The organism is Paraburkholderia sp. Ac-20342 (assembly GCF_017104985.1).
Classification (GTDB): domain Bacteria; phylum Pseudomonadota; class Gammaproteobacteria; order Burkholderiales; family Burkholderiaceae; genus Paraburkholderia.
In genome coordinates this window covers 1-46,519 of the sequence record NZ_JAAGPQ010000069.1, presented here as the reverse complement: position 1 = coordinate 46,519, position 46,519 = coordinate 1, and the positions used below count along the sequence as shown (strand labels likewise).

30 protein-coding genes and 1 pseudogene are annotated in these 46,519 nt (G+C 60.9%); 6 read left to right on the top strand and 25 right to left on the bottom strand.

Features of this window, described 5'->3' with window-relative positions:
• Window positions 1-5: 5 nt before the first annotated feature.
• Window positions 6-599 (bottom strand): annotated as a pseudogene (locus G3N58_RS24375) (RNA polymerase sigma factor); the annotation flags it as partial.
• 342 nt (window positions 600-941) lie between these two features.
• A complete protein-coding gene (locus tag G3N58_RS24370; RefSeq protein ID WP_167049412.1) occupies window positions 942-1,259 on the bottom strand; it encodes a YXWGXW repeat-containing protein in 318 nt (105 codons plus the stop codon).
• Between the two features lie 157 nt (window positions 1,260-1,416).
• Here G3N58_RS24370 and G3N58_RS24365 point away from each other — a divergent pair, with 157 nt between their 5' ends.
• Window positions 1,417-2,103, top strand: coding sequence for an HAD family phosphatase (locus tag G3N58_RS24365; RefSeq protein ID WP_206000411.1), 687 nt, complete (start codon window positions 1,417-1,419; stop codon window positions 2,101-2,103).
• Between the two features lie 389 nt (window positions 2,104-2,492).
• On the opposite strand, the gene G3N58_RS24360 is transcribed toward G3N58_RS24365, so the two are convergent.
• The 18 genes from G3N58_RS24360 to cysC all read right to left on the bottom strand — a co-directional run bounded on the left by G3N58_RS24360 (window position 2,493) and on the right by cysC (window position 31,459).
• Entirely contained in the window at window positions 2,493-2,885 is a 393-nt protein-coding gene (locus G3N58_RS24360) for a carboxymuconolactone decarboxylase family protein (protein WP_167049416.1), read from the bottom strand.
• A 275-nt stretch (window positions 2,886-3,160) separates the two neighbouring features.
• Window positions 3,161-4,591 carry a mannose-1-phosphate guanylyltransferase/mannose-6-phosphate isomerase gene (locus G3N58_RS24355; protein ID WP_167049418.1) on the bottom strand — a complete coding sequence of 477 codons (1,431 nt, stop codon included), beginning with the start codon at window positions 4,589-4,591 and terminating at the stop codon, window positions 3,161-3,163.
• 73 nt (window positions 4,592-4,664) lie between these two features.
• Window positions 4,665-5,372, bottom strand: coding sequence for an N-acetyltransferase (locus tag G3N58_RS24350; protein WP_167284979.1), 708 nt, complete (start codon window positions 5,370-5,372; stop codon window positions 4,665-4,667).
• Window positions 5,373-5,399: 27 nt separating this feature from the next.
• On the bottom strand, window positions 5,400-6,749 hold the full coding sequence (locus G3N58_RS24345; RefSeq protein ID WP_206000410.1) for an aminotransferase class I/II-fold pyridoxal phosphate-dependent enzyme: 1,350 nt from the start codon (window positions 6,747-6,749) through the stop codon (window positions 5,400-5,402).
• 31 nt (window positions 6,750-6,780) lie between these two features.
• A complete protein-coding gene (locus G3N58_RS24340; protein ID WP_167049422.1) occupies window positions 6,781-7,695 on the bottom strand; it encodes a UDP-3-O-acyl N-acetylglycosamine deacetylase in 915 nt (304 codons plus the stop codon).
• A complete protein-coding gene (locus G3N58_RS24335; RefSeq protein WP_206000409.1) occupies window positions 7,695-15,365 on the bottom strand; it encodes a type I polyketide synthase in 7,671 nt (2,556 codons plus the stop codon). Before G3N58_RS24335 ends, G3N58_RS24340 begins: the two co-directional genes overlap by 1 nt.
• Window positions 15,362-16,888, bottom strand: a complete 1,527-nt coding sequence (locus G3N58_RS24330) for an LTA synthase family protein (RefSeq protein ID WP_206000412.1) — start codon at window positions 16,886-16,888, stop codon at window positions 15,362-15,364. The genes G3N58_RS24335 and G3N58_RS24330 overlap by 4 nt, the downstream gene beginning before the upstream one ends.
• 9 nt (window positions 16,889-16,897) lie before the next feature.
• Entirely contained in the window at window positions 16,898-17,683 is a 786-nt protein-coding gene (locus G3N58_RS24325; protein WP_167284991.1) for an SDR family NAD(P)-dependent oxidoreductase, read from the bottom strand.
• Window positions 17,676-18,884, bottom strand: a complete 1,209-nt coding sequence (locus G3N58_RS24320; RefSeq protein WP_167049469.1) for a capsular biosynthesis protein — start codon at window positions 18,882-18,884, stop codon at window positions 17,676-17,678. The genes G3N58_RS24325 and G3N58_RS24320 overlap by 8 nt, the downstream gene beginning before the upstream one ends.
• Window positions 18,885-19,271: 387 nt before the next feature.
• Window positions 19,272-20,117, bottom strand: coding sequence for a DUF1796 family putative cysteine peptidase (locus G3N58_RS24315; RefSeq protein WP_206000408.1), 846 nt, complete (start codon window positions 20,115-20,117; stop codon window positions 19,272-19,274).
• Between the two features lie 278 nt (window positions 20,118-20,395).
• Window positions 20,396-22,036, bottom strand: coding sequence for a glycosyltransferase family 1 protein (locus tag G3N58_RS24310; RefSeq protein ID WP_167049432.1), 1,641 nt, complete (start codon window positions 22,034-22,036; stop codon window positions 20,396-20,398).
• A 28-nt stretch (window positions 22,037-22,064) separates the two neighbouring features.
• Window positions 22,065-23,687 carry a Wzt carbohydrate-binding domain-containing protein gene (locus G3N58_RS24305; RefSeq protein ID WP_167049434.1) on the bottom strand — a complete coding sequence of 541 codons (1,623 nt, stop codon included), beginning with the start codon at window positions 23,685-23,687 and terminating at the stop codon, window positions 22,065-22,067.
• Between the two features lie 117 nt (window positions 23,688-23,804).
• Window positions 23,805-26,693 (bottom strand): glycosyltransferase, encoded by a 2,889-nt coding sequence (locus G3N58_RS24300; RefSeq protein ID WP_206000407.1) that lies wholly within the window; start codon window positions 26,691-26,693, stop codon window positions 23,805-23,807.
• Between the two features lie 4 nt (window positions 26,694-26,697).
• Window positions 26,698-27,351: an ABC transporter ATP-binding protein gene (locus G3N58_RS24295; protein WP_167049438.1), complete on the bottom strand. Its 654-nt coding sequence runs from the start codon at window positions 27,349-27,351 to the stop codon at window positions 26,698-26,700.
• Between the two features lie 8 nt (window positions 27,352-27,359).
• Window positions 27,360-28,151 carry an ABC transporter permease gene (locus G3N58_RS24290; protein ID WP_167049439.1) on the bottom strand — a complete coding sequence of 264 codons (792 nt, stop codon included), beginning with the start codon at window positions 28,149-28,151 and terminating at the stop codon, window positions 27,360-27,362.
• The gene (locus tag G3N58_RS24285; protein WP_167049441.1) at window positions 28,141-29,256 is read right to left on the bottom strand and encodes a hypothetical protein; all 1,116 of its coding nucleotides are present in this window, start codon (window positions 29,254-29,256) and stop codon (window positions 28,141-28,143) included. Before G3N58_RS24285 ends, G3N58_RS24290 begins: the two co-directional genes overlap by 11 nt.
• A gap of 80 nt (window positions 29,257-29,336) precedes the next feature.
• Complete coding sequence (locus G3N58_RS24280) at window positions 29,337-30,503, bottom strand: polysaccharide biosynthesis/export family protein (protein WP_167049443.1); 1,167 nt, start codon at window positions 30,501-30,503, stop codon at window positions 29,337-29,339.
• A gap of 335 nt (window positions 30,504-30,838) precedes the next feature.
• Entirely contained in the window at window positions 30,839-31,459 is a 621-nt protein-coding gene (cysC, locus tag G3N58_RS24275; protein WP_241016403.1) for an adenylyl-sulfate kinase, read from the bottom strand.
• A gap of 309 nt (window positions 31,460-31,768) precedes the next feature.
• Here cysC and G3N58_RS24270 point away from each other — a divergent pair, with 309 nt between their 5' ends.
• Both G3N58_RS24270 and G3N58_RS24265 read left to right on the top strand, forming a co-directional pair.
• Window positions 31,769-32,917 carry a glycosyltransferase family 1 protein gene (locus G3N58_RS24270; protein ID WP_167049445.1) on the top strand — a complete coding sequence of 383 codons (1,149 nt, stop codon included), beginning with the start codon at window positions 31,769-31,771 and terminating at the stop codon, window positions 32,915-32,917.
• On the top strand, window positions 32,918-34,978 hold the full coding sequence (locus G3N58_RS24265; RefSeq protein ID WP_205989775.1) for a capsular biosynthesis protein: 2,061 nt from the start codon (window positions 32,918-32,920) through the stop codon (window positions 34,976-34,978).
• A gap of 86 nt (window positions 34,979-35,064) precedes the next feature.
• On the opposite strand, the gene cyoD is transcribed toward G3N58_RS24265, so the two are convergent.
• From cyoD to G3N58_RS24240, 5 genes are all read right to left on the bottom strand, one after another.
• Complete coding sequence (cyoD, locus tag G3N58_RS24260) at window positions 35,065-35,406, bottom strand: cytochrome o ubiquinol oxidase subunit IV (RefSeq protein WP_167049447.1); 342 nt, start codon at window positions 35,404-35,406, stop codon at window positions 35,065-35,067.
• A complete protein-coding gene (gene cyoC / locus G3N58_RS24255) occupies window positions 35,406-36,011 on the bottom strand; it encodes a cytochrome o ubiquinol oxidase subunit III (RefSeq protein WP_167049449.1) in 606 nt (201 codons plus the stop codon). The genes cyoD and cyoC overlap by 1 nt, the downstream gene beginning before the upstream one ends.
• Window positions 36,011-38,035 (bottom strand): cytochrome o ubiquinol oxidase subunit I, encoded by a 2,025-nt coding sequence (cyoB, locus tag G3N58_RS24250; RefSeq protein ID WP_167049451.1) that lies wholly within the window; start codon window positions 38,033-38,035, stop codon window positions 36,011-36,013. The genes cyoC and cyoB overlap by 1 nt, the downstream gene beginning before the upstream one ends.
• Window positions 38,036-38,038: 3 nt before the next feature.
• Window positions 38,039-38,932, bottom strand: a complete 894-nt coding sequence (cyoA, locus tag G3N58_RS24245; RefSeq protein WP_206000406.1) for a ubiquinol oxidase subunit II — start codon at window positions 38,930-38,932, stop codon at window positions 38,039-38,041.
• Between the two features lie 389 nt (window positions 38,933-39,321).
• Window positions 39,322-40,881: an NADH-quinone oxidoreductase subunit M gene (locus G3N58_RS24240; RefSeq protein ID WP_206000405.1), complete on the bottom strand. Its 1,560-nt coding sequence runs from the start codon at window positions 40,879-40,881 to the stop codon at window positions 39,322-39,324.
• Window positions 40,882-41,566: 685 nt separating this feature from the next.
• On the opposite strand from G3N58_RS24240, the gene G3N58_RS24235 reads away from it, so the two are divergent.
• The 3 genes from G3N58_RS24235 to G3N58_RS24225 all read left to right on the top strand — a co-directional run bounded on the left by G3N58_RS24235 (window position 41,567) and on the right by G3N58_RS24225 (window position 46,243).
• Complete coding sequence (locus G3N58_RS24235) at window positions 41,567-42,316, top strand: ABC transporter ATP-binding protein (RefSeq protein WP_206000404.1); 750 nt, start codon at window positions 41,567-41,569, stop codon at window positions 42,314-42,316.
• Window positions 42,306-44,885, top strand: a complete 2,580-nt coding sequence (locus G3N58_RS24230) for an ABC transporter permease (protein WP_206000403.1) — start codon at window positions 42,306-42,308, stop codon at window positions 44,883-44,885. The genes G3N58_RS24235 and G3N58_RS24230 overlap by 11 nt, the downstream gene beginning before the upstream one ends.
• A 263-nt stretch (window positions 44,886-45,148) precedes the next feature.
• Window positions 45,149-46,243 carry a carotenoid 1,2-hydratase gene (locus tag G3N58_RS24225; RefSeq protein WP_206000402.1) on the top strand — a complete coding sequence of 365 codons (1,095 nt, stop codon included), beginning with the start codon at window positions 45,149-45,151 and terminating at the stop codon, window positions 46,241-46,243.
• Window positions 46,244-46,519 lie beyond the last annotated feature (276 nt).

The following is a 46,519-nucleotide window of genomic DNA, read 5'->3' as shown; positions in this document are numbered from 1 at the left end:
GGGTGTCATGACTTGTCCTTGCCAAGGCCACTGCCGCCGGCCAGTTGAGTGCGCAGATTGCGGCGCGCGCGGGCCAGCAGACTTTCCAGCGCATCGACGCTGACGCCCATCAGGGCGGCCGCGTCGAGGTTCGACATTTCCTGGTAGTAGGTCAGCACGAGCGCCTCGCGCTGGCGTGCCGGCAACGCGGCAAGCGCCGCGCGAACCCGCTCGCTCTCGGCGCGCGCCTCGAGCCGGGCCTCGGGCGGCGCGGCGGGATCGGCCATGTCGGGCAGTTCGTCGTTCGGGTCTTCGCGCCGGCCGCGCAGACGGTCGTAGCAGAGATTGAGCGCGACGCGATGCATCCATGTGTCGAATTTCGCCTCGCCCTCGCGCCAGCGCGCCGCCTGCTTCCAGATTCGCACGAACACCTCCTGCGCGACATCCTCCGCTTCCATGCGATCGCCGAGCATGCGCGTGGCGAGCGCGAGCAGCCGCGGCAGCTTGCGCGCGACGAGCGAGCGAACCGCGCCGGGCTCCTCGCGGCCGACCTGGGCGATCAGCTCGGCGTCGGGATCGGGTGGGGCTTCGCTCAAGGCGCGGCGCTCCAGCGCGACATGACGCGGGTTGGCACGGACCGTCTCACTGCATGAAGATCGTTCACTCGCCGCCGCTCCTTCGCTCGTTGCGCCGCGCCTTGTACTGCGCCTGGTACCACGCCTTGTACCGCTTCATGCGCCGCGTGCTGTTCCGTCAACCCGGTCAATATACGACGATCCCCGGCCGGTAATAAGCCGGCCGCGCCGGGTACACCACACAGCCGGCGAGCGAGACCGCCAGCACAATCATCACGAGTATTTTCATGGCAAACCTGCCTCAGTGACTGAATGAGGCTTCGCGTCGACAAACGCGCAGCACGTTATGGGAAGCGGTGACACAGCCGCAAGACTCAAGTCCAATGCTCAGGCCCAATGCCCCTCGACCCAGCGCCAGTTCGGACCACGCTGCACCCAATGCCCGGGCACCCAGTGATAGCCGACGCGAACCGGCCGCCAGTACCCCGGCGCCCACACGTAACGGCCGTACCGCCAGTGCCAGTGGCCCTGATCCCATACATAGCCCGCCCGCGGCGCGGGAACGACTTCGACGCGCGGTGGCGGCGGCGCCATCGGCGCGATGATGATTTCGGCGCTGGCGGGCGCGGCCGTCAGCGTGGCGGCACAGCACAACGCGGCGGCGAGCGTGGAGCCCAGTAGGCGGGCGATGCGATTCGAGGTCATGTCGGTTTCTCCCCAAAGGACCAGAAAGAGCCGGAGCCTGAAAACGGCGCCGTTTCTGCTTGAACGCGGTGGCGGGAGAAATCCGTCGCCCGATTCGCGGGAAATGGCCGGTACGGTATCCTTGCCGCTTCAGCGACTCTTTTCCCTACACTGCCCGATGGCCGATTTCCCCTTCGATGCCGTGCTCTTCGATTGCGACGGCGTGCTCGTCGACTCCGAACCCATCACGAACCGCGTGCTCACCGAGATGCTCAGCGAGCTTGGCTGGCACCTGAGCGTCGAAGAGACGATGCGCATTTTCGTCGGCAAAGCCGTCAAGGACGAAGCCCCGCTGATCGAGGCACGCACCGGCTTCGCGATCACCACCGACTGGCTCATGCAGTTCCGCGCGCGGCGCAACGCGGCACTCGACGACGAATTACAGGCGATCGCCGGCGCGGGCGCGGTGGTGCGTTCGCTCCATGAAACGCTCGATGGACGCATTGCGGTCGCCTCGGGTGCGGACCGCGTCAAGGTCGAGTTGCAGCTCGCAAAGGCCGGCATGCTCGACTGCTTCGAAGGGCGCATCTTCAGCGGTCACGAGATGCCGCGCAGCAAGCCGTTTCCCGACGTGTATCTCGCGGCGGCCGCGGCGCTCGGCGTGGACCCGCAACGCTGCGCGGTGATCGAGGATACGGTGACGGGTGCGACTGCCGGAGTCGCGGCGGGTGCGACGGTGTTTGGTTACTGCCCGTCGCACCTGGCGCATAGCAGCGCAACCGCGTTGCATGGCGCGGGGGTCGTGCGGGTGTTCACGGATATGGCCGAGTTGCCCGGATTGCTGGCGGAGTGGGTCCGCGGGTGATCGGCTGGTTTGGTGGTTTGCTGATATGTCGAGGTGTTGGCGGTTCGACTCATGACGAGTCTCATCCCTGGCGACCTGTCGCGCTGCGACGAACCCGACCGCGCCGACGCGCAAACCGTACGCGGCAGCAACGCATGCTTCAAACGCGCAGAGCCCAACTGGTGTCACAACGAGCCGCCGCCGATGCGCGTCCCGCCGCACGGGAACCCCTGCCCGCCAGGACATCCCGGCTGCGGGCCGGTCCGTACGCCGATTTGCTACCCACAGCCGAGGCACACCGTGCCATTGTGAGCGCCACTGCGAACACCGCGCGTAGTACTGGCGCGCGCAGCAACGCAATCGCTGCGGCCCGTCTCGCGTGAACCGGCCGCCGCGTGCGCTTCACACGCTTATTCGAAGGCCGGATCGATCGGCACACGATAGCCGACCGCGAGCCGATTGGTTTCGTTGGCCATGCCGACGATCGCGAGCAGTTCGCCGAACATCTCGTCGGTCATGCCTGCGCGACGCGCTGCCGCCGTGTGACTCGCGACGCAGTAGCCACAGTTATTGGTCACACTGACCGCGACGTACAACAGCTCCTTGACGAGCGGATCGAGCGTGCCGGGCGCCATGACCTCCTTCAGACTGTCCCACGTGCGCGCGAGCGTCGGCGGATGTTGAGCGATGTACTTCCAGAAGTTGTTCACGTCGTCGACCTGGCGCATCTGCTTGATGTCGTCGTAGACGGCTTTGACTTCAGGCGATGCGTCGGTGTAGTCGACCGGGTTGGACTGGGACATGCATTCTCCGGGAGATAGAGCGGGGGGCTGAGTAATGGATAAGCGTGCAGATTTCCTTTATCAGTATATCCATAACCCTGCCCTTCCTGATATGCCACGCTCACTTCATGAAGAAAGCATCAACGGCGTTTGCCTGCCGTGAAACTTCAGGCACGTCTACTGCCCGAAATCATTCACGCGTTTCGAAGCGCATGCGCACCGATTCCAATGCCACTGGCAGACGCAGCGAGCGTGGCTTGCGCCTCGGCAGTTCGACAAAGTTCGTTGGGCCGGCATCAAGCCTTTGCCACACGCCCGTAAGTATCTTCAAACCGTACGATATCGTCCTCGCCAAGATAAGCGCCCGACTGCACCTCGATCAGTTCGAGCGGAATCTTGCCGGGGTTCATCAGCCGGTGCGTGACGCCGAGCGGGATGTAGGTCGACTGGTTCTCGGTCAGGATGATTTCCTTGTCGCCATTCGTGACGAGCGCAGTACCCTTGACGACGATCCAATGTTCCGCGCGATGATGATGCATCTGCAGACTCAGTTGCGCCCCCGGGCTGACAATAATGCGCTTGACCTGGAAACGATCGCCGTTGTCGATGCCCTCATAGGAACCCCATGGCCGCACCACCCGGCGATGCGTGACCGACTCGTGGCGCCCCATCTCGTTCAGTTGCGCGACGATCTTCTTCACCTCCTGCGCCTTGTCGCGATGCGCCACCAGCACGGCATCCGCGGTCTCGACGATGACGATGTTCTCCAGACCGATCGCGGCCACCAGCCGATGCTCGGCGCGAATATACGAATTGCTCACTGAATCTGTCAGCACGTCGCCGATCAGTGCGTTGTTCTGCGCGTCAAGCGCGGCGATATCGGCCAGCGCGGTCCACGAACCGATATCGTTCCAGCCGAGGTCGGCAACCGCGACCACGGCCGCGCGGTCGGTCTTCTCCATCACGGCGTGGTCGACGGAAATATTCGGGCATGCCGCAAACGCGCCGGCATCCAGCCGCACGAAATCGCTATCCTGCTGCGCGGCCTGCAGCGAAAGCTCAGCCTGCCGCGCGATGTCGGGTTCATAGCGCCGCAGTTCTTCCAGATACGTGGACGCCTTCAGCATGAACATGCCGCTGTTCCAGTAATAGCGGCCATCGTCGATAAAACGCTGCGCGGTGGCAGCGTCGGGCTTTTCGACGAACGAGTCGACCGCGAACACCGCTGCGTCGTCGATCAGCGGCGCGCCGGCGCGAATGTAGCCATAGCCGGTATGCGGCTCGGTTGGCGTAATACCGAACGTAACGAGACGTCCGTCTTTCGCGATATGCGCCGCGGCTTCCGCCGCCTTGACGAAGGCCGCCTCACCGGCGATCACATGATCGGACGGTAGCACGAGCAGCAACGCGTCCGGCCCGTCACGCAGCGCGAGCAGCGCCGCGGCGGCAATCGCCGGCGCGGTATTGCGGCTCACGGGTTCGAGCACGATTGCCGACGAGGTCACGTCGACCTGACGCAATTGTTCGGCCACGAGAAAGCGTTGCTCGTTGTTCGTGACGACGATAGGCGTGACGATATCGGCAATGCCGCCCAATCGCAGTGCGGTTTGCTGAACCAGCGTATGCTCCCCGGTCAGCTTCAGATACTGCTTCGGATATCCCCCACGCGACATCGGCCACAGCCGCGTGCCGCTGCCGCCGCAAAGAATCACTGGATGGATATGCATGATTTCATTCCTTGTATGTTTTCGTGAATCGACTGCATCGTAACGTCCGTGTCTGCCTCGCACGGGACCCTCATCAATCCTTGCCGGCCCACTCCAGCCGAACCGATTCCAGCTCACGTGGCAGGCGCTGCGAAACCGGAGCACGGCGCGGCAACTCGACAAAGCCGAGGCGCCGGTATAAATCGTAGGCGCGCGTATTGCTGACCAGCACGTCGAGCACGATCTGCCGCCGGCTTTCGCTGCTCGCGGCGCCACGTCCTTGCGCGGCCGTCGCCTCCGTGCGCATGGCATCGGCAAATAGCGCGCTGAACACCCCCGTACCACGCATCGGCTCGAACGTCGCGCAATGCGCGATCAGCGTTTGCGACGACTTCGGCGCCGGCAACTCGCTTTCCAGAACGAGCCCGCGCAACAGCATCCGGAGCGTGCGGCGCACGCCGAAAAACCGCAGCAGCATCAGTGCGGCATGCGGATCGTCGAGCCACGTGCCACGCCCATCATGCAGCGCCAGCACCGCGAGCGGCCGATCGTCCGAATGTACGGCCACACGATGACGCCGATGCGAAAAGCGTCCGGATTTCGACGCGAACGCAAAGGCCAGAAATGCGACGCACGTATCGGCCGGTTCGCCGAGAAAGAAGCTGAATTCGCGCACACCCGACGCGAAAATCAACGGCGCGCACGCTTTCGCGTCTTCCGCGCGCGCGGAGCGAAAGCGCAGCGAGACCGGTTCGTTGTCGCAAGGAAATGCACTCGCGCTTGCGGGTTCTACGGCGTACATGGTGAGATAAGTGTTGTTGTGGTGGCGTCAGCGAGGCAGACGTTTAAGTGCCGCAATGGTCCGGCTGATCTGCTCCGGCTCGTGCGTCGAGCAGATGAAAAATCGCAGACGCGCCGCTTTTTCCTCGACCGCCGGATAGAAAATCGGCTGCACGTTGATGCCGTCCGCGAACATCGCGTTGGCCCATTGCGCGGCTTTCAGCGTGCTGCCGGTAATGATCGGAATAACCGCATATCCCGCGCTCTTGCCGGTATCGAATCCCGCAGCGCGCGCTTCGTCGAGAAACTGCTGCCCGCGTGCGCGCAGTCGCGTCACCCGCTCGGGTTCCGCGGCCATGCATTCGAGCGCCGCGAGTGCCGCCGCCGCCAACGCGGGAGCGAGACCCACGCTGTACAGAAAGCCCGGCGCGAGATGCCGCAGGATGTCGATCAATGCCTGCGAACCGGCGATGAACCCGCCGCAGCCGGCCAGCGTCTTGCTCAGCGTGCCCATCCAGATGTCGACGTCGCCGCTTGCGACATCGCAATGCTCGCGCACGCCTTTGCCCCGCTCGCCCAGCACGCCGAGCGAATGCGCTTCATCGACCATCAGAAACGCCGCATGCCGGCGCTTGATATCGACGAACTGCGCGAGCTCGGGGATATCGCCATCCATGCTGTAGAGGCCCTCGATCGCGATCAGGACGCGCCTGTAATCGTGCCGCACGCGCGCGAGCAGCGCGTCGAGCGCTTGCCAGTCGTTGTGCGGAAAGCTCAGTCGTTTCGCGCCGCTCAACTGCGCGCCCTGCACGATGCTGTTGTGCGCGAGAGAATCGTGCACGATCAGATCGCCCGGGCCGAATAGCGAGCCGATCACCGTCACGTTGGTTGCATGACCGCTGACGAACACGACACAGTCGTCGACCTCGTAAAACGTCGCGAGCGCGGCTTCCAGCTCGCGCTGCACCGGGCGCTCTCCCGCCACCATGCGACTTGCCGATGCCGACGTGCCATAGCGGTCGATCGCCTCTTTCGCGCGCTCGCAGACGCGCGGATCGCCGGCCATTCCGAGGTAGTTATAGTTCGCGTAGTTCAGATACTCGACCCCGCCGATCCGCGTCGTCGCCCCCGCCACGCCTTCGTGCACGCGGAAGAAAGGCGACTGCACCCGCAGCGTGTCGCCCATCTGGCGCAATATTTCGACCTGCTGATAACCAGGCATGCTTTCGAAGCGGCACAGTTCGGCGCGCGCGGCATCCCGCGCGGCATCCCGCGCTGCGCCGGCACCTGCGGCCGGGAGCGGCACGCCCGGCGTATCCGCTTCTTCGGACACGCGTTCCAGTTGCCGCTTCAATGCCTTCGCGGCGAGTTGCTGACGAAGGTGATCGCCCAGTCCCATAGTGTTTCGCTCATCCCGTGTGCGAGCCCGTTCAGCTCGCGAATTCGGCCCATTCCCACGCATCGCAATCGGCGAGCAGCGCGGCAACGAGCCGGTAGTTCATTTCATGGCTTGGCCGCAGCGCGCGTACGCGGCCGAGCAACGGCGCACCGGCCATTGCCATGTCACCGACCAGATCGAGTACCCGGTGCCGGACGAATTCGTCGGGTACGCGCATGCCGCCCAGCACGCGATTGCCAACGATCGCCGCGGTACAGGACAACCGCGCGCCGCGCAGAATCGGCATGCCGCGCACGTAACCGGCGAGAATCGCGGGAATCGCCCATTTGACGCGCCCATACGAACGCGACGGCGCAATCTCGCCGGCAAAACTCGCCGGCGTTAGCGCGCCATCCCAGCGCAATTCGCCAAAGCCTTTCAGGTCATTGCGCACGGTCATTTCATAGGCGGACGCGGGTTCGACCGACAGGCTGCGTTCGTCGCGCGTGCCCGCGTCGTCCACGATTTCGACGGGACGCAGTACGCGAATGAAACGCTTCGCCTCAGGCAACTCGACGCGTCCGCACGCGCGAATGGCGTCGAGCCAGGGTTGCGCGCTGCCGTCGAGAATCGGCACTTCCTCGGCGTCCAGCTCGACCGTCGCGCGATCGATTTCACACGCCAGCAACGACGCGAGCAGGTGCTCGACCGTGCGCACGCGCACGCCCCCGGCCGACTCCAGCATCGTGCACAGCGGCTGAGCGCGCCGCCATGCCGGGCTCACTGCGAATTCGGCGAGCACCTTGCCCTGCTGCACGCGTCGAAACACGATGCTTCGTGGACTGTTCGACGTGCCAGGCAAAACGCGCACGTTCACGCGGCGGCCGGTGTGCAGCCCATGACCACTCAGCACGAGCTCGCGCGCGAGCGTTCCCTCCCGATGGCTCCAGCCCGCGGGCGCGTGCATCAGAGCAGCTCCGGCACGGCGCTCTGCGCCGACAACGCATCGGCCACGTCGGCCAGCGCATGCGTGCCGACGTCAAGCGCATGCTGCGCGGCAACCGCCGCAACTTGCGCGGCCATCTGCGCCGCGCCGCCTCCCGGCTCGGCTGTCTCGCCGTGCGTCTGGATCGATTCGACGATCCGTTGCGCGAGCGAATGCACGGTCGCGCCTTCGGCCATCGTCATGATCGACAGCTTGACCTCGAAGCGCTCCTCGACCGCCATCCCGAGCTCCATGCCCATCAACGAATCCATGCCCATGTCGAGAATCGAGCGACCGGTTTCGATTTTTTCCGGCGACATGTGCAGGATTCGCGCAATCTGCGCCTGCAGCGTTTCCTCGACCAGACGCAACGCATCGGCGAGCGGCATACCCGCGATCTGTTCACGCATCTGCACGCTGCCCTGACGCGCCGGTTCATGGCTGCCGCGCGCGTGCAGTTCGGCATAGCGATGCGCACGCGCCGCCGGCATGCCCAGCGCGAGCGCCTGCCAGTCGAGCCGCACCACGGCCTCGCCCGCGGTCATGCCGACCAGCGCGCGTTCGAGTGCCGCGAGCGCTTCAGCCGACGTGATCGACACGCCGCCAATACGCGCCTGCAATGCTTCACGCGTCCCCGCATTGCGCGCGAGGAAACCGACGTCGTCGAGCGGCCCCCACGCCATGCAGGTCCCCAGCAAACCGGCTGCGCGACGCTGCGCGACCAGCGCTTCGAGGAAGCTGTTCGCCGCCACGTAACTCGATTGTCCCGGATTGCCGAGGAAGGTCGTCGCCGACGAATAGAGCACGAAGCAATCGAGTTTCATGCCGAGCGTCGCGCGATGCAGATTCCACGCGCCGGCAACCTTCGGCGCGAGCACCGCGGTAAAACGCTCGTCGTCGAGATTGCGCACGAGACCATCGTCGATGACCATCGCCGAGTGCAGCACGCCTTTGAGCGGCGTGCCGCGTTGCGCGATATCCGCGAGCAACGCGTCGAGCGCGCCCGCGTCGGTGACATCGCACGCCACCGTGCTCACTTCTGCGCCGGTCTGCGCCTGCCAGCTCGCGACTTCGCCGGCGAGTTCCGGCGCAAGGACGCCGGAGCGGCTTGCCAGCGTGAGATGACGCGCACCGCGCGACAGCATCCAGCGCGCCGTGGCGAAACCGAGCCCGCCCGTGCCGCCGACGATCAGATACGCGGCGGCCGGATCGAGTTGCAGCGCGAGCGCCTCTTCGATGGGCCGCGCGGGGCTCGGCGTACCAGCCGGATACGTGACGAGAATCTTGCCGATCTGCCGCGCCTGCTGCATGTGGCGGAAGGCCTCTTCAACGCGCTCGGCCGCAAATGCGCGATAGGGCAGCGGATGCAGCGTGCCGTCCGCGAACAGCCGCATCACGTCGTCGAACAGACGCGCGGTGAGTTCCGGCAGCGCACTCATCAACTGGTCGGCATCGATGCCGAAATAGCTGATGTTGTTGCGGAACGGCCTGAGCCCGATGCGGCTGTTTTCATAGAAATCACGCTTGCCGAGTTCAAGGAAACGGCCAAACGGACGCAGCGTGTCGATACTGCGCACCATCGCTTCCCCGGCCAGCGAATTGAGCACGATGTCGACGCCCGCGCCTTGCGTGCGCTCGTGGATTTCGTCGGCAAACGCGAGGCTGCGCGAGTCGAGCACGTGGTCCGCGCCGAGCAGACGCACGAACTCACGCTTCTCGCGGCTGCCCGCCGTGGCAAACACCTCCGCGCCCAGATGCTTCGCGAGCTGTATCGCCGCGATCCCCACGCCGCCCGCGGCCCCATGCACGAGCACCCGCTCGCCACGCCGCAAACGCGCCAGCTCGCACAAGGCGTAGTACGCGGTGAAGAATGTGGTCGGCACCGTCGCCGCCTCTTCGAACGTGAGACGCACAGGCTTGTGCGCGATCGCCTCCGCTTTCGTGTACACACGGCTCGCGAACGACGCGGGTGCAAAGCCGAGCACGGCATCGCCCGCCGCGAAGTTCTGCACGCGAGCGCCAACCCGCGTGACACGCCCGGACAGTTCCATGCCGATCGTCGCGCCCGCGAAGCCGTTTTCGACCGCTTCGTCCGAGAGCAGACCCATCGCGTACATCACGTCGCGGAAATTCAGACCCGTTGCGACCGGCTCGATTTCCACTTCATCCGCCGCGAGTTCGCGAGGCGGCAGCGCGAACCATTCGAGATTGCGCAACGAACCCGGCGACGCGAAACCCAGCACCGCCGCTTCGTTGCGCGCGCGCAGCGGTTCGGCTGCCGTGCCGCGCAACGCCGCGTTCGCCGCCGGCAACATCCGCGTCACGTAACGGCCATGCGCCGTCAGCAGCACTTCTTCCTCGCCGTCGGACATCAGCAATTCGCGCGCAAGCAGAGCGGCTGCGTCGCCCTTCGCCGGGGATACGTCGATCAGGCGGCACGCCAGTTCGGGATGTTCGTTGGCCAGCACGCGGCCGAGCCCCCACAGCGCGGCCTGCTCGGGACGCAACGCTGCGGCATCGGTGAATGGCGCCGCGACGGGCGCACCGCCGCGCGTGATGATCCAGAGTTGCGGCCGGATCACGTCCGACACCGCGGCCAGATCGCGCACGAGCCGAGCGAGCGCAAGCGTGGTCTGCTGCTGCGCGCGCATGACTTCGGCGCCGTCGGCCGCGGCGGACAACGGCTCGTCCGGCGCGATGAACACGACGTGACACGCGGCACCCATCGGCGTCGCCAGTTTGCTGATATCGTGATGCACCGCTTGCAGCGTGGCGCTCGACGCGGTGTGACCGGCCGCTTGCAGCGCCGCGGCCAAGGTATCAGCGACGGCGTTCGGCGTTGCGCACAGCAGCGACCAATGCGTGGGCAATGGGCGGACCTGGCTCGCCTCGACCGCATCCGCAACCGCCAGCGGCGCGCGCGCGACCAGCAGTGTGGGCGCCCCCTCGAGATCGAGCCCGAGCTCCGCATATCGCGCGACCTGTTCGAAGCCCGCGTCCTTGAATAGCTGCGTCAGCGCCTGCGGCGACAGCCATGCCGCGCGCCGCGCGTGAGCGAGCGCGGCGTGCGCGTCGAGGTCGAAGACGATATCGGCGAAACGGCTGTTGCGCGGCTCCGCGACGATGACCAGGGCGCCCGGAGCCAGCCAGCCGCGCAACGCGGCCAGCAACGCACGCGGCTCGCTCTGCTCGGCCAGCACATGGCTTGCCACGACGACGTCGTAGCGTTCGCTTGCGTCCACGCCCGAAAGCTGCGGTGTCGCGCCGAACTCGACGGTTGCGATACGCAGCGACGGATGCTCGCCGGCATCGAAGCCGCTCAACTGCTCACGCGTACCCGCGATCGTATAGTCGCAACGCGAAGCGGGCATGTGCACCGCAAGCGGTTGCAACACGTCGCTCAGCGGCGAATCGAGTTCGAGCACACGCAGGCGGCGCGGCTCGCTCCAGCCTTCGATCAGCCGATGCAGGCATGCGCCGGTCAGCGCGTTTACATGCGCCCATGTCGGCGACGCCTCGAAGAAATGCTCGACGAGGCTGCTGCGCGCGGACGGCAGAATCTGCGCCCCGCTCACCTCGCCGCGTAACACCGCGGGCAACGCCGCACCGCAGTGTGCGAGCAGCGTCAGCTCCGCGACGTGCGTGGGCGACTGCGCCAGCATGTCCCGCCACAACTCGTCGATGCCGGGCAGGTTCGCGCAGGCCTCGTCGTCGCGTACGAGACGCGTGCCGTCGTATCGCGCGAGCCCGTCTTCGACGGCGATCTGCGCGAGTCGAGCCAGCAATACGGGGTTCGCGCAGTCGGGCAGCGCCGGCTGTTCGAACACGTTCAACGCATCGAGTGCGCGCAATGCGTACGCGCCCGCGAGCACGTCGAGCAACGGCAGCATCTCCGTCAAATGCAGGTGTCGGCGCGCTTCGTCCTCTCGCTCGGCGAGAGCCGTGGTCGCGTCCGCGAGCAATGCGGCCGGCCTGGGCAAGGTGTGCGCGTCGACATCGCCGGCGAGCGGTTTGGCTTCGACGATATACGTGTAGTGTCCGGGCGCCTGCTGACGCCGGCCCATCAAATCGACGCGGCGGAACCGGCACGCACTCAGACGCGCGACGATCACGCCTTGCGCATCGGCCAATTCGAACGACGCGACGACCGAATGCGGACTGCGCCGCTCGATGCGCGCAAGCACGTAGTGGACAGCATCGCCGCGCAGATAGTCGATGCGGCCCATTTGCACCGGAACATAGGCCGCCTGCCCGGCCTCGCCCTGCTCCGAGGCGAGCAGGGCGAATAGTGGATGAAACCCGCTGTCCATCAGCGCCGGATGCAGCGCATACGCATTGGCGGCCTCGGCAGATTGTGCGAGCACGGCCGGCATTTCCACTTCGGCGAGTGCGATAGCGGCGTTCGCATCGACATGCACCGCGCGCACCCAGCGGAACGCGGGTCCATAGCTCAGGCCGATCGCGGCGGTGTTCGCATACAACGCGTCACCGGACATTGCCGGCCGCGCCAGCAGATCGATCATCGCGGTGCAAGGCAAAGTGTGCGCCGTGCCGTTTCCATCACGCCCGCTACCCGCGCCCAGCGCGCAACCGCTGGCGAGCAGACGCCCCGTGACGTTCAGTGACCACGCCTCGTCGGACATGCGATCGCGCGTTTCGATCGTGAAGCCCGCAGTGCGCACGTCGACGGTGAAGCGAAACAGCTTCGCATGCTGCGGCTGAAATACGACCGGCAGACGGATTTCAATATTTTCGACCGCACAGCTCGTCGTGCCGAAATGCACGCGCGCGGCAGCCAGCGCCATCTCCACGTAGCCCGCGCCGGGAAACGCCGCGCCGCCGTCGACCACGTGATCGGCAAGCATCGGCAGGCTCGCGGGATCGAGCTGGTTTTCCCATGCGAGCGCATGTTCACGCAGACGATAACCGAGCAGCGGATGTTCGCGGCGCCGGTTGACGAGGTTATAAGCCTCGGCGGTCGGGCCAAGCCAATGGCGCTCGTGCTGCCAGGGATAGGACGGCAGACGCACACGTTTGCCTGATGGAGCGAAACAGTCGACGCTTACGTGTACGCCGTTTGCGACCATGGCGTAGATCGCGTTATGCAGCATCTTTGCGTCGTCGTGCTGGCGCTTGAGCGTCGGCAGCGAGCGACCGGCGATGCGCGCCTCGTCGAGCGTTTGCGTCACGTAAGTGCGCAGAATCGAATGCGGGCCGATTTCGAGGAACAGGCGCACACCCTTTTCGGCAATTCGCGCGATAGCCTCGCCGAAACGCACCGGCTCGCGGATATTGCGCCACCAGTAACGCGCGTCCAGCTCGCTACCCGCGAGCTCGCCCCCCGTCACCGTCGAGACGAAGCTGCGCGTGGCGGCATTCGGCGCGAGGTCCGCAAGGCCCGTGAGCACGTCCGATTCGATCGGGTCCATCTGTCGGCTGTGGAACGCGTAGTCGAGATCGAGCATCTGGAAGAAACGGCCGCCCGCTTTCACCGCGGCGTCGAGCGTTTGCAGCGCATCGAGCGGGCCGGCAAGCGTCACCGCCTGCGGGCTATTGACGCCGGCGATTTCCACCGTCGTGTCCAGCCCCGCCTGCTCGATCAGCGTACGCATCGCCGCTTCGCCGAGACCCGCGGCCGCCATTCTGCCGGCGCCACGCGTGCTCGCCTGCGCGCGACTGCGAATCCGGATCACGTGCACGGCCTGCTCCAGCGTCAACGCCCCCGCCGCCCACGCCGCCGCGACTTCGCCGACGCTATGGCCGACGCACACGTCATACACCACACCGCGCGCGTCGAGCACGCGCACCACGCCGACCTGAATCGCGAACAGCAGCGGCTGCGCATGCTCGGTGGCGGCAAGACATTCGACGCCCACACCTTCGCGCAACACGTCGAGCAACGAAGGGCTGCCGTCAGCGCGCCAGAGTGCGTCGAGTTCCTCGAGCGCGGCGGCGAATACGGGCTCCTGGTCGAGCAACTGCTTGCCCATGCCGGCCCACTGCGAACCGTTGCCGGAAAACACGAGCGCGAGGCGGCCGTCGTCGCCAGGTGCTTCACCGCGCACGAGCACCGCTTCCGTGTGCTCCGATGCCGCCTCGGTCAGCGCGGCGAGCGCCGCCCGAGCTTCAGCGTCTGTCGACGGCGCGACGATCGCGCGGTGCTTGAGCCATTGACGCCGGTGCGCGGCGTTGGCTGCCAGCAGATTCCACGGCGTGCCGTTATCGAGCGCGCTCAGATAGCGAGCTGCGAGTTGCGGCAACGCGGCCGCGGCGCGCGTCGACAGAATGAGCGGCAGCGGCGTTCCGCCGGCTTCGTCGGCTTCCGCTTTGATTGCAGCCGCGGGGGGCGCGGCAGGCGCTTCGCGCAGCACGACATGCGCGTTCGTGCCGCCGAAACCGAACGAGTTGACGCCGACCACGAGCGGCTCGGCGGCCCCATCGGGCGATTCGAGCGACGTCAAACGATCGACCACGCGCAACCGGCCGCCGACGAAATCGATCGCCGGATTGGGGGTTTCGAAATGCAGCGTTTTCGGCACCGCGCGATGTTTCAGGCACAGGATCGCCTTGATCAAACCCGCCATGCCCGAAGCGGTTTCAAGGTGCCCGACATTGGTTTTCACGGAACCGATCAGCAGCGGCCGATCGGCCGGCCGCCCCGCCGACGCGACCTCCATCAACGCACGCGCCTCGATCGGATCGCCGACCGCGGTGCCGGTGCCGTGCGCCTCGACATAAGCGAGCGAACGCGGATCGACGCCGGCGCGCTGGTAGACCATGCGCAGCAGCGCCGCCTGGGTCGCCGCGCCCGGCACGCTGATGCCGCCCTGCGAATAGCCATCCGAGTTCACGCCCGTACCGGCAATCACCGCGTGGATCGTATCGCCGTCGGCCAGGGCGCGCTCCAGCGTCTTCAGCATGACGAGCGCGCCGCCTTCCGAGCGGACATAACCGTCGCCCGTGGCGTCGAACGCGCGGCAGCGGCCACGCGGCGACAGCATCGAGGCCTTCGAGAACGTCACGAAACCGAACGGATGCAGCAGCAGATTGACACCGCCCGCGAGCGCCACGTCGGCGTCGCCCGCCTGCAGCGCCTGACACGCCTGGTGCAGCGCGACCAGCGACGACGAGCAGGCGGTGTCGACCGACACGCTCGGCCCGCGCAGATCGAACAGATACGACAGACGGTTCGACGCGATGCTGAGCGTGTTGCCCGTTGCCGAATAAGGATCAATTGCGTTCAGATCGTCGACGAAACGGTTGCCGTAGTCCGGACTCGCGACGCCGACATACACCGCGCAGTTGCTGCCTTCCATCTCGCGCGGACGCACGCCCGCATCCTCGAAGGTTTCCCAGGCGAGTTCGAGCAGCAGACGTTGCTGCGGGTCCATCTGCTGCGCTTCACGCGGTGAAATACCGAAGAACGACGCATCGAAACCGGCGACGTCGTCGAGTACGCCGGCGGAAAACGTATAGCTCTTGCCCGCCTCGCGCTTCGACGGATGCCGGTAAAACTCCGTGCCGAAACGGTCGGCCGGCACTTGCGTGACCGCGTCTTTTTCATCGCGCAGCAATGCCCAGAAATCTTCCGGACTTTGTACATGGCCTGGGAAGCGGCAGGCCATCCCCACAATCGCAATCTGTTTCTTCATCGTTCTTCTGTCGTGTGCAGGCTACGCGCTGGTGTCTCGCCCGGTATCGCCGGCGCAAGCGCCTTGACGAGCGCGACACCGAGTTGCCCCGCGCTCAGATCTTCCCGGGTCGCCGACGCATCGCCGTAGTTGCGCCAGATAAAGTAGTCGCTGCAAGCCGGCTCCTTGCCGAGCGCCGCATAGACATGCGAAAGCGCCGGCACGTGATCGCCGTAAAAACACAGCACCGTCTCGCGGCGCCGCGCGCGCAGCGCGGCGAGCAGGCGGCCCAGCATCGCGTCGGCGTTGGCGAGGTGGCGCAGATAAGCGGTCAGATCGCGCCACTGCGCAGCGTCGCCAAGCGAGTGAAAGGCCGTGCTTTCGCCCGCCTGCACTGTTTCCAGATGCAGCGGGCCGTGGTTTTCCATCGTCATCGAAAAGATGAACGCGGGGTCGGCACGTGTTTCGTCGAGTGCGTCGATGATCGCGTCGGCAACCGCCATGTCGGCAACATAAGGGCCCGCGCGCGGCGCGTCGGCGAATGCCTCGATGTCGACGAACCGGTCGATCTGAAGATGCCTGAACGCCCGCGCGCGGCCGAAGAAATCCGCGTAATACGGGTGAATCGCCAGGGTTTGGTAGCCGCCACGCTTGAACCATGACGCAAGCGACATGCTCGCGCGCCGCACGAACGCATACGGATAGAAGCGCGCGTAGCCGAGCCGGTCCTGATCGGCGCCCGTCAGCACCGCGAATTCCGTGCGCATCGTATTCGCGCCCCACGCGGGCACCGTGAGTTCACCGTGCTGCACCGACTCGCGGCGCGCCGTATCGAAGTTGCGCAGGATCGATGGATCGATGGCCAGGGACAGACGCCGCGCGTCGAAAAAGGACTCGCTCTGGATCAGGATGACGTCGGGCGTCGTCATCGGCATGCCCTTGGCGAACGGGCCGGCGGCGAGCGCGGCGCGCAATTGTCGTGCGGTGGCCGGCCTCATGCCGTTCAGCAGATACGCGATTAAAACCGCGAAAAATCCGTGGCGTCGCTGATCGTCGGCGGCATGCAGCGTAAGCGGCAAACGCGCGGCGCACGCGTAAGCGGCGGACAGGCACGCGCCGGCGGCAAGCAGCAGCGCGCCCGTGGGCCGATGCGGCAGTGGTGCGTCCGCCAGAAACGCCGCGACCACCACGACGGCGCCGAGCACGATTGCCGCAACGGTACCGGCGCTCAGAAACGGCAGATAAAGACGCGGATGAGCGAAAAGCTGGCTGAAAAGGCTCAGATCGGTAAACACGAAAGGCTCGCGCAGCGACGTGTATTTCGCGTTGCTGACGCCCGCCAGCAGCGCCACCAAGGCGATCGCAACGAAGGCTGCAAAGCGCACGCGCCCGGTAAGCAGCACGAGACATGTGCAGATGAATCCGATCGCCGCGACGTGCAGCGCGAACGCGAGCGGCAAGCGGCGCAACGACGCGCGCGGCTTCGCAAGCGCTTCAGGCAGAAGCGCGACGCCGGCCGCGGCAGCGAAGTCGAGCGCGAGCATCGCGTTCACTCAATGCTCCTCGCGCGGCAGATACGACAGGCCACCGAGAATCGCGTCGGCGAGCGCTGCGGGCAGCAACGGCAAGAGCCGCATGCCGAATGCGAGCAGGCCCGGAAACGCGATTTCCGTGCGACCTGCCGCCAGTTTGTGCTGGATGTGCCGGGCTGCTTTGTCGGCGGACCAGAGGAACGGCTTGTCGCCGGGGAACACGTCGCTCATTGCGGTCTTCACGAAGCCTGGCAGAACGATCGACATGCGAATGCCGTCTCGCGACAGCAGCGGACGGACCGAATCGCCGTAGGCCTTGAGCGCCGCTTTGCTCGCGCAATAGGCCGGAGAAATCGCCATGCCGCGCAACGCGGCGAGCGAGCTGATCAACGCGATCTGGCCGTGTTTGCGCGCACGCATGCGGGCGATGACCGGCAGTGCTGCGTGCATCGTGCCGTAGAAGTTGGTGTCGACGATCGCCGCCGTGCGCTCCAGATCTTCCCAGTCGGCCGGCGATGCAAGCGTGCTGGCAGCGCCGGCGTTGGCGATGAGCAGGTCGATCGGGTGTGCGTCGTCGAATCGATGCAGCCAGCTTTGCATGGCGTGGGCATCGCGCACGTCTATCAGGCCGGTCTGCACTTGCGCGCCTTTTGCGCGGCAGGCTTGCGCCGACGCTTCGAGGCGCTCGGCGTCGCGCCCGACGAGGCCCAGCACGACGCCCGGCGCGGCATAAGCCAACGCGAGCGCGCAGCCGAGACCGGCACTCGCGCCGGTGATCACGATCTGGCGCGGCGCGGCTTTATGCATGCTCGGTGGCCTCCAGGCGTTGCACCGCGCCGGCTACGGCCATCGCGATGCCGGTCTTCGTATAGAAGTCGCCGTTGATCTGCGTGTGATGCACGACGTAGTCGAGAAAGGCCTGGTACAAGTTCATGTCCGGTTGCTCGGCGTCGCGCCAGAAATCGTCGAGCGAACCTTGCCAGGTCAGGCCGGGCATGTTGTAGATGGCCGTGCCCAGCGCCATCAACGGACGGCGGTGATGCAGCGCCGACAGACCCACCGTGCTGTTCACCACGACCACGCCGCGCGCATTGTCGAGCAGCGTCGGCAGATGGCCGGCGTCGATGAAACGCAGGCGCTCGGCAATGCCGAGGTCGCGTGCGAGTTTCAGCGCGTGACTGCGGTGGTCGATCAGGCCGGTATCGAGCGGATGATTCTTGATGACAAGGCAGGTGTCCGCCGGCGCGTACGTCGCGAACGACGTCAGGACTTTGCTGATAGCTTGGCGCACGCCCTCGAATGGCGAGTGCACGACGATCTGCGCATCCGAATTCAGTTGCAGCGGAAAGATGTAGTACCGCTGCTTCGCGTCGAGCAGTTCCCGGGTAACCTGATCGGAGACTTTGTGATGCTGACGCTGACGCAATGCGCGCGCCGCGAGGCCCGCGTATTCGAAGAAGCCGTTTCTCGGACGATGGCTGCGGTAGTGCGGAAAGCGCGGCGCGAACAGCGCGTTGGCCGCCCGGTAGCGGATGTCGTGGAATGCGCGTTCGAAGAGGTTGTAGCCAGTATGTCGTCCCGCTGGGCTAGGCGGCGTGAAACGGCGTTGCGCCAGGTACCAGGCGGGATCGCGCGGTAATTGCGAGCGGCCGTTGACGCCGTACTGTTCCAATGTCAGCCAGTGCGGGCGGACGTAGCCTTCTTCGAATACGTGGACACGCAGGCCGTGAGTTTCGGCGATCGGGTGGATCGGGCGATGAATCTCGCGGCAGTCACCAAACATTATTACGTCGGTGAAATTTGCAGTTTTTAATCTTTTTGCATACCAGTCATTTAATTCCGCCGAGGTGCGATCGAAATTCCACGCCTCGCCATTACCGGCATACGCCAAATCACCGCCGCAGAAATTAACCCGACCGAGAGTATGACCACGTTCGCGCAATGCAACGGCGAGCCGGCTAAAAAAAGGAGAAGCCGTGCCTTGCAAGGCAAGAAAGGAACGGTGCATATCAAGTGCGTCGAAAGCGGTCCGGGTTTTGTTGAAAGACCGCGTTGGCGGCGCGGACTTCTCCCGGGACCTTGGTATCGTTTGAATAGTGGGTTGCTGGTCTAGGCAAGAACGGAGAATACAGCAATACGGGATAAAAAATAAGGGATAGTTGTTGGAAGCATACGCACATAGATGACGCACGCTCTATCCGATAGCGATAACCCGCCGCTGCCTGCTTTGCCACATCAGCAGACGGGAGACATCTGAACGTAGGACAGGTCGGTTGCGGTATAACTTCTGCAACGTGAAACCAGGTTCACGGGGACTCTAGGAACACCGTTTCTGTAGGCACCCTCTTCCGACAGAGCCGGCGAGTCCCGATAGTTCCCCAACCCTACGAGTCCGTTACGCAATCGCGAAGTTTTTTAGAAACTCCCGCAAGATCATTTCGTCAACGCCATGCTCCAGACGATTCGGACCCATGCGCCCCAGCGACTGGAAGTCGAAGAGCTGGTCCCGCTTACGCCTATGCCTTGGCTGGATCGAAGGCGATAGACCGCCCCGCGGGGAAACGCTCAATAACGCCAGATCAATATGTTCATAACGGTCGAGCACAGATGACAGATGATCAAAATGCTCCGCCGGGAAGGACTCTCCAACCAGCCCCAAAAAAAGCGTTGGCTCGTTCCCGTTCAGGACGGCGCGAAACCGCTCGACACAACGGCTGTAATAGGCAAAGTCCTCGTCCGAGGTTATGTCCCTGTGGTTGAAGACAAAATTTATTCCGAACCTCTCCAGATAATAGGTGTGCTGGCAATAGTTCGCGTTCCTGAAACGCCGCTCCTCGACCGGAACAGCCTTGTGATAGCGGCGATCCAGAAATTTTTCAAAATCGTCCTTAATGCAATCGGCCACCATTGCGACGTTCGAGAATATCCAATCGAACGGATACGATGATTTTTTCAGCCCAAAGCGCTTTATTTCGCCCGCCGTGACGCAATGCGAGCCGATCGAGATGACGCTGGAATAACCCGGAACATTGTCCAGAGCGAGATCGAGAGACGATCTCAGAGCAATTTTTCTCTCGAGCTCCTGCCGCTCATTCGATTCGAGAAACAGATCGAGAAGCTCTGAGGCGAACTCGAATGACGGGTACTCTTCACCGTGTCGAAGATGCGCTGCCAACCCGTCGGCATCAGCCTCTCTCATGAGAACGCCGCGATATAGGCGTTTGATGTACTGCTCTTTCATATATAACTCGTTTTAGCAAGCTTAACCCAAGGGGTCACGGAACCTCCCCGACGGATTAGCCGGAAGATCGATTTCAATGTTCCCAGAGAATACGATCACTCTTGCCTTGGCCCAAGGCTGAAATCCATCCGGCTAAAGTATCACAGATCACTTCGCCAGATCATTCAACTCACCGACCCAATTCCTACAAACCCATAACGACACGCCGATGCGCTCAGACAAAGCCTTCACGCATCGGCAAGACGAATACTGCGGGCCGCCTCCAGAACTTCCGACGCTCAGACAGACTCGCCTTCCGGGAGCGGGTCCATCACGGGTTGCAGAGATCTTCGCACCGCATCTCCTGCTTTCGATCCGCCCCGCTGCTCGGCCACCACACGATCCAGAAAACTGGCCCATTGCGGCTGAATGTTTTCGTTGAGATAACGCATGCTCTGCTCTCTTCCCACCGCTCGCAAATGTTCGCGACGCTCTTCAGCGCCTTCATCGCAGATCAGATAGCCAAGCTTATTTTTCAGCGCCTCGGAATCGTATGGATCGAAATATTCGGACGCGTCGCCATAGATCTCCCGATGTACCGGGATATCCGACGCGACGATCACGCCACCACAGCGCATGGCCTCCACGCCGGAAAAATCAAAACCCTCTCCAACACTCGGACATACCGTCAGCAATGCCTCGCGGTACAGCGCTCTCAGATACGGCGCCGGCACACCCTGCAACATGACAAGACCACCTTGCTCCACGGCTGGAACGCACGCGTCCAGCGTCGCGCTATAGTCCCAACCGACATGGCCAACGAAAACAAGCCCGAGATCGGGAGCGAGTGTTTCACGAAGTGACTGCCAGGCCTCCAGCAATCGCATGTGATTCTTGCGCGGCTCCAGAGTCGATACCATTAACAGGAATCGCGCTCCCTGCCCGAATCTCTTCGAGTAGAACTCTGATTTTTCGGGCTCCGAGTTGAACCGCTTTGCCAGATTCCACTTATTCTTGCCATCTTTCGTTTCGAAGTTCCCATGCAGGTAGCGGCGAACTATTCCACCAACGCCATCCTTCTCCAGACTGCTGGGGAAATAGTGAGAGGGCAGGATATTATGGATCGTGACCGATCGAGCCTCAGCCTCCGGAAAAAGCGTGATCAAATCCTGCCGCGTCGCTTCCGAAACACAGACGAACCAGGCACCGTCACGTACGTTTGCCGCCAACGCGTGAAAATGACTGGCCTCGTGGAACGCGCGATCCGAGATGGTGTGCGGCATCAGAAGCGGCAACGCATCGTGATAGTGAACGACGAGCGCCGTACCCTTTCTGACACGCCCCGGGTAAGGCGTTTGCACGATCAGGACGTCGATACCCGAGGTATCGATAACGGGGTAGCGTGATTTCTTCAAAAACAATGCCCGGCTGATACCGGATTCGTGCATCCACCGCCAGGGCACCGGGCAGATGAAATGGTCCGCACCCAGTACTTTCTCGCGCTCGCTGGCAGGCACGCTCCTCGAAAAAATATGCTGCCATACGAAATCGCGAAAATGACGGGTTTCAAAGGACTTCAGTTTTATTGGCTTACCGAAGAAAAATGCGCCAACATGCAATCGGAACTTGATGCGCAAAGCTGTCGCGGCGTCGATAACGGCAGTCTTCCAGTCAAAATAGGTTTTGCCACGCACCGACACGACCACCTGCGAAAACCGGTGCAGCCGATCTCCGTCAGCAATCGCTTTTCCCGCGACCACGCCGCCTTTCGTGATGCGCCTGGACATTTGAATCAATCCACGCAGACGCATATTGCAGCCGAGCAGCGCGCTAAACAGCAACCGGTTCTCCTGCGGAATGCCATAGAACCCGTCCAGCGCTGCCCGCAAATCAACCACGACTAATGGATCGCTCGTATCGTTCTTCTGTGAAAGCGGCATCTAAAATCCACGAATTTAATATTGCGGCTCAATCCGGTACGCCCACCGGTTGGCCTGAAGCCCGCTTGATGCTCAATTCTCCGATCACCTCGACCTCGATATCCTGACAGATGAAACCTCGTTCATCGAACCAGCAAATCATCTCTTGCACTGGGACTATCTGCAAAATGTAGGTCCCGGGTTTCTCGGGAGCGCGTACCTTGAGATTCGTTTGAACGGAAGATCCCCGGTTCAGGTGAGATGCAGGGAACGGCGTCCTGAGGCCATCGCGCACAACCACTGACTTGTCGCTAGACAGCCATCTATAGGATATGCTGATCGGATACCGTTCAAATCCGGTCCAATCTTGCGCGCTGTCGTTGGCCAACTCGATCGCCACGTCGAACGGCTGCCTCGCACTGACTTTGGCTGGAGCATTGTGCGTAGCGATTCGCCCGCTTCCGTCATTCACGAACAAAAAGGGCTGACTCCGGCTCTTCGAAAACCTGGCGCTCCGGGTAACAGGAAGGTATCCGGCTTGCTCACGTTCCCTGGAAATGCCCACTCTAAAGCCACGGATACGATTCAGCTTGGCGATGCAGACATTCCGGTCGAAAATCTCGGCGTTAACGTAATACCGCCCCTCGGGGAAATTCGCACAGAACGTGAAATGCATTTCGCAAACACCTCCGCCGGAAAGATCGCCTTCATCGAACTCAATGGCATTGAATTCTGAAAAGGCTTCTCCATCGCTCTCGTCATAGATGGAGAACTTGAATCTGGGTGCGCTCAATCCACTGGCGACCGAGAACGTCAAATCGAAAGTCAGCAACTCACCCCAAACCTGCTTTCCACGCAAGCCGCTGCTCACAAGAATAAAATCTTCCCGCCAGCGATCATCGAATGATTTCAGGCCACCCCAGCTATCCCACCTGCGCGGCGAGCTCTCCGTAGCAACAACGCTGCGCTCGGCGTATTTCTTCTTCAGGATGTTATAAAAAATAATATCTTCGGAAAAAGCCGATTCCAGCTTCCGCCTCAGCGCGGGAGAGATATTTTCGACATCTGGCCGGCTCTTAGTGATGTTCACCTTGGACAACGCTGCCGGCGGCTCCAGGCCGATCAGGCGTGCGATATCACTCACCAGTGCGCCCATTTCCTCCTGGAAGCCCCAAACGGCGTATTTCAAAAAATTTCCGATCGCGACATCTACTCGCGAACCTTGCCCCGGGCAAATTTCATAAAAGTGATCGACATAATGCTGTACATGTTGTCTCAGCAGATAGAGATCGCCCTCGTTGATCTCCGATTGCTCCTCCGAGACATTCAAGATCCGTTGCGCGGCCGCGAATATCTCCGGTGCCTCGTCAGGAACATGATTCTGCACAATGAAAAATAGCCAACTCACCGCTCGGTCGACCGGTTCCCGCAAGCAGGTTATATATTCATATCGCGGGTCCAGATCTTCGCCGGAAAAATGCGTGTGCGAAAGGATGACGGAATATCGCCCCCCGAAACGTCGAATGACTTCCTGGTGGTTTCCCAGTGCGGTATCGGAAACACAGCCTTTTCCTAGCGCGGACTGCAACCATGCACCGAGCGCCGTACCAGCGGTCTTCGGCAAATGGTCGACAAATATACGCCCCGGATAAACACCACCGTTAGTTTTCATAAATCGATCTTCAATTTGGCTACAGGTTGGCCCTGCTGGTTCGCCACGTCGTCATGACGAGGGACAGCGATTTTCCAGGAGCCGTCCCTTATTAGCAATAGTCCGCTGCGTTTCCGTTCAGTTCGCCTGCAACTCGCGCACCGATGAGAACCTCGCTTTTCGCTCCATCGCCATACGCACTAGCGGTGCAAATATCGAGTCAATTCTTGCATTGTGTTGCTGCACGTCGAATCGAATCCCTTGCTCTGCGGCAATTGCGGACAGATCAAAAAATTCCTCGCTCGAGCACTCGAAGAGATCCATCAGTCTTTCCGTGTTAGCAACCAATCCGTCTTCATCTGCAAACAACAGAGAGGAAAGTTCCGCGCCAAGAACCTCCGGTATCCCACCACCGGAGAATGCAACCGGGACACAGCCCGCCGAGATGGCTTCCGCGATCGCCATTCCGAAATGCTCCATCGATTCCGGATCGAGCGAAGCTACGCCAAGCCCCGACGCATGCCAGTAAATAGGCGTCACGGAAAGCAATTGCAGCAGTCTGTTGCGCGAGCAATTTGTCAGAATTTCGATATTCTCGCCTTCCGCTGCGGCATAAAGCTCGGCCAGATAGCCTACGGAATCCGGATCCTTAAGGTTCACCGAGCCGACGAGCGTCAGCTTCCAGTCGAAATCCCGCCGCTTACGGCCGATTTTTTTGAAAACCTCGATCATTTCAAGCTGGCGCTTGTTATGCCCATTCTTGAAGAAGCGCCCGACGCTCAGGATATTTTTCACTCGTGCATTGCTGTCTCGCTGCTCCGTGCTGAATGCGTGGATACCTCTGGCGTCGATAGGGGGATACAACACTTCGACCGGAGCCCAGTTCCCCCAATACGTCTTCGTCCATTCGGCCGTAAAGTCGGAATTAGCCAGAATGAGGTTGTAACTCGCAAGGCATTCAGGTGTCACGTGCCGATGCGGGAAACTCAACAGATAGACCGAATAGTGCGCGCGAGAAATCAGATTGCTATGATGGGTCGTGTTAACGAACACATCATAATGCTTGGTATCCTGAGACGAGAACCCGCCTACAATAATTTTTCTGACGCCTTCCAGTTTCAGGTTGAAGTACGCGCGCAAACCGTCCAGATCGAAATCATGTGTTGAAATCAGGTCAACCCGGGCGTATTTCGAGAGGGCTTCGGCCAGATAGAGTGCTCGAAGTTCGCCACCGCCTTTGGTATTCCAATACAGGTTATATATCCCGATGGACGGCAATCTGGTTCCTCGGGAAAAAATCAGCCCCGATTTGACCCTGCCGATAAATCCTAGCGTATCGACTCTGAGATCCGGGATACCGCGAATGAATTCGAGATCCACATCTTCGAACTTCACGCCATTTGCGGCGGAATGTTCCAGGTGCTTCCAGTTCGACTGTGCGGCGGCAAGTTGTGCTTCCAGAAGATGCGGAAAATGAATCGCCATGAAACCCAGCCGATTTTTTGCGACCAGCCGTTTGAAAAGCAGCGATTTATCGCTGCTAGTCGACGCATGCTTGTGTCGCACGACGGCAGTCGGATGATAGTAGATCAACCAGCCACCCGAGCGAAGACGAATCGACAGCTCCGAATCTTCGTAGTATGCAAAGAAATCCGGTGCAAATAGCGGATAATTACCCAAAGCGGAACGCCGGATCAGCGCAACGCAACCGCATAGCGCATCGCGTGTATTCGGGGTGTCGTATTGGCCTTCGTCCACCTCATAGATGCCAATATCGCCGCACTCGCCCTCATGCGTAACGTACGATCCGGCATTATTAATTATCGGCTGCGCTTTGCCAGCCTTGCAGTCGAAGGTGACAATTTTTTTATTTCCTGGCTTGAATTCGATGCGGACCTTCGATTGCTCAGAATCAGAGATCGTTACATTAATGTCGGCATCCGAAGCCTGTTCGTAAGCCAACGTCATCTTCAGCTTGCCAGTTCCAACGGGCACCATGAAGCGGTGTTCTTTATGAGTGTCTTGCAGCTTCGTCAGGGGAATGAGTTTTTTGTAATCGCTCAATTGCCCGAATAACTCCTTCTCGTTCAAGCGGAACGAATCATCGGAAGTTACCTTAACAGTCACAAAATCCTTATAGAACAGGATTTTTGGAATGATGGCCGCTACATTTTTCTTGCCGCTCTCTCCGAAACCCTGCAAAAGGTCTTCGATCAAACTGGGGCCGAAGCTGATGTCATTGTTCATGAGAAGCAGCAATTCACCCGCCGCCGCTTCCTGACCAATATTGTTCGCTTCGGCAAATCCAAAATTCTTCTCACTGGCGATGATCTTGATCTTGGATATCGCTTTTTTCGCTACCGATATGGATTCATCCGACGAATTATTGTCGACGAAAATGACTTCGAAATTCTTATAGGTCTGCTTTGCCAGACACTCGCCCAGCTCACGCAGATGCCTTTCGCCGTTGTAGTTCACAACGATGATGGAAATCAGCGGTGCCGCGCCGAGATCAACCGGAGTCGGATATTTGATAGACGGTGAAACCGGCGTGCTCGCCGGTGCTTTAGGCGGCGGTTCTTTCGCGCGCACCACGACCGGAGCCTTGTGCTCCTGCGTGGAATGATTGAGATCAGCGCCAGCTTTGGGTGTCGCTATCGGGTCGCTTTTCGCTGGCAAAGCAGTAGCGCCAGGCGCACGTATGGCCGACAAGATGCCAATCAGATTTTCTTTAGCTCGGCTATTAGCAAGCCGGCGACGTCGGAATGGCCGCAGCATCGGCATTCCGATATTACCGTTTGCCTTGAATATCCTGGCGAGCCTCGAGCGAGTATCGTGATCGAGATTATTTTCGGACGAACGGGAAAGATCGTAAAGAACGTCGACACGATTCGCGCCTGAAACTAGCTGTGCGAGATAATGCTCCCGTCCCTCGCGATCAATCTCGCGGCCGAACATATACTTGTACGCCCCGTTTAGAAATTCTTCCGATGTGCACTCGAGAAGTTCGTAGATATTTTTAGCCATGATTTTACAATTCTTTATATGCTGTTATCGCGTCACTTACATTTTCAAACATCTTGAGCCGCCCTTTTTCCAATAGCGCGGCATGGTCGCAATGCTGCTCGATCAATTCTGTCTGGTGCGTGACAATCACCATGGCCCTATCGCCGCGCTTCTGGAAAAGCTCGACGTCACATTTTTTTGCGAATCGGTGATCCCCAACCGCCATCGCCTCATCGATCAGGAAGCAGTCGAATTCGATTGACATCGAAATGGCGAATGCCAACCGCGACCGCATACCCGCGGAATATGTTTTTACTGGTTCATTGAGGTAGTCGCCGAGTTCCGCGAACTGCTTCACGTATTCGATGGTTCTCAAAGGATCGATCCCGTACACCCGGGAAATAAGCCGGGCGTTATCCCTGCCCGTCAAGCTCCCTTGAAACGCGTCTCCGAAAGCCAACGGCCATGAAACTGTCATCGACTTTCTCAGTACCCCGGAATTGGGCAGATCGGAGCCGCTCATAATACGGATCAACGTCGATTTACCCGCACCATTTCGCCCCAGTATTCCCCATTTCTGCCCGGGCCGAACCGTCAGATTGATTTTATCGAGAACCAATCGACGATCACGCCCGTGGTGTACCGGATAGTGCTTACTTATATCAATTAGTTCTAGCATCGCTCTTGTTAATGCAAGCTGATTTTTCTGATAGAAAGACGGGTTAATCCGTACGCAAACAACATTAAGCCAAGAATTGCAAATATCGTGTACGGGATGTTGTAATACGTTGCCATCCTCATGCCATAATAGCCGTGCCGAAAATACTCGACCGCATCTATCAACGGAAACCAGAGAAGCATTTCCCGGTACTCTGACGGCAGCGTGGCCAGTGGAATGAATACACCTGAAAATGGAAGCATGAGGTACAGAATGATATGGGAAACCCTCTCGATCGACTCACTCAGCTCAGAAAGTGCCGCCATAATCAATACGAAACAGAACGAAAACCAGATGATCAGCATATAGCCACCGACCATTGCAAAAATATCATCTGGCCATTGACATATATTCAACTGGATCAGGATCATATACAGGATAAAAAAAGCGCCTGCCGATCCTGAGAATTCCAGCAAAATTCTGGAATAAATGATATCAATTGGCCGGATAGGCTGGTGATGCAAGAGTGCCCGATTCACTTCCAGCGCCTTGATTACGCGTCCGGTTCCATTCCGCCAGAACAGTAAAGTGGGATAACTGATAGATAAATATTCGGCAATCGGAAAGGCTGTTTTTTTCTCGATGTGACTAAAAATAATCATCACGCCGACAATAAACATTGCCGGTTCGGCGAGCAGCCAGAATACTCCCAGCCCCTCTCGTCCAAAGCGGGTAATCACCTCGCGCATCGTAAGGGCCCATATAACCCGCCCTTGAATGCGTGCCTTTCTCAGGAAATCGAATTCGCGCTCACCTATCATTATGCTCTCGAATTCCCGCGAAAATCACACTAAACACACCCCAGAGCAAAAGCCCAACCATCAAGGTCGACAGAACTCCTCGAATTCGTCTTGGCTCCAATGCTTCATCCGGCAGACTTGGCGTTGAGATAGACTCAAGAAACATCTGCTGCTTCTGTGCTTGAATCCGCGCCTGCTCCAAAGAACTGAGAGAGACCGCTAATTCTTTTTCGGCGAAGTCCTTGTCAAGCGAGAGCTTCTCGTATTCAACCGCATTGCTTGCCAGTGACGAATTACCCCCGGTAATTTCGCCCATTTGCTTCTGAATCTGGTTTTGAAGAGTTGCATTCTCGATTTTCAATGCCGCAATTTGAGGATTTTGCGGTGAAATCGACTCCAGCTGATGCAGCTTCGTCTCGTTGACGATTAAATCGTCCTGCAATTTACTGATCAGCTGCGCCTTGAGAGTGACCTGCGGCTCCGGACTAAACACGCCTCTCTTATTCCGGAATTCGGCTAGATTCACCGATGCCTGCTGGGCCTTTGACTTCGCATCGGTCACGCTTTGCTCAAAGAACCGGACGGCGTCCTTGTTCGCTCTTTCATTCAACCGGTTGACCAACTCCTGGCTTTGAGCCAGCAATTCGCTGTTTATCCGCTGTGCGTCTTCCGCTGTATAGGCTTTGGTTCTGAGTGTAGTAATGTTGGACGTCGAATCGATGTCCTCGCCAATCATATGACGATAATAGTCCAGCAACTTTTCGTTGCTCCGGTCCGGCCAGAACATCCCCCCGAACCTGTTGAACAGATCGGCATCGTGATTGGTGTAAATTTTTCTGACGTCAATATCCTTTTCCAGGGTAGCCAATGCATCACGCGAGAGAATGTAGTCCCTTACCGCGTATACCCCTGAAGAAGAATTGCTCAGCCCCGCGGTCTGCAAGAACGAACTCAATCCCGTGGACTGTTGAGTCTGCTGACTATAAATAACAAAGCTGGATTCCGATATGTACACATCACTTGCCAACAGCCCGAAATACAGAATTGAAATTGCGACAGGTACGACAACAACCCCCAGAAACAACCTGTCCGCCTTCGCAAGGCGTTTTATGATATTAAAGCTCAATTCACGTCACCAATTAATTTTTAGTTGCTAAATTCCGGCCCTACGCAACTTTGTTTTTTCAGCACAAAAGGCGATTACTCTTATCTAAACGTCTGAACGCCGTAAACGATTGGATAGGCGACAGAAAAGACCACGTTCAGAAATTTTTGCAGCTCCGCGACCGGCGCATTGGACACATACAGTATGTCCTTGTTATCCATCATGAAGCTCTGGGCGACAAAGAACGAATTCGGGTCTTTCAGATTGACTCGATAGATAACAGGCACCTTGCCGTCTGCCGTAGTGCGAACAGGCTGGTTCGGCCAGTTAAGCGCGTTTGCATTTTCCATACGGAAAACGAACACACCCATGGCATCCGAACGCGAATCTTCCAGACCACCCGATCGAGCCATGGCCTGCGCGAGCGTAATGCCTTGCGCTTCGAAATTGACTTCCTGATTTTTCCCCGTGGCACCGAGAGACATGAAACTGAGCGGCTGAAAGAGCGCCGTGACAACGTCGCCCGCATGCAGCGGCACATTCTGCCGAGGATCGCGAATGACCGTTTCCAGCGGCAGCGATGCAACCGTTTCGCCTCGCGTAATTTGCAGGGTGATCTTATCGACAGGCTGCTTCACACCCCCAGCAGCCGCCAGCGCATCGAGCACGCGCTCACCGCGAGCACTCAATGCCATCCTGTTGCTGCTTGCCACATCGCCCACGACGGTCACGTAAGAAGTCGCATTGTGCGAGAGCTTCACCAACACCTGCGGGTCGTGCGCAATATTCTTGAGTTTTGCAGCGATGTCGCGTTGCAATTCGAACGGCGTCCGGCCTGCAGCCTTCACTTCGCCCGCGAAGGGCACACTGATTTTGCCGCTTCCGTCGATGGTTTGATCCGGCAGAACCGTTACGCGAGCATTACTCGCACCGCCTTTTGATTCGAGTTGCTCCGCGCCAAACAAGGTGGCCGGCGGAGCTTCCCAGATCGACACCTCGATCGTATCGCCCACACCGAGTTGCTGCTGGAAAGATGTGCTATTACCGAGCGAACGGGCAAAATCACCGACGCTACGCTCGGCAAATAGCTTTCGCGCGACGTCATCCGTTACGTCAACGATCTGAATTCCGCTGGTAACAGCGGAGTCAGCCTCGCGAGTAATCTGCGCCCGGCTAGGACCGGAACTTGGGAGAGTGGAACACCCCGACAGCAGAACTACGCCCCCGATAAATGCAACCCCGAAAGTACTGCGCAGCAAACGATACATTTAGGATGTGTCTGAATAATATTATGGAATATGGCCGGCGCGAATTGTCTCATGCAACAACTTGAAATAGCGTACGTTACGAGAAAAATACAACGCAATTCGGCACACGCGATGACACGGTCACGTCACGGATAGACGATACCGTCACACTACGCTAGTGCAGTTGTGTCCAGGATGGCTTGACCTCTAGCGACACTGTCGTCTCGCTGTCGTCTTCTTACGCGCAATAGCCGACCATAGGCGAAAACGCCGCCTGAGCGCTCATGAGGCAGGCGCAGCACACAGCATAACCAATCGATACCATCCCACAGAGATTCTGCCAGACTTTCGGAAGGCTATCGAGCGTCGAGTACCATCAAAAGCTGCTGTAAAGCTTCGCTCGGCCCTAATTCCGCAGTATTCAACCGCAACTCCGGATTGAGTGGAGACTCGTAAGGCGAACCAATCCCGGTAAATAGAGGCAGGGAGCCTTCTCTAGCTTTCTTGTAAAGTCCCTTTACGTCCCTGCTTTCCACGACTGCGAGCGGCGCATCCACGTGTACTTCAAAAAACTGGCCGTCATCAAACAATTCCCGCGCGGCATCCCTGTCCGCCCGAAAAGGAGAGATAAGCGAAGCGATGACGGTGACGCCCGCATCGACCATCAATCGAGCGACCGCTGAAGCTCTCCTGATGCTTTCGTGACGACTGGCATCGGAAAAATCCAGATCGCTGTTGAGGCCCAACCGAAGGCGATCACCGTCGAGAATAAAGGTGTGAAATGCGCGAGCACGCAACTCTGTATCGAGCAGATTGGCTAATGTCGACTTGCCTGCACCAGACAAACCGGTCAACCAGATGACCTGTGGACGCGGCTGCCTCATTAAAACCCGGTGTCCTCTGGCACTCACGGGCGGCGTCGAAGCCTGGAGACCTTTATGAGTTGCTTCCATCATTTCTTGTTTGTTATGGGTCAAGATCCACAGTCGTATGCCTGTTCGATATTTTAGGCGGGAGACTGCGCTCGGAAATTCAAGCACGGGGCTTGAACATGCGTGCGCAACGGCCATTGCGCAGTCTGCTGGACATTGCAGGGTCACTCGCGCCAATGTTCGCACCAACAGAACCATTAGCCAACGAATTCTCTACAAAGTCGTTACAAAACGCATCGCCGAATTCTCTCATGCACTCGGGTAAAATGGCTCACTGTAAAAAAAAAGCCACACTCTGACGGGCAAAAACAAGTTCTGCACGACAATCGATAAAAATCTGCTGCAACACCACACGTGTCAACCATTTTCCTAGACGTCACGCGCCTCCTGACACGCCTTTACGAAGGCCGCTTGCCCACCGGTATAGATCGCGTCGGACTCGCCTATATAGAGAGATACCATCGGAACGCCCGCGCCGTTCTCAGTGAGCGCGGCTTTTCCACGGTCCTGACTGAGCGAGACTCGCAGCAAACGTTTGCACAACTTCTTTCATCGACCTGGAGCAGAAGCGCAATTCGCGCACTCATCATGCGCGCGTGCCTTAATCGCCTGCAGGAATCAAGACTTAACGGAATATTGTTGCATACCAGTCACAGCGGCATGGAATTCAGTCGTTATTACAAAACTTTGACAAAACGTCAAATTCGCCCCGTATTGATGGTCCACGATTTAATTCCGTTGACTCACGCCGAATACTGTCGCCCCGGCGTCGATGCTACGCATCGCAATCGCATGCACACCACGTTGAGGCACGCCAGCGGGCTAATCATGAATTCGCAAGCCACGCTCGACTCGATGACAGCCGAAGCCGCACGCGCCAATCTTTCGCTGCCACCGACGGTCGTCGCCCACCTCGCGTCGGGCGTCACCCCATGTCCGCAAGCGCCGCGCCCCATTGCCGCGCCCTACTTTGTGATGCTCGGCACCATCGAGCCGCGCAAAAACCACTGGTTCATGCTTCACCTCTGGCGCCGCCTGGTCGAACAGCTCGGCACCGCGGCACCCAAGCTCGTAATAATTGGCCGACGCGGCTGGGAATGCGAAAACGTCATTGATATGCTGGAACGTTGCGAATCGTTAAAAGGAGCCCTAATAGAAGAGGCTCACTGTTCCGACGAGAAACTACACGCCTATCTACAGCACTGCCAGGCACTGCTATTCCCTTCCTTCGTCGAAGGCTACGGCATGCCGCTCGCTGAAGCGCTCTCGCTAAAAGTACCGGTGCTCGCAAGCGACCTCGCCGTCTTTCACGAAATCGCCGACGACATTCCCGACTATCTGGACCCGCTCGATGGCCCCGGCTGGCTATCCCGCATTCAGGCCTACGCGCAACCCAATAACCCCGAGCGCGACGCGCAGCTAATCCGCATCGAACGATTTCGCGAACCGACGTGGACCGCGCATTTCGAACGCGTCGATGCCTTTCTGGAAACGCTGCGTTAAATGAAGCACCCTGTCGTCGCCAGCGAAAAGGCAGTTGCAAACCCTGCCATTGATCTGCGAAGTGTTACGTGTGGTTTGCGTCTGTGGAGCGGACTCCGCCGGCGAAGCGTCGAGCATGCGTGGATCGATCGTTGGCATGGACGCCTTGTATTACACATCGCGCGTCTACTCCGCAGGCAAATCGACGCAGCGTGGCCGGGACCAGTCTGGTCACGTGGTCCGGCGGGTACGCCATTGTTGTCGTGGTTCTCGATACCCGTTACCGATGCCAGCGCCGCCGCGTTCGTCACCGCGCTCCATCAGGCACTCACGGAAACAATCGAACGGAATCGCAACGCCGAGGCATCGCCGGAATTGCAACGGCTGATGCGGCGGTTCGCACGCGGTAGTGCACCGGCAACGCGTCACTTGCAATTCCATTGCCCTATTGCACTACTGGAACCACGCAACTGCGAGCGCATACTACTGATCGACGAACGTTCGCAGTCGCAAGGACTGGGCGCAACGGTAACGCGCCACTCGTCCAGAGCTTTCGAGCGCATGCTGCAAGCCGCGATTCGCACGCATCCACAAGCTGAATTCTGGATCGCGCAATCGAACGATCCGGGTCGCGGCCGCTGGCTTTCCACATTGTCTCAACCCGCACAGCCGTTGACGATTCGCCGCTTCGCCGAACACGAATCGCTATGCGCCGCGCTGCCCCACGTCGATCACGTCTATACGCTAGGCGCGTCCGAAGGCATGCATGCACTTCTGGCCGGCGTACCCGTACACGTATTCGGCGCAGCGTATTACGCGGGTTGGGGTTTGACCGACGACGCTCTTCATTTTCCAGACCGCACCGCCCGTCCCACACTCACGACATTATTTGACGTCGTGTTTCTCCAGTTCACCCGCTATCTGAATCCAGCCACACACACGCCCGGCACGCTCGACGATTTACTCGACAGCATCGAATTACAGCATGCCGTCCAGCAACGATTCGCCGACCTGCACCATGTGGCCGCACTGCACTTCCAATGGTGGAAGCGCCCATTCGCGACACCGTACATCACGGCAGGTAATGCCACGCTGCGTTGGACTCGAGAATCGCAATCCGTACAAACACACGAATGCGCAGTACTGTGGGGCGCACGCAGCGCTGAGGGTCTCGCACCGGAAGTTCGCCGCGTCAGAATCGAAGACGGCTTCTTTCATTCGACGGGTCTCGGCTCCGATATGATCGCGCCGTGCAGTCAGGTGATCGATCGTCGTGGACTCTATTTCGACGCGAGTCAGCCCAGCGACCTCAGCGTGCTGCTCAACGAGACGAATTTCAGCGCGGCCGAACTCTCGCGTGCCGCTGCTCTGCGCGAGCGCGTCGTCAAGCTCGGCGTCACGAAGTACAACCTGGGTCGACGCCGCCCGCTCTGGAGCGCACCGGTCGGCAAACCGATCATCCTGGTCCCCGGCCAGGTCGCCGACGATGCCTCGATCCGCCTCGGCACCCGCGCCATTGGCACCGCCGACGCGCTGCTACGCGAAGTACGCCGATTGCGTCCCGATGCATTCGTCGTCTACAAACCGCATCCGGACGTGCTCTCGGGAAATCGCCAGGGCCTGATCGACGCACAGCAGCTCGCAGACGTCGTCGACACCGAAGCGGACCTGCTGTCCCTCGTCAATGTGGCGGATGAAGTTCACACGCTGTCGTCGCTCGCGGGCTTCGACGCGCTATTGCGCGGCAAAGCGGTCCATACGTACGGCCTGCCGTTCTACGCCGGCTGGGGACTTACCCACGACGCGCTCGCGCCGCTGCCGTGGCGTCATCGAACGTTGACGCTCGATATGCTGTGCGCGGGCGTGCTGCTGCGTTATCCGCTGTACTTCGACTGGAAAACGCGTCTCTTCACGACACCGGAAGCCGTGGTCGAACAACTGGCACCGCGAGCGGCACGGCCTTTGGAAAAAGTACGCGGCAACCGGCTGCGACCGCTTCTCAAGGCTTTTCGCTGGACCCGCAATGCCATCCGCCACACCGCATGGCGCCTCCGGCAAAAGCGCGCGTCACGAGTCCAGTAAGGCAAACCGGCCAGACAAAACAAAAGCCCCGCAAGATCGCAATCTTGCGGGGCTTTTTTCGCGGCTAACGCCAGAGCTCTACCACCTCACCGCGACATCATATGCATACTCACGTTATGCATCACCCACAACGTCCCGCCGACCACAATAACCGCGGTCAGCACAGTAAACGCAAACGCCACCACGTTCCAGCGCTGCGACGACGACGCGTTCATATGCAGGAAGAAAACCAGATGCACGAGAATCTGCACGAGCGCGAGGCCCGAGATTGCGAACAGTGCGCTCTGGCCCGTCAGCGTGCCGTTCATGACAAGCGCGAATGCCGCGACGGTCAGGATGACGGAAAGCACGAAGCCGGTCGTATAGCTGCCGAAGCTGCCGTGGCCTCCGTCCGAATGCGCGCCATGGGCGTTATGACTATGGTCCATTAGATCACGCTCGCAAGATAGACAAAGGTGAAGACGCCGATCCACACGACGTCGAGGAAGTGCCAGAAAAGGCTCAGGCACGTCAGGCGAATCATGTCGCGTTCGGTCAGGTCGCGATGACGCATCACCTGGATGGACAGCACGATCATCCAGATCAGGCCGAACGTCACGTGCAGGCCGTGCGTGCCGACCAGCGTGAAGAACGACGACAGGAACGCGCTGCGGCCCGGACCCGCGCCTTCGGCAATCAGGTGCGAGAACTCGCGCATTTCCAGCACCAGAAACGCGACGCCGAGCAGGAACGTCACGGCGAGCCAGCCGAGCAGCGCGCCCTTGCGGTTCTTGTGCGCGCCGAGCATCGCGAAGCCGTACGTGATGCTCGAGAGCAGCAGCATCGCCGTTTCGAGCGCGACGCCCGGAATCTCGAACAGGTCCTTGCCGCTCGGGCCGCCCGCGAACTGGTGGCTCATCACCGCGAACACGGCGAACAGCGCCGCGAAGATGATGCAGTCGGTCATCAGGTACAGCCAGAAGCCGAACACCGAGTGCGACGGCACATGGTCCGGCGCGAGTTGCGGCTCAACCGCGATAGTCTTCTGTAGCATCAGTCCACCTCCAGCGCGACCTGCCTGTCGGCGTTTGCACCGACGCCGGCCGCCACGGCGGCACCGCCGCCGTTACGTTTCTCTTCAATCAGCGCGACAGTGTCGGCCGGAATGTAATAGCCCTCGTTGTCCTGGAAGCTGTAGATGATCACGGTGCCGATCGCGCCGACAAAGCCGATGATCGCCAGCCACCAGATGTGCCACACGCCGGCAAAGCCGAGCACCAGCGAGAACAGACCCACCAGCAGACCCGCGGACGTATTCGACGGCATGTGAATGTCGCGATACGCCGGCACCTTCTGGACGCCCTTGCGCGACTTCATTTCGCTGAACGCGTCGAGCGAGCGGATCGTCGGGATATGCGCGAAGTTATAAGCCGGCGGCGGCGAGCTCGTCGCCCATTCCAGCGTATGACCGTCCCACGGATCGCCCGTGAGGTCGCGGTTTTGCGGCAGGTTGCGATCGCGGATGCTGACGAACAGCTGCAGCAACTGGCAAGCGATACCGATGGCGATCAGCACCGCGCCGAACGCGGCGGCGATCAGCCACGGATGCCATGCCGGGTTGTCGTAGTGATTCAGACGGCGCGTCATGCCCATGAAACCGAGCACGTAGAGCGGCATGAACGCGACCCAGAAGCCGATCTGCCAGAACCAGAACGCGGCCTTGCCGAGCTTCTCGTTGAGCTTGAAGCCGAACGCCTTCGGGAACCAGTAGTTGAAGCCGGCCAGATAGCCGAACAGCACGCCACCGATAATCACGTTGTGGAAGTGAGCGATCAGGAACAGGCTGTTGTGCAGCATGAAGTCCGCACCCGGAATCGCCAGCATCACACCGGTCATGCCGCCGATCGTGAACGTGACCATGAAGCCGAGGGTCCACAGAATCGGCGTCGTGAACTGCAGACGGCCCTTGTAGATCGTGAACAGCCAGTTGAACACCTTAACGCCGGTCGGGATCGCAATCACCATCGTCGCGATACCGAAGAACGCGTTGACGTCGGCGCCCGAACCCATCGTGAAGAAGTGGTGCAGCCACACGAGGAACGACAGCACCATGATCGCGCAGGTCGCCCATACCATCGTCTTGTAGCCGAACAGCGGCTTCTTCGCGAAGGTCGCGACGACTTCCGAGAAGATACCGAACGCCGGCAGGATCAGGATGTACACCTCGGGGTGACCCCAGGCCCAGATCAGGTTCAGGTACAGCATCGCGTTGCCGCCGGCTTCGTTCGTGAAGAAGTGCATGCCGAGGTAGCGGTCGAGACCGAGCAGCGCGAGCGTGACGGTCAGGATCGGGAACGACGCCATGATCAGCACGTTCGTGCACAGCGCGGTCCACGTGAACACCGGCATCTTCATGAACGACATGCCGGGCGCGCGCATCTTCACGATCGTCACGAAGAAGTTCACGCCGGTCAGCAAGGTGCCGATACCGGAGAGCTGCAGGCTCCACAGGTAATAGTCGACGCCGACGCCGGGGCTGAACTGCAATTCGGACAGCGGCGGATAAGCGAGCCAGCCGGTCTGGCCGAATTCGCCGATCACGAGCGAGACGTTGATCAGGATCGCGCTGACCGCCGTCATCCAGAAGCTCAGCGAGTTGATGAACGGGAACGCGACGTCGCGCGCGCCGATCTGCAGCGGCACGACGAGGTTCATCAGGCCGACCATGAACGTCATCGCCATGAAGAAGATCATGATGACGCCGTGCGCGGTGAAGATCTGGTCGTAGTGATGCGGCGGCAGAAAGCCCGGGCTCAGATAGGCCAGTGCCAGCTGCATGCGCATCATGATCGCGTCGGCGAAACCGCGCAGCAGCATGATGAAGGCGATGACGATATACATCACACCGATCTTCTTATGATCGACGGACGTCAGCCATTCGCTCCACAGGTAGCGCCATTTGCCGAGATACGTGATTGCGCCGAGCACGGCCAGCGCGGCGAGCACCATGCCGGCGCCTGCCGTGACGATGATTGGCTCGTGATACGGAATCGCATCGAGCGTTAGTTTTCCGAACATGCGTTACCCCTTAGGCGCACAGTTGGCGTCCTTCATGTCGTCGAGGACGTTGCCGTTGTTGTATCGCGCAATGATGTTGTTGAAGAGCTTCGGATCGACGGTCGAGAAGTAGCGCACCGGGTCCTTCTCGCTCGGCTCCGACACCGCGTGATAGCGGTCCATGTCGAGGCGGTCCGAGGAAGCGCGCACCTTGGCGACCCATGCGTTGAAGTCTTCAGGCGACGTCGCGAGCGCGCGGAACTTCATGTCCGAGAAGCCCTTGCCGCTGAAGTTCGCGGTGAGGCCCGCGTAGTCGCCGGCGTGGTCGGCAATCAGGTGCAGGCGCGTTTGCATGCCGGCCATCGCATAGATCTGGCCGCCCAGCTGCGGGATGAAGAACGAGTTCATCACCGTGTCCGACGTGATACGGAAGTTGACCGGCGTGCCGACCGGGAACGCCAGCTGGTTCACCGACGCGATGCCGAGGTCCGGATAGATGAACAGCCATTTCCAGTCGAGCGCGACGACTTCGACGCTGATCGGCTTGACCTGCGACTCGAGCGGACGATACGGATCGAGCTCATGCGTGCTCTTCCACGTCAACACGGCGAGGAACAGAATGATCAGCGCCGGAATCGTCCAGACGGCGATTTCGACAGCCGTCGAATGAGTCCAACCCGGACGGTATTCGGCGTTCCTGTTCGACGCGCGATAACGCCATGCGAACAGCAGCGTCAGCGCGATGACCGGAATCACCACGATCAGCATGGCCCACGTGGAAGTCGCGATCAGATCGCGCTCCGCCACGCCCACACTCCCCTTCGGATTCAGAATATCGAGGTTGCTGCAACCCGAAAGCAGCAACATGAGACCGGCGGAAAGAAAGCTTGCCGATCCTCGCAGAGCGCGCCCTTTCATATCCACAGCCTCTTTTTTACGACTTCAACGAACGTCATTCGACGGCTCTCCATAAATAAGCGCTCGCATAATAGGGGCGCGCCGAGTGTCGATAAACACTCGATTTAGCAACGATCTATTGCGCCGTAACGCTGTGTGACACGTTGCCGCACACCTATTTGCGAGCGTCATTTGCGGTGCTCCGGAACGAAGCACCGAAAACGTTGACGCAGCGCAAAGTCCCTCGAAAAAAACACGGGCAATACCTGTGGCCCGACGCGAGTCCGAGCGATCGCGCCACGCGTGCCGTGTGTCATGTGCCTAAGGGATCTGTTGCGATGCGTAAGAGCGCATGTGCGTTTGCCGCATCCTCGGGTAGGGATGCGGCAACGGCCCTGCGCTTCGTTCTTTTAACCGGGGGTATGTACCGCGGTCGCGGCGACCGGCTCGGGTGCCGCGGCTTGCAGATGTTCGCCGCCGTCCGTCGGTACGGAATCCGAAGGAAGTGCGGAGCGTTCCGATTGCGCAAGCAGCGTGCCGACCGACGGGTCGATCGCATCGGTGAACGGCTTCGGATCGAGACCGATCGCGAGCACGAGCAGCCCCATCGCGCCGAGCAGCACGAACTCGCGCTTGCCGAGGTCCTTCAGCTTCGCGACGCGCGCGTTGGCGATCGCGCCGAAGATCACGCGCTTGTACATCCACAGCGTGTAGGCCGCGCTCAGGATCAGCGTGGTCGCGGCGATCGCGCCGATCCAGAAGTTGAAGCGGATCGCGCCCATCAGCACCATGAATTCGCCGACGAAACCCGAGGTGCCCGGCAAGCCGATGTTCGCCATCGAGAACAGCATCACGAAGGCGGCAAAGCGCGGCATCGTGTTGGCGACGCCGCCGTATTCGGCAATCGACGCGCTCTTCGTGCGATCGTAGAGCATGCCGGTGCACAACAGCATCGCGCCGGACACCACGCCGTACGAGATCATCTGCACGATCGCGCCCGACTGGCCGAAGCGGTTGAAGACGAACAGGCCGAGCGTGACGAGGCCCATGTGCGCGACCGTCGAATACGCGAGCAGGCGGCGCATATCGGTTTGCACAAGTGCGAGCAGGCTCGAATAGATCACGGCGACGAGCGACAGCGTAATCATCATCGGCGCGAAGAAGTGGCTTGCCTGCGGTGCGATCGGCAAGGCGAAACGCAGCAGACCATAGCCGCCGATCTTCAGCATGCCGATCATCACGGCGGCGCCGGTCGGGCCGTCGAGGTGGACGTCGGGCAGCCACGTATGCAGCGGCCACATCGGCACCTTCACGCCGAACGCGGCGAGGAAGCCGAGGAAGATCAGCGCCTGCGGCACCATCGCGATCGGCGTGTCGCGCCACACGGCGAGGTCGAAGCTGTGCGTCTGGCTGTACAGATAGAGCAGCGACATCAGCATCATCAGCGAGCCGAGGAACGACACGAAGAAGAACTTCACCGCCGCATACGAACGGTTCCTGTGGCCGTAGGTGCCGATCAGCAGATACAGCGGAATCAGCGTCGCTTCGAAGGCGACGAAGAACATCATGCCGTCGAGCGACATGAACACGCCCTGCATGAAACCCGACAGCATCAGGAACGCGCCGAAGTACTGCGCGGTGCGCTGCGTGATCGATTCCCACGAGGCGATCACGATGATGATCGTGGTGAGCGCGGTCAGCGCGACGAGCCACAGCGAAATCCCGTCCACTCCCACATGCCAGGCGATGTCGAACGTCGGCGACCAGCGGACGTTTTCGACGAACTGCATCGACGTCACGTCGTTGCGGAAATTCGTCACGAGCGGAATCACCGGCAGGAAACCCGCCACCGCGCCGATCAGCGCGAGCCAGCGCGTGCGGTTACGCGCCGCGTCGGACCCGGCACGCAAAACCACGAGCCCGGCGACAATGGGAATCCAGATGAGAAGACTTAGAAGAGGCAATGGCATGTGCTCTGTCAGAACTTGAAGTACAAAACGCCGCGTCAGCGCCCTTGGAAACGGCCGGCGATGAAATGGATACGTAAGCTGGAGTTCGCTGAAACCGGCGTGCAGACGGGGTTTTCCGCTACACGTTTACCCGCAGTCGAATGACCAAAGGGTGGGAGATTACCAAGATAAGAATAATTTTGCAGCGCAGCAGCGCCGGAATCCGCGCCACAATAGATTGTTGCCCCTCGAACACTTGCAAAACGCATGAAAATGTGCGCTTGCACATTGTTACAGATCAATTTTCAGAGCTAAAAAATTTCGTCGCAAAAGCTCACAATTAGCGGTGAGTTGACAACTTTTAAGCGTTTGCTTTGTTTGTCGCCGGACCGGCTGGAACGGATCGTGCCCCGATGCGGGTGTTTCATCGGTGGCGATCCGGCGTCGATGACAGAAATTTTTGCTAAAAATAGATTAAAAAAAATTTTGTGCGGGGCCTCTAAATTCCTCTTGGAGAGCCGGGGAAAGTACCTGGCAGCGCTCGCCCCAAAGACGGCCCGGCGGTCCGCCTGACAATGCTCGGAGCTTCCATTTTCATTACGCATAACAGCGGCAAAGTGTGCGTGTCGCTGCACGAATTCGCGCCGCAAGGCACACTCGTTTCGCCGGCCGACTCCTCTGCCGGCCCTCTTCCGGACCTCTTCGCATGGCGCTTCGTGACGACCCCGCGGTTCCCGCACTCGAATGCCGAGGACTGAGCAAACGGTACGGCACCGGCCGCATCGTGCTGGCGCAGCTCGATTTCACGCTCGCGGCGGGCGAGTTCGTCGCGATCATGGGCGACTCGGGGGTCGGCAAATCGACGCTGCTCAATCTGATTGCCGGGCTCGACCACGCGGATAGCGGCAGCATCCTGATCGACGGCCGCGCCATTGGCGAACTCGACGACGACGCGGCGACGCGCCTGCGCCGGCAAAAACTCGGCTTCGTGTTCCAGGCCTTTCATGTGCTGCCGCATCTGACGCTCGCGCAGAACGTCGCGCTGCCGCTGCTGCTCAACGATCTGCCGGCCGCCGGCGCGCCCGGAATGCTCGCCGCGGTCGGTCTCGGCGGCCGCGGCGACGACTTTCCGCGCGATCTGTCCGGCGGCGAACTGCAGCGCGTCGCAATCGCACGGGCGCTCGTGCATCGTCCGACACTGATTCTTGCCGACGAACCGACCGGCAACCTCGACCCGGCGACCGCGCACGATGTGCTCGGCCTGTTTCGCGCGCAGAGCAAGGCGACTGGCGCGGCGACGATCATGGTCACACATTCGGAAGCCGCGGCCGCGGTAGCCGACCGCGTCCTGAGGTTGAGCGACGGCGGCCTGCATGCCGCGCCGCTGCAACCCGCGCCTGCGAGCGGCGCGCTCGCGCAGGCAAGCGCCGTTCGCGCGACCGGTGATGCGCGCTGAGATCGGCTCTGGGCCGCACACGGCGGGACATCGCGTGCTCGCGCGCTGGCTGCTCGGCGCCGAATGGCGTAGCCATCGCGGACGCGCCCTCGTTGCCATTGCGACGATCGCTCTCGGCGTGGCGCTCGGTTACGCGGTGCAACTGATCAACAGCGCGGCCTTCAACGAATTCTCGGCAGCCGCGCGCAGCCTGTCCGGCGAAGCGGACCTGCAGGTGCGCGGCGCGCAGCCGTTTGTCGACGAATCGATCTATGCGAGTCTGTCGAACGATCCGCAGGTAGCGCTCGCGAGTCCCGTGCTCGCGCTCGATGTCATGGTGCCGGGCCGCGACGGCGCGCTACCGGTGCTCGGCATCGACGTGTTCAAGGCGAGCCGGATCACACCCGATCTGATCGGCGTGCCGTCGCCAGACCGCCCGTTCGATACGCTCGCTTCCGATACGCTGTTTCTGTCGCCAGCCGCGCAACGATGGCTGAACCTCAAGACCGGCGATGCCGTGACGCTGCGAAGCGGCACGTCGAGCGTGCGTCTGCGCGTCGCGGGCGGGCTCGCGAGAACGCGGCCGGGCCAGCGGCTCGCGGTGATGGATATCGCCGCCGCGCAGTGGAGATTCGGCAAGGTGGGCAAGCTCTCGCGCGTCGACGTGCAGCTCGCGCACGGCGTCGACCGGCCACGCTTCAAGCGTGATCTGCAAGCCCGGCTCGGCAATCCGTGGATCGTCGCCGAGGCGCGCGACACCGAGAGCCGCACCGATCGCCTGTCGCGCGCTTACCGGATCAACATGAACGTACTGGCGCTGGTCGCGCTTTTCACGGGCGCGTTCCTCGTATTTTCGACGCAGGCGTTGAGTGTCGTGCGACGCCGCTCGCAGTTCGCGATACTGCGCGTGCTCGGACTCACGCGCGCCCGGCTGCTGCGGCAGATCCTGCTGGAAGGCACCTTGCTCGGGCTGCTCGGTTCGCTATGCGGCCTGGCGCTCGGCTACGCGATGGCAAGCGGCGCACTGCGTTTTTTCGGCAGCGATCTGGGCGGTGGCTATTTTCCTGGCGTACAACCGCGAGTCGGTTTCGAGCCGCTGGCGAGCCTGCTGTTTCTGATGCTCGGCGTTGCGGTATCGGTATTGGGCAGCATCGCACCGGCCGTCGATGCTGCGCGCGCGCATCCGGCCGCAGCGCTCAAGGCAGGCGCCGAAGAAGTCGCATTGGCGCGGCTCGCGACGCCTTGGCCCGCGCTTGCGTGCCTGCTTGTCGCCGGGGTTCTCACGCGCTTGCCGCCGTGGTTCGATGCGCCGATTGCGGGCTATCTCGCCGTCGCCCTGCTGCTGGTCGGCGGCATTGCGCTGATGCCGCGCGTGACCGCGCTGATATTCCGCGCGGCAAGCCGCGTGGGCGGAACGCGACGCCGCTTCGGTGCAACCGGCACGCTCGCGATCGCGCGTCTCGCGAATGCGCCGGGCCAGGCGTCGATCGCCATGGGCGGCGTGCTGTCGAGCTTCGCGCTGATCGTCGCGATGGCCATCATGGTGGCCAGCTTCCGCGTGTCCGTCGACGCATGGGTCACGCACCTGCTCTCCGCCGATCTGTACGTGCGCGTGGCATCGGGCGGCAATAGCGGCGATGCCGGCGGCTTGCGGCTCGACGAGCAGGCGCGGATCGCCGCGATTGCCGGCATCCGCAACGCTGCGTTCGCGCGCATCACGCATCTGACGCTCAATCCCGCCCGGCCCGACGTCGCCCTGCTCGCCCGCGAAATCGACGCGGCCGATCCTGGCGCCACGCTACAGATGAGCGGCGCGATACTGTCGCCTGCCGCGTTTCACAGCGGCGAAATACCTGTTTGGGCATCCGAAGCAATGGTCGACCTGTATGGATACCGGACGGGTCAGCGTGTGCAATTGCCGCTTGGCGGACACGGACAGGTGTTCGTCGTGGCCGGCGTGTGGCGCGATTACGCGCGCCAGAGCGGCGCCATCCAGATACGGCTCGCCGATTATCGACGGCTGACCGGCGACACTCATGCAACCGATGTCGCCGTGACCGTCGAACCGGGTACGAGTGTCGAGCGCGTGATAGGCGGATTGCGCGCGCTGCCTTTCGGCGCATCGCTCGATCTATCTCAACCGGGCGAGATACGGGCGCGCACACTGGTGATCTTCGATCGCAGTTTCGCGGTGACTTATCTGCTCGAAGCGGTTGCGATCGTGATCGGTTTGTTCGGCGTCGCTGCAACGTTTTCCGCGCAGACGCTCGCGCGCACTCGCGAGTTCGGCATGCTTCGGCACGTTGGCGTGACTCGCGCACAAATCTTCGCGATCCTCGCCACGGAAGGCGGTCTGCTCACGGCGTGCGGTATTGCACTCGGCTTCGCGCTTGGCTTTGCAATCAGCCTGATTCTCGTGTTCGTCGTCAATCCGCAGTCGTTTCATTGGAGCATGTCGTTGCACGTGCCGTGGATCGTGCTCGGCACGGTAGCGATGGTCATGCTGGTTTTGTCCTGCACGACGGCAGTCGTAGCAGGCCGGGGCGCCGTGTCGGTGGATGCGGTACGCGCGGTGAAGGAGGACTGGTGATGGGGAGGCGGGCTACGCGATGCGCATGGACAAAGCAGCGGACACGCAAAGTCTCTCTGCATTTTGATGCGATTGAGCCGTTCTGTGTTGCACGGCATGGTGGCGCGGAACGATTCAAATGCGTGCCGTCTGTTGGGCCGCGAAAACATCAGCCGCGACTGAAACCCTGCTCGTATGCAACATCATTTGAAACGCCCTTCACTATCGCGCGCAGGACGGGTTCACTGCGGCGATTCTCTTGTCTGTTTCTGTTTTGTGCCGGCATGGCCGCCACGCCTCTCGCGTTTGCCGCGAGTGACAAGTTATCGGCCCCGGCATCCACGACATTTGCCGCGGTTACGCCGGATCATCCGGTCTCGCTGCCACAGGACAGCGGTGCACATCCGGCCTTTCGCACCGAGTGGTGGTACGCGACAGGCTGGCTCAACACGCCCGACAATCGGCCGCTCGGATTTCAGGTCACGTTCTTCCGTTCCGCCACCGGTCATGATCCCGCCGATCCGAGCGCGTTCGCGCCGTCGCAACTGATCATCGCGCACGCGGCGTTGAGCGATCCGGCGCTCGGGCGTCTCATTCACGACCAGCGCATCGCACGCGAGGGTTTCGGGCTCGCTTATGCGAAGCCGGCCAATACCGACGTCAAACTCGACGCGTGGAAAATGATTCGTGCCGCGGATGGTCACTACGACGTCGCCATCGACGCAAGCGGATTTTCGCTGCACCTCGTGCTGACGCCGACGCAAGCCCCGCTGATCCAGGGCGAGCGTGGCTATTCGCGCAAAGGTCCACGGCCAGAGCAGGCGAGCTATTACTACAGCGAACCGCAATTGCACGTGACGGGCAATGTGATACGCCCCGCCGCAAATGGAAACGCCGCTGGGCGCGATACGCTCGTGACGGGCATGGCATGGCTGGATCACGAATGGTCGAGCACATTGCTCGATGCCGACGCGGTCGGATGGGATTGGCTCGGTGCCAATCTCGCGGACGGCTCGGCGCTGATGGCATTCAAGGTCCGTCGCCGGGATGGTCACGCGCAATGGGCGCACGCGACGCTTCGCAAGCCCGACGGGCAGATAACACGGTTTGGTCCGGATCAGGTCGACTTTACGCCGATTCGCACATGGCGCTCACCGCGCACAAGCGCTTCGTACCCGGTCTCGATGAAGGTCAGGACAGGTCCGTTGACGTGGCAGCTCGATCCGCTGATGGACGATCAGGAACTCGACTCACGGCAATCGACCGGCGCGGTGTACTGGGAAGGTGCGGAGAGGGTGAGCCGTGAGGGCGTGGAGATGGGCCGCGCGTATCTCGAACTGACCGGTTACGCGGACGCACAGCGGGCTGGGCAGCACTGAAGACTGCGCGACGGGGGATTGTGGAGAACGGGCGGCATGACGCGGCCGGTACGTTGCCGCACGGGAAGTACCGGTGTCCACACGGGAGTCACGCATGGCCCCGGCCTGCCGCACCGGCGTGGGATGAGCGTGGTGTGGGGAGGGACAGGGAGGAATCGGGCCGTAAACGGCCGGACCCCGGCACTCAGAGTGAGAAGCCGGGGTCCGTGTTACAGCATGAGGAGCCTGACGATTACCTACTTTCACACGGGCAATCCGCACTATCATCGGCGTGGA

Coding starts and splice junctions, on each gene's coding strand:
- G3N58_RS24370 (WP_167049412.1), bottom strand. CDS start 1,259: ATGACCTCGAATCGCATCGCCCGCCTACTGGGCTCCACGCTCGCCGCC.
- G3N58_RS24365 (WP_206000411.1), top strand. CDS start 1,417: ATGGCCGATTTCCCCTTCGATGCCGTGCTCTTCGATTGCGACGGCGTG.
- G3N58_RS24360 (WP_167049416.1), bottom strand. CDS start 2,885: ATGTCCCAGTCCAACCCGGTCGACTACACCGACGCATCGCCTGAAGTC.
- G3N58_RS24355 (WP_167049418.1), bottom strand. CDS start 4,591: ATGCATATCCATCCAGTGATTCTTTGCGGCGGCAGCGGCACGCGGCTG.
- G3N58_RS24350 (WP_167284979.1), bottom strand. CDS start 5,372: ATGTACGCCGTAGAACCCGCAAGCGCGAGTGCATTTCCTTGCGACAAC.
- G3N58_RS24345 (WP_206000410.1), bottom strand. CDS start 6,749: ATGGGACTGGGCGATCACCTTCGTCAGCAACTCGCCGCGAAGGCATTG.
- G3N58_RS24340 (WP_167049422.1), bottom strand. CDS start 7,695: ATGCACGCGCCCGCGGGCTGGAGCCATCGGGAGGGAACGCTCGCGCGC.
- G3N58_RS24335 (WP_206000409.1), bottom strand. CDS start 15,365: ATGAAGAAACAGATTGCGATTGTGGGGATGGCCTGCCGCTTCCCAGGC.
- G3N58_RS24330 (WP_206000412.1), bottom strand. CDS start 16,888: ATGCTCGCGCTCGACTTCGCTGCCGCGGCCGGCGTCGCGCTTCTGCCT.
- G3N58_RS24325 (WP_167284991.1), bottom strand. CDS start 17,683: ATGCATAAAGCCGCGCCGCGCCAGATCGTGATCACCGGCGCGAGTGCC.
- G3N58_RS24320 (WP_167049469.1), bottom strand. CDS start 18,884: ATGCACCGTTCCTTTCTTGCCTTGCAAGGCACGGCTTCTCCTTTTTTT.
- G3N58_RS24315 (WP_206000408.1), bottom strand. CDS start 20,117: ATGAAAGAGCAGTACATCAAACGCCTATATCGCGGCGTTCTCATGAGA.
- G3N58_RS24310 (WP_167049432.1), bottom strand. CDS start 22,036: ATGCCGCTTTCACAGAAGAACGATACGAGCGATCCATTAGTCGTGGTT.
- G3N58_RS24305 (WP_167049434.1), bottom strand. CDS start 23,687: ATGAAAACTAACGGTGGTGTTTATCCGGGGCGTATATTTGTCGACCAT.
- G3N58_RS24300 (WP_206000407.1), bottom strand. CDS start 26,693: ATGGCTAAAAATATCTACGAACTTCTCGAGTGCACATCGGAAGAATTT.
- G3N58_RS24295 (WP_167049438.1), bottom strand. CDS start 27,351: ATGCTAGAACTAATTGATATAAGTAAGCACTATCCGGTACACCACGGG.
- G3N58_RS24290 (WP_167049439.1), bottom strand. CDS start 28,151: ATGATAGGTGAGCGCGAATTCGATTTCCTGAGAAAGGCACGCATTCAA.
- G3N58_RS24280 (WP_167049443.1), bottom strand. CDS start 30,503: ATGTATCGTTTGCTGCGCAGTACTTTCGGGGTTGCATTTATCGGGGGC.
- G3N58_RS24265 (WP_205989775.1), top strand. CDS start 32,918: ATGAAGCACCCTGTCGTCGCCAGCGAAAAGGCAGTTGCAAACCCTGCC.
- cyoD (WP_167049447.1), bottom strand. CDS start 35,406: ATGGACCATAGTCATAACGCCCATGGCGCGCATTCGGACGGAGGCCAC.
- cyoC (WP_167049449.1), bottom strand. CDS start 36,011: ATGCTACAGAAGACTATCGCGGTTGAGCCGCAACTCGCGCCGGACCAT.
- cyoB (WP_167049451.1), bottom strand. CDS start 38,035: ATGTTCGGAAAACTAACGCTCGATGCGATTCCGTATCACGAGCCAATC.
- cyoA (WP_206000406.1), bottom strand. CDS start 38,932: ATGAAAGGGCGCGCTCTGCGAGGATCGGCAAGCTTTCTTTCCGCCGGT.
- G3N58_RS24240 (WP_206000405.1), bottom strand. CDS start 40,881: ATGCCATTGCCTCTTCTAAGTCTTCTCATCTGGATTCCCATTGTCGCC.
- G3N58_RS24235 (WP_206000404.1), top strand. CDS start 41,567: ATGGCGCTTCGTGACGACCCCGCGGTTCCCGCACTCGAATGCCGAGGA.
- G3N58_RS24230 (WP_206000403.1), top strand. CDS start 42,306: ATGCGCGCTGAGATCGGCTCTGGGCCGCACACGGCGGGACATCGCGTG.
- G3N58_RS24225 (WP_206000402.1), top strand. CDS start 45,149: ATGGCCGCCACGCCTCTCGCGTTTGCCGCGAGTGACAAGTTATCGGCC.